General features: G+C 45.1%; 51 protein-coding genes and 1 tRNA gene (1 of these 52 running past the window's edge). 34 read left to right on the top strand and 18 right to left on the bottom strand.

The window, feature by feature from the left end; all coding sequences use genetic code 11:
* Nucleotides 1-1656: the 3' portion of a long-chain-fatty-acid--CoA ligase FadD gene (fadD, locus tag AB4185_RS16860; protein ID WP_017062375.1), read on the top strand. The gene continues 39 nt to the left of window position 1, outside the view; the window shows 1656 of its 1695 coding nt (coding positions 40-1695); its start codon lies beyond the left edge, outside the window; the stop codon is at nucleotides 1654-1656.
* A gap of 143 nt (nucleotides 1657-1799) precedes the next feature.
* On the top strand, nucleotides 1800-2918 hold the full coding sequence (rnd, locus tag AB4185_RS16855; protein WP_017062374.1) for a ribonuclease D: 1119 nt from the start codon (nucleotides 1800-1802) through the stop codon (nucleotides 2916-2918).
* 129 nt (nucleotides 2919-3047) lie between these two features.
* On the opposite strand, the gene minE is transcribed toward rnd, so the two are convergent.
* The 3 genes from minE to minC are packed head-to-tail and all read right to left on the bottom strand — an operon-like array spanning nucleotide 3048 to nucleotide 4814.
* Nucleotides 3048-3311 carry a cell division topological specificity factor MinE gene (gene minE / locus AB4185_RS16850; protein ID WP_010436847.1) on the bottom strand — a complete coding sequence of 88 codons (264 nt, stop codon included), beginning with the start codon at nucleotides 3309-3311 and terminating at the stop codon, nucleotides 3048-3050.
* Nucleotides 3312-3317: 6 nt separating this feature from the next.
* Nucleotides 3318-4130, bottom strand: coding sequence for a septum site-determining protein MinD (gene minD, locus AB4185_RS16845; protein ID WP_009848498.1), 813 nt, complete (start codon nucleotides 4128-4130; stop codon nucleotides 3318-3320).
* 21 nt (nucleotides 4131-4151) lie between these two features.
* Nucleotides 4152-4814 (bottom strand): septum site-determining protein MinC, encoded by a 663-nt coding sequence (minC, locus tag AB4185_RS16840; RefSeq protein WP_017063419.1) that lies wholly within the window; start codon nucleotides 4812-4814, stop codon nucleotides 4152-4154.
* Nucleotides 4815-5033: 219 nt separating this feature from the next.
* Here minC and AB4185_RS16835 point away from each other — a divergent pair, with 219 nt between their 5' ends.
* From AB4185_RS16835 to AB4185_RS16815, 5 genes are all read left to right on the top strand, one after another.
* Nucleotides 5034-5324, top strand: coding sequence for a YcgL domain-containing protein (locus AB4185_RS16835; RefSeq protein ID WP_017062372.1), 291 nt, complete (start codon nucleotides 5034-5036; stop codon nucleotides 5322-5324).
* A gap of 30 nt (nucleotides 5325-5354) precedes the next feature.
* On the top strand, nucleotides 5355-6353 hold the full coding sequence (locus tag AB4185_RS16830) for a lytic transglycosylase domain-containing protein (protein WP_017062371.1): 999 nt from the start codon (nucleotides 5355-5357) through the stop codon (nucleotides 6351-6353).
* Nucleotides 6354-6488: 135 nt separating this feature from the next.
* A complete protein-coding gene (locus tag AB4185_RS16825; protein ID WP_017067671.1) occupies nucleotides 6489-7409 on the top strand; it encodes a LysR substrate-binding domain-containing protein in 921 nt (306 codons plus the stop codon).
* A 205-nt stretch (nucleotides 7410-7614) separates the two neighbouring features.
* Nucleotides 7615-8814 carry a NupC/NupG family nucleoside CNT transporter gene (locus AB4185_RS16820; RefSeq protein ID WP_017070735.1) on the top strand — a complete coding sequence of 400 codons (1200 nt, stop codon included), beginning with the start codon at nucleotides 7615-7617 and terminating at the stop codon, nucleotides 8812-8814.
* Nucleotides 8815-8978: 164 nt separating this feature from the next.
* The gene (locus tag AB4185_RS16815; RefSeq protein ID WP_065583834.1) at nucleotides 8979-10793 is read left to right on the top strand and encodes a sodium:proton antiporter; all 1815 of its coding nucleotides are present in this window, start codon (nucleotides 8979-8981) and stop codon (nucleotides 10791-10793) included.
* A gap of 125 nt (nucleotides 10794-10918) precedes the next feature.
* Here the strand turns inward: AB4185_RS16815 and folD are convergent, their stop codons facing one another.
* Complete coding sequence (gene folD / locus AB4185_RS16810; protein ID WP_017062367.1) at nucleotides 10919-11776, bottom strand: bifunctional methylenetetrahydrofolate dehydrogenase/methenyltetrahydrofolate cyclohydrolase FolD; 858 nt, start codon at nucleotides 11774-11776, stop codon at nucleotides 10919-10921.
* Nucleotides 11777-11987: 211 nt separating this feature from the next.
* Between folD and AB4185_RS16805 the strand changes: the two genes are divergently transcribed.
* Nucleotides 11988-12064, top strand: a tRNA-Arg gene (locus AB4185_RS16805).
* A gap of 269 nt (nucleotides 12065-12333) precedes the next feature.
* Complete coding sequence (gene aroC, locus AB4185_RS16800; RefSeq protein ID WP_017062360.1) at nucleotides 12334-13419, top strand: chorismate synthase; 1086 nt, start codon at nucleotides 12334-12336, stop codon at nucleotides 13417-13419.
* Between the two features lie 150 nt (nucleotides 13420-13569).
* Here the strand turns inward: aroC and AB4185_RS16795 are convergent, their stop codons facing one another.
* Nucleotides 13570-14193, bottom strand: a complete 624-nt coding sequence (locus tag AB4185_RS16795) for a trimeric intracellular cation channel family protein (protein WP_017062358.1) — start codon at nucleotides 14191-14193, stop codon at nucleotides 13570-13572.
* Between the two features lie 298 nt (nucleotides 14194-14491).
* On the opposite strand from AB4185_RS16795, the gene AB4185_RS16790 reads away from it, so the two are divergent.
* The 3 genes from AB4185_RS16790 (at nucleotide 14492) to AB4185_RS16780 (ending at nucleotide 16005) form a co-directional block, all read left to right on the top strand.
* Complete coding sequence (locus tag AB4185_RS16790) at nucleotides 14492-15022, top strand: elongation factor P hydroxylase (RefSeq protein WP_017063424.1); 531 nt, start codon at nucleotides 14492-14494, stop codon at nucleotides 15020-15022.
* A 9-nt stretch (nucleotides 15023-15031) separates the two neighbouring features.
* Nucleotides 15032-15295: a YfcL family protein gene (locus AB4185_RS16785; RefSeq protein ID WP_372135686.1), complete on the top strand. Its 264-nt coding sequence runs from the start codon at nucleotides 15032-15034 to the stop codon at nucleotides 15293-15295.
* A 188-nt stretch (nucleotides 15296-15483) separates the two neighbouring features.
* Nucleotides 15484-16005 carry an NADPH-dependent FMN reductase gene (locus AB4185_RS16780; RefSeq protein ID WP_372135685.1) on the top strand — a complete coding sequence of 174 codons (522 nt, stop codon included), beginning with the start codon at nucleotides 15484-15486 and terminating at the stop codon, nucleotides 16003-16005.
* A gap of 145 nt (nucleotides 16006-16150) precedes the next feature.
* On the opposite strand, the gene mnmC is transcribed toward AB4185_RS16780, so the two are convergent.
* Nucleotides 16151-18301 carry a bifunctional tRNA (5-methylaminomethyl-2-thiouridine)(34)-methyltransferase MnmD/FAD-dependent 5-carboxymethylaminomethyl-2-thiouridine(34) oxidoreductase MnmC gene (mnmC, locus tag AB4185_RS16775; protein WP_372135684.1) on the bottom strand — a complete coding sequence of 717 codons (2151 nt, stop codon included), beginning with the start codon at nucleotides 18299-18301 and terminating at the stop codon, nucleotides 16151-16153.
* Nucleotides 18302-18357: 56 nt separating this feature from the next.
* On the opposite strand from mnmC, the gene fabB reads away from it, so the two are divergent.
* From fabB to purF, 10 genes are all read left to right on the top strand, one after another.
* Nucleotides 18358-19569 (top strand): beta-ketoacyl-ACP synthase I, encoded by a 1212-nt coding sequence (gene fabB / locus AB4185_RS16770; RefSeq protein WP_017062353.1) that lies wholly within the window; start codon nucleotides 18358-18360, stop codon nucleotides 19567-19569.
* Nucleotides 19570-20052: 483 nt separating this feature from the next.
* Complete coding sequence (locus AB4185_RS16765; protein WP_017062351.1) at nucleotides 20053-21186, top strand: 4-phosphoerythronate dehydrogenase; 1134 nt, start codon at nucleotides 20053-20055, stop codon at nucleotides 21184-21186.
* 12 nt (nucleotides 21187-21198) lie between these two features.
* A complete protein-coding gene (locus AB4185_RS16760) occupies nucleotides 21199-22212 on the top strand; it encodes an aspartate-semialdehyde dehydrogenase (RefSeq protein WP_076674391.1) in 1014 nt (337 codons plus the stop codon).
* A 207-nt stretch (nucleotides 22213-22419) separates the two neighbouring features.
* Complete coding sequence (locus tag AB4185_RS16755) at nucleotides 22420-27258, top strand: FimV/HubP family polar landmark protein (protein WP_372135683.1); 4839 nt, start codon at nucleotides 22420-22422, stop codon at nucleotides 27256-27258.
* A 194-nt stretch (nucleotides 27259-27452) separates the two neighbouring features.
* A complete protein-coding gene (truA, locus tag AB4185_RS16750) occupies nucleotides 27453-28247 on the top strand; it encodes a tRNA pseudouridine(38-40) synthase TruA (protein ID WP_004734161.1) in 795 nt (264 codons plus the stop codon).
* A 176-nt stretch (nucleotides 28248-28423) separates the two neighbouring features.
* Nucleotides 28424-29350, top strand: coding sequence for an acetyl-CoA carboxylase, carboxyltransferase subunit beta (accD, locus tag AB4185_RS16745; RefSeq protein ID WP_017062348.1), 927 nt, complete (start codon nucleotides 28424-28426; stop codon nucleotides 29348-29350).
* Between the two features lie 42 nt (nucleotides 29351-29392).
* A complete protein-coding gene (folC, locus tag AB4185_RS16740) occupies nucleotides 29393-30655 on the top strand; it encodes a bifunctional tetrahydrofolate synthase/dihydrofolate synthase (protein ID WP_372135682.1) in 1263 nt (420 codons plus the stop codon).
* Nucleotides 30656-31231 (top strand): SPOR domain-containing protein, encoded by a 576-nt coding sequence (locus AB4185_RS16735; RefSeq protein WP_017063432.1) that lies wholly within the window; start codon nucleotides 30656-30658, stop codon nucleotides 31229-31231. It begins immediately after the preceding gene.
* A 61-nt stretch (nucleotides 31232-31292) separates the two neighbouring features.
* The gene (locus AB4185_RS16730; RefSeq protein ID WP_009848678.1) at nucleotides 31293-31784 is read left to right on the top strand and encodes a CvpA family protein; all 492 of its coding nucleotides are present in this window, start codon (nucleotides 31293-31295) and stop codon (nucleotides 31782-31784) included.
* A gap of 34 nt (nucleotides 31785-31818) precedes the next feature.
* Nucleotides 31819-33333 carry an amidophosphoribosyltransferase gene (purF, locus tag AB4185_RS16725; RefSeq protein ID WP_017062345.1) on the top strand — a complete coding sequence of 505 codons (1515 nt, stop codon included), beginning with the start codon at nucleotides 31819-31821 and terminating at the stop codon, nucleotides 33331-33333.
* Between the two features lie 100 nt (nucleotides 33334-33433).
* Here the strand turns inward: purF and AB4185_RS16720 are convergent, their stop codons facing one another.
* A complete protein-coding gene (locus AB4185_RS16720) occupies nucleotides 33434-34309 on the bottom strand; it encodes a LysR family transcriptional regulator (RefSeq protein WP_371725110.1) in 876 nt (291 codons plus the stop codon).
* Nucleotides 34310-34537: 228 nt separating this feature from the next.
* Between AB4185_RS16720 and AB4185_RS16715 the strand changes: the two genes are divergently transcribed.
* From AB4185_RS16715 to recR, 7 genes are all read left to right on the top strand, one after another.
* Entirely contained in the window at nucleotides 34538-35641 is a 1104-nt protein-coding gene (locus tag AB4185_RS16715; RefSeq protein WP_102428821.1) for a response regulator, read from the top strand.
* A 148-nt stretch (nucleotides 35642-35789) separates the two neighbouring features.
* A complete protein-coding gene (locus AB4185_RS16710) occupies nucleotides 35790-35927 on the top strand; it encodes a hypothetical protein (protein WP_017067606.1) in 138 nt (45 codons plus the stop codon).
* A gap of 74 nt (nucleotides 35928-36001) precedes the next feature.
* Nucleotides 36002-36373, top strand: coding sequence for a YbaN family protein (locus AB4185_RS16705; protein ID WP_029225617.1), 372 nt, complete (start codon nucleotides 36002-36004; stop codon nucleotides 36371-36373).
* 161 nt (nucleotides 36374-36534) lie between these two features.
* The gene (apt, locus tag AB4185_RS16700; RefSeq protein ID WP_017062340.1) at nucleotides 36535-37080 is read left to right on the top strand and encodes an adenine phosphoribosyltransferase; all 546 of its coding nucleotides are present in this window, start codon (nucleotides 36535-36537) and stop codon (nucleotides 37078-37080) included.
* An 18-nt stretch (nucleotides 37081-37098) separates the two neighbouring features.
* Nucleotides 37099-39315 (top strand): DNA polymerase III subunit gamma/tau, encoded by a 2217-nt coding sequence (dnaX, locus tag AB4185_RS16695; RefSeq protein WP_372135681.1) that lies wholly within the window; start codon nucleotides 37099-37101, stop codon nucleotides 39313-39315.
* Nucleotides 39316-39467: 152 nt separating this feature from the next.
* Entirely contained in the window at nucleotides 39468-39797 is a 330-nt protein-coding gene (locus AB4185_RS16690; protein WP_017062338.1) for a YbaB/EbfC family nucleoid-associated protein, read from the top strand.
* Nucleotides 39798-39875: 78 nt separating this feature from the next.
* Entirely contained in the window at nucleotides 39876-40475 is a 600-nt protein-coding gene (gene recR / locus AB4185_RS16685) for a recombination mediator RecR (protein ID WP_019823189.1), read from the top strand.
* A gap of 66 nt (nucleotides 40476-40541) precedes the next feature.
* Here recR and aqpZ read toward each other — a convergent pair whose 3' ends face one another.
* A complete protein-coding gene (gene aqpZ / locus AB4185_RS16680; RefSeq protein ID WP_017070317.1) occupies nucleotides 40542-41231 on the bottom strand; it encodes an aquaporin Z in 690 nt (229 codons plus the stop codon).
* A 93-nt stretch (nucleotides 41232-41324) separates the two neighbouring features.
* Nucleotides 41325-41573 (bottom strand): YkgJ family cysteine cluster protein, encoded by a 249-nt coding sequence (locus AB4185_RS16675; RefSeq protein WP_017059389.1) that lies wholly within the window; start codon nucleotides 41571-41573, stop codon nucleotides 41325-41327.
* 159 nt (nucleotides 41574-41732) lie between these two features.
* Here AB4185_RS16675 and AB4185_RS16670 point away from each other — a divergent pair, with 159 nt between their 5' ends.
* Nucleotides 41733-42170, top strand: coding sequence for a YcgN family cysteine cluster protein (locus AB4185_RS16670; RefSeq protein ID WP_017059388.1), 438 nt, complete (start codon nucleotides 41733-41735; stop codon nucleotides 42168-42170).
* 105 nt (nucleotides 42171-42275) lie between these two features.
* Here the strand turns inward: AB4185_RS16670 and AB4185_RS16665 are convergent, their stop codons facing one another.
* From AB4185_RS16665 to gap, 6 genes are all read right to left on the bottom strand, one after another.
* Entirely contained in the window at nucleotides 42276-44162 is a 1887-nt protein-coding gene (locus AB4185_RS16665; RefSeq protein WP_017063436.1) for a BCCT family transporter, read from the bottom strand.
* 122 nt (nucleotides 44163-44284) lie between these two features.
* Nucleotides 44285-44638, bottom strand: coding sequence for a hypothetical protein (locus tag AB4185_RS16660; protein WP_017059386.1), 354 nt, complete (start codon nucleotides 44636-44638; stop codon nucleotides 44285-44287).
* 276 nt (nucleotides 44639-44914) lie between these two features.
* Nucleotides 44915-45868, bottom strand: a complete 954-nt coding sequence (locus AB4185_RS16655) for a ChaN family lipoprotein (protein ID WP_372135680.1) — start codon at nucleotides 45866-45868, stop codon at nucleotides 44915-44917.
* A gap of 75 nt (nucleotides 45869-45943) precedes the next feature.
* Nucleotides 45944-46759, bottom strand: a complete 816-nt coding sequence (gene rlmA, locus AB4185_RS16650; protein ID WP_017059384.1) for a 23S rRNA (guanine(745)-N(1))-methyltransferase — start codon at nucleotides 46757-46759, stop codon at nucleotides 45944-45946.
* 111 nt (nucleotides 46760-46870) lie between these two features.
* On the bottom strand, nucleotides 46871-47755 hold the full coding sequence (locus tag AB4185_RS16645) for a D-hexose-6-phosphate mutarotase (protein WP_372135679.1): 885 nt from the start codon (nucleotides 47753-47755) through the stop codon (nucleotides 46871-46873).
* 242 nt (nucleotides 47756-47997) lie between these two features.
* On the bottom strand, nucleotides 47998-48993 hold the full coding sequence (gap, locus tag AB4185_RS16640) for a type I glyceraldehyde-3-phosphate dehydrogenase (RefSeq protein ID WP_017059382.1): 996 nt from the start codon (nucleotides 48991-48993) through the stop codon (nucleotides 47998-48000).
* A gap of 319 nt (nucleotides 48994-49312) precedes the next feature.
* On the opposite strand from gap, the gene msrB reads away from it, so the two are divergent.
* Complete coding sequence (gene msrB, locus AB4185_RS16635; RefSeq protein WP_080582205.1) at nucleotides 49313-49750, top strand: peptide-methionine (R)-S-oxide reductase MsrB; 438 nt, start codon at nucleotides 49313-49315, stop codon at nucleotides 49748-49750.
* A gap of 175 nt (nucleotides 49751-49925) precedes the next feature.
* On the opposite strand, the gene AB4185_RS16630 is transcribed toward msrB, so the two are convergent.
* The gene (locus tag AB4185_RS16630) at nucleotides 49926-50732 is read right to left on the bottom strand and encodes a DUF2989 domain-containing protein (protein ID WP_017059380.1); all 807 of its coding nucleotides are present in this window, start codon (nucleotides 50730-50732) and stop codon (nucleotides 49926-49928) included.
* A gap of 113 nt (nucleotides 50733-50845) precedes the next feature.
* On the opposite strand from AB4185_RS16630, the gene AB4185_RS16625 reads away from it, so the two are divergent.
* On the top strand, nucleotides 50846-51127 hold the full coding sequence (locus AB4185_RS16625; protein ID WP_081230086.1) for a YeaC family protein: 282 nt from the start codon (nucleotides 50846-50848) through the stop codon (nucleotides 51125-51127).
* A gap of 143 nt (nucleotides 51128-51270) precedes the next feature.
* Here AB4185_RS16625 and ansA read toward each other — a convergent pair whose 3' ends face one another.
* Entirely contained in the window at nucleotides 51271-52287 is a 1017-nt protein-coding gene (gene ansA, locus AB4185_RS16620) for an asparaginase (RefSeq protein ID WP_048611533.1), read from the bottom strand.
* Nucleotides 52288-52405: 118 nt separating this feature from the next.
* Nucleotides 52406-54256, bottom strand: a complete 1851-nt coding sequence (gene sppA / locus AB4185_RS16615; RefSeq protein WP_372135678.1) for a signal peptide peptidase SppA — start codon at nucleotides 54254-54256, stop codon at nucleotides 52406-52408.
* Between the two features lie 279 nt (nucleotides 54257-54535).
* On the opposite strand from sppA, the gene AB4185_RS16610 reads away from it, so the two are divergent.
* Both AB4185_RS16610 and AB4185_RS16605 read left to right on the top strand, forming a co-directional pair.
* On the top strand, nucleotides 54536-56545 hold the full coding sequence (locus AB4185_RS16610; protein ID WP_017070327.1) for an NADPH-dependent 2,4-dienoyl-CoA reductase: 2010 nt from the start codon (nucleotides 54536-54538) through the stop codon (nucleotides 56543-56545).
* 207 nt (nucleotides 56546-56752) lie between these two features.
* Nucleotides 56753-57301, top strand: coding sequence for an NAD(P)H nitroreductase (locus AB4185_RS16605; protein ID WP_017059376.1), 549 nt, complete (start codon nucleotides 56753-56755; stop codon nucleotides 57299-57301).
* The last annotated feature ends 370 nt before the right edge of the window (nucleotides 57302-57671 follow it).

The raw sequence follows: 57671 nt of genomic DNA, 5'->3' as shown, positions 1-57671 counted from the left end.
CCAGAAACGATCAACCCAGATCAGTACCCATCTCTTGTAGAAATGTTTGAACAGTCGGTACAGAAGTACGCGGACCAACCTGCATTCGAGAACATGGGCTCGATTATGACATTCCGTAAGCTTGAAGAGCGCAGCCGTGCTTTTGCCGCTTACCTGCAGAATGACTTGAAACTGAAGAAGGGCGATCGCGTCGCGCTAATGATGCCAAACCTACTGCAATACCCAATTGCACTGTTTGGTGTATTGCGTGCAGGTATGATTGCAGTGAACGTCAACCCACTGTACACACCTCGTGAGCTTGAACATCAACTGAACGATTCTGGTGCAAAGGCGATTGTTATCGTATCTAACTTTGCGAGCACGCTAGAGAAAGTCGTTGATAACACGCCGGTTAAACACGTTGTTCTAACTAGCCTAGGGCAAATGCTGCCACGCGCGAAAGGGACAATTGTCGACTTTGTAGTGAAATACGTAAAAGGCATGGTGCCTAAGTATGATCTGCCGGGTGCTATCTCATTCAGAAAAGCGCTGCACAAAGGTCGTCGTCTTCAATATGTGAAACCGTTCATGGCGGGTGATGACATCGCGTTCCTACAGTACACTGGTGGTACAACAGGTGTAGCGAAGGGCGCAATCCTAACGCACCGCAATATGATTGCGAACGTACTTCAAGCGAAAGGGGCTTACGGTCCTGTTCTGCAAGAAGGCCGCGAGTTGGTTGTAACGGCATTACCGCTTTACCACGTATTTGCACTGACGGTGAACTGCTTACTGTTTGTTGAGATGGGTGGTCGTAACCTTCTAATTACTAACCCTCGTGACATTCCTGGCTTTATTAAAGAGCTGCAAAAGGTTCCGTTTACCGCAATTACCGGCGTAAACACCTTGTTTAATGCGCTAGTTAATAACGAAGATTTCCACGAGTTGGATTTCAGTAACCTACGCCTATCTGTTGGCGGCGGCATGGCGGTTCAACGCGCTGTTGCTGAGCAATGGAAGAAAGCGACAGGCATTCACCTATTGGAAGGCTATGGCTTAACTGAGTGTTCACCACTGGTAACGGGTAACCCATACGACCTGAAAGACTACACAGGTGCTATCGGCTTACCAGTACCATCGACAGAAGTTCGTATTGTTGATGATGAAGGTAAGGTTATTGCTAATGACCAAGTAGGCGAGCTACAAGTTCGTGGCCCTCAAGTGATGCAAGGTTACTGGCAGCGCCCTGAAGCGACCAAAGAAGTGATCGATCAAGACGGTTGGTTATCGACAGGTGACATCGTTAAGTTTGATGACGAAGGCTTGTTGTACATCGTTGACCGTAAGAAGGACATGATTCTTGTATCAGGCTTCAACGTCTACCCGAACGAGATTGAAGACGTTGTGGCTCTGCATGGTAAAGTGCTTGAAGTAGCAGCTATCGGTCAACCTCATGAAGTGTCTGGTGAATTGGTTAAGATCTACGTTGTGAAGCGTGACCCTAGCCTGACCAAAGAAGACATTATCGCGCACTGTCGTGAGCACTTAACGGGTTACAAAATCCCTAAATTAGTCGAGTTCAGAGATGATCTTCCAAAGACTAACGTAGGTAAGATCTTACGCCGCGTACTGCGTGAAGAAAACGATGCAGAACTTGCGAAACGCGCTAGCGAATAATTAGCCTGTTTGCGCGAAAGTACTGCACCAAAACCATTGAGGCGCTTAATCTAAGCGAGCGCTGAAAAATGGTGTTAGAATGCCGACAGTTAATGTCGGCATTTTTGTATCCGGCGATCAAATAGAAACCTGTGAGAGTTTTTGTGGATTATCAAATCATTACCCAATTGAAAGACCTTGAGCGAGTTTGCCAACAAGCACGTGAAGCCGATGTCGTTATGCTTGATACGGAGTTCGTTCGTACTAGAACCTATTACCCTCAATTAGGCTTGATTCAGTTATTTGATGGTGAAACGCTGTCACTGATTGACCCTATTGCTCTTGATGACATGACACCGTTCGTTACCTTGTTGAAAGACGCATCAGTATTGAAAGTGCTGCACGCGTGCGGTGAAGATTTGGAAGTGTTCCAGAACGCATTTGGCTGTACACCAACACCAATGGTTGATACACAGATCATGGCGGCTTTCTTAGGTCATGGTTTATCAACGGGCTTTGCTGCTCTGGTTTCAGAGTTTGTCGGTGTCGATCTCGATAAGAGTGAATCTCGCACAGACTGGCTAGCGCGTCCGCTTTCTCAAAAACAATTGGACTACGCAGCAGCAGACGTGCATTACCTAATGCCAATGTACAACAAGCTTCTAGAAAAAGTGATGGAAGCTGGCTGGTGGGAAGCGGCTCAGCAAGAGTCTGATTTACAAGTTGCCAAGCGCATTCGTAAAGTAAACCCAGATACAGCCTACCTTGATATTAAAGGGGCGTGGCAGCTTAAACCTAAGCAATTAGCGATCTTACGACCTCTAGCAACTTGGCGTCTAAAAGAAGCAATCAAGCGCGATTTAGCGCTGAACTTTGTCTTCAAAGAACAAGACCTATGGGCTGTGGCGCGTTTTGCGATGAAAGATCCCAAGCACATGGAGCAAGAGGGTTTTGATTACCGCTCTGTGCGTCGCCATGGTGCGAAGATCAGCTCAATCGTAAAGTTAGCGGAACATACACCAGAAGAAGAGTACCCAGCACCAGTAGAACGTCTAATGGACTTCCCTGGCTACAAGCAACTCTTCAAAGTGCTGAAAGATGAAGTGAAAACAGCATCACAACACAGTGGTTTGGCGACGGAATTCTTGGCATCGAAGAAGCAACTTAACCAAATGTTAAGCTGGGTGTGGAAGCACGATCGTAACCCAGAAAAGCTGCCTGATGTTATGCAAGGCTGGCGTTTAGATGTGGTTGGCGAAAAGCTGAGTAAAGCGATCAAATAACCGCTTGCTGCTTTAAAGCCTAACTTAGTTACAGTTATAAACTGCACATACAAAAAAGAGAGCCTAGGCTCTCTTTTTTATTCAATCAATACAAGCAAGTGTATTACCTGCCAATCTTGTTCAGAAAGATTATCGATCTTCTTCTGGAAGCTTAACATTCAACTCTAACACTGAGATGTCGTCATCTTTGTGTTCAAAAGTCAGATCAACCATTGATGGATCGACCTCAACGTACTTGGCAATACACTTCAAGATGTCTTCTTTTAGTTGCGGCAGGTAAGACGGCGCTGGGTCGTCATGGCTGCGTCGTTCGGCAACAATGATCTGCAAACGTTCTTTGGCTAGGTTTGCGGTTGTCTTTTTCTGTGGTCTAAAAAACTCTAATAATGACATTGTGCATTAGCCCCCGAACAGTCGTTTGAAGATGCCTTTCTTCTGTTCCGTTAAGAAGCGGAAGTCAACTTGGCTACCCAGTAGTCGCTCTACAGTATCATTGTAAGCCATACCTGCGTCGGTTGCTTCGTCAAAGATAACTGGAACACCCTTGTTCGATGCGTTCAGTACCGCTTGGCTCTCTGGAATTACACCCAGTAGAGAGATGTGCAGGATTTCTTCAACGTCTTCAACACTGAGCATCTCACCTTGAGTTACACGTGCTGGGTTGTAGCGAGTCAATAGAAGGTGTGTTTTCACTGGCTCTAAGCCGTCTTCAGAACGACGAGATTTAGAGTCAAGAATACCTAGAATACGGTCTGAATCGCGTACTGAAGAGACTTCTGGGTTGGTGGTTACAATCGCTTCATCAGCGAAGTACAACGCCATAAGAGCGCCTTGTTCGATACCCGCAGGAGAATCACAGATGATGAAATCAAAGCCCATTTCATCCAGTTCATCAAATACACGACGAACACCATCTTTTGTTAGTGCGTCTTTATCACGAGTTTGAGAAGCAGGAAGAATGAACAGGTTCTCTGTGCGCTTGTCTTTGATCATCGCTTGGTTCAGCGTCGCTTCACCATTGATAACATTAACGAAGTCGTACACAACACGACGCTCACAACCCATGATTAAATCTAGGTTACGCAGACCGATATCAAAGTCGATAACTGCGGTTTTCTTTCCTTTTAAAGCCAGACCCGAGGCAATAGCTGCACTGGAGGTCGTTTTGCCTACCCCACCTTTACCTGACGTTACAACGATAATGCGTGCCATTCTGTTTTCCTTTTATTTCTCTTATATTGCGAGGACATCAACGTGTAATACATCGTTTGCCATACTGAACATGGTTTTCTTCTGCCAGTACTCGCTTTCAATTTGATCGCTGAGCCAGTAATTTCCAGCAATGGAAACCAGCTCGGCTTGTAAGTCATTACAAATTATTTTTGCTTCAGTTTGACCACTTGCACCTGCAATCGCACGGCCGCGTAAAGTGCCATGAATATGGATGCTGCCATCGGCAATCACTTCCGCGCCTGCACTCACATGGCTGAGTATCAATAGATCGCCATCTTTCGCATAAACCTGCTGACCAGAACGAATAGGGGTTCTAATCACTTTGATTGGTGCCATTTTCGCTGGAGCTTGAGATGGCGACTTGCTTGCCGTCATCACTGCAAAACCGGCTTCTTTAGCGAGGTTTTGCATTCGCTTATCAGAACAGCCTGCCACACCAACCGGGATCATGCCCGCTTGAGATATACCATTTTTAAGTTGCACAAAATCGATATCGCCCGCGACTTTACTGATGTTGATAACAACAGGTGCGGCAGCGAAAAACGTAGGTGCTTGGTCTACTTTCTCTTGAAGAAAAGAGACTGCATTTTCGACTTGATCATCGGATAAGTGCAAAACAGATAGCGTAAAGCTGCTACCTTTTAGATCTGGGTTACTAGACATCGAAAAACTACAGGACCTCAATAGCGGATTAGTACAATTTCTTTATCAATAAAATAAAGGGCATTGCCTGAAACTAGGTTTATCATGTTATATTCCCAAACCAAGCACAGCAAGTAATCTTGTTGTCAAATGGACGTTTTGTTCCCAATATTTCCCTAACATAAACTATTGATCTCGCAAGTGAGAGTTTTGTAGTCATAATCAATTAAAAGGTTTGTCATGCTGTGTTCTATATATAAAAGCTCAAAGAAAGAAGGAACATACCTTTATATCCCTAAGAAGGATGATTTTTCACAAGTTCCTGACGCATTGATGCAAATGTTTGGTAAACCTAGTTTTGTAATGGTAATTAAAATGGATGGCCGTAAACTGGCTCAAGTAAACATCGAAAAAGTGAAAGAATCACTGAATACCGATGGTTTCTTTTTACAGGTTCCGCCACCACCAGTTAACGAACTTGAGCTTCATAAAGAGCGTAAAGCTCAACAGAAATCTCAAGACGAAGAGTGATAGCCACCTCAATTCAAGGAGGAGTGATCGTTGAGTAAATTTTCGAAAACCATATTGGCTGTGTCGGCATTACTATTGGGTAATAGCCTGACCATAAGTTCAGTACAAGCTGAAGAACTGAGCTTCGAGCAATATGTAGAAAAACTAAAACAACAAGGCCGTGAAGAAGGCATCTCTGAAGCGATCATTGATGAAGCCTTTGATGGTGTAACGTTTAAGCCAAGAGCGGTAAAAGCCGACAAAAACCAACCTGAGAAAAAACTGACTCTGGATGAATACATTCCACGAGCGGTTCCAGATTGGAAAGTGAAGCAAGCAAGGTCACTCTACAAGGAGCATTACACCGCGTTAAAGCGTATTGGTGATGAATATGGTGTTCAACCAAGATTCATTGTCGCGCTATGGGGCGTTGAGAGTAATTTTGGTAAGTTCACGGGCAATTACAGCGTTATCGACGCCCTAACGACCATGGCTTATGAAGGACGCCGAGAAGCTTTCTTCCGTAGCGAAGCGATGGCGGCATTGAAGATTCTTGATCAAGGCCATATTGCACCAAAAGAGATGAAAGGCTCTTGGGCTGGTGCGATGGGTCAACCTCAGTTTATGCCAAGCTCATTCTTAGCTTACGCCGCTGATGGCAGTGGTGATGGCAAGAAAGACATTTGGGGCACTGAAGAAGACGTATTTGCTTCGGCGGCCAATTATCTCAGCCAATCAGGGTGGGATGACAAATATACTTGGGGTCGTCAGGTTCATGTTCCGTCAACTGTGTCGATCGATTTACAAGGTCGAGACGAAGACAAAGCGAAATACTTAAAAGAGTGGTCTGAACTCGGTATTAAACGCTATGACGATCGCCCACTGCCAACACTTGATGAAGACATTAAAGCTTGGTTAATCATGCCGGATGATGAAACCGGACGTTCGTACCTCATTTATAACAACTACAATGTGTTAATGAAGTGGAATCGTTCTTACTACTTTGCTTTGGCAGTAAGCCATCTAGCCGACAGAATTAAGTTTGATTAACAGACCTAAGTCGCTTTGAATAGCATTTGGCCTACCATAGGCAGAACGAACTAAAGGACTCTTCGGAGTCCTTTTTGATTTTATATTTCAGAGATTTAATAAGGTGATCTTGTGCTAACAGATAGAGCTGCACAGATGGTGATATTCCATGCGCTGATCAAGCACGAAGGCTTTACCAGTGCTGCAAAAAGCTTGAACGTTTCGGTGTCTCACATTAGTAAGCAAGTTGCTTTGCTTGAAGACTCTATTGGTATCAAGTTGGTACAACGCACCACACGTAGCTTAACGCTGACCGAAGCAGGGGAAGTGTTCTATCAGCACTGTGAGCAACTGTTTAACACGGTAAAAGCCGCTCAAATGGATATGGACAGCCAGCGTGATGACATCTCTGGAATATTGCGTGTTGGGTTGTCACAGTCATTTGGCACTTTACATATCATTCCTGCGATTGATCAGCTCAGACAACTTTATCCTCAGCTGAGAATCGAGGTTCACTTGTTTGACTACAAGGTGGATATGATTGAAGAGCGACTGGACCTATGGATCACCAACAACGAAGATCTGCCAGAAGGTTATATTGCTCAGCGATTGGCTGACAGCCAGTTTGTGGTGGCTGCATCACCGGACTATTTGATTAAGGCCGGGACGCCACATGTACCTTCCGATTTGATTGACCATAACTGTCTTATCTATCGCAGCCGTGAACGAGATTACACATCGTGGGCGTTTGACAACGGGCAAGAAAACCTCAGCGTCAAAGTCGCGGGCGATTACTCAGTCGATTTGGCTGAGGCAGTACGAGACGCGGCAGTATCAGGGTGGGGCGTTGCTTATTTGGCGACTTACTTAGTGAAAGAAGAGTTTAGAACGGGCAAGCTCATTCAAGTATTGCCAGAGTGGAGAGCCAGTCAGCTGATGCCATTCTATGCCGTTTACCCGAGCCGAAAGAATATGCCGAAGAAGCTTTCGGCAGTGATTGAGTTCATTAAAGATCATATCGGGTCGCCGACGTATTGGGACAAAAACCTCAAAACTTGCGTTGAACTGCATCGCTAACTGTTTCCTAATCTATAAATATAATTTCCATATGGAAAAAGTACGCTTTTTAATCAAAGTTAATTATTAAAATTCAATAACTTAATTATACTCATAGTTAAATCGTGATTACCCCAACATCACATTAACAACCTCAGCTTGCCGCAAACGATTTCCTCTATAGAATGCGTCGCCTTTCCTACCTACAACTTTTAGGTTGACGCACATGGCTTCCCTACTTGGAATTATCACTATTTTAGTTGCCGCTTGGTTACTATCTACGGACAGAAAAAATATTCCACTAAGAACAGTCTCTTTGGCTTTCTTATTACAAATCTCATTCGCGCTATTGGTTCTGTATGTACCAATGGGTAAAGAAGCGTTGAATGCAGCCACGGGTGCGGTATCTAGCTTGATCAACTACGGTCAAGAGGGGATTAACTTCCTATTTGGTGGCCTAACTAATAACGGATTTGTTTTCGCGATTAATGTTCTTGGCATCATTATCTTTTTCTCTGCACTGATTTCAGGCTTGTACCACATCGGCTTTATGCCAAAGGTGATCAACCTTATTGGTGGTGCGCTACAGAAGTTCTTGGGCACAGGTCGTGCGGAATCATTGTCTGCGACTGCCAATATCTTTGTCGGCATGATTGAAGCGCCATTGGTGGTTAAGCCTTACTTAAAACACATGACGGATTCACAACTGTTTGCTGTGATGGTGTGTGGTTTGGCTTCTGTCGCTGGTGGTACGCTAGTGGGTTACGCATCGCTTGGCGTTGATCTAAATTACCTGATCGCAGCTGCATTTATGTCTGCACCTGCTGGCCTATTGATGGCTAAGATCTTAGTACCAGGTAGCGCAGATGACGCTCAAGAAAATATTGAGTCTGACGTTGAAATTCCACGAGCAACAAACGTAGTTGAGGCAATGGCAGATGGGGCTATGTCTGGACTTCGTATTGCCGTTGCGGTGGGTGCGACACTACTTGCCTTTATCAGTGTGATTGCAATGCTGAATGGCTTGCTAGGTATTGTTGGTGGTTGGTTTGGCGTAAACCTAAGCTTCGAACTTCTACTAGGTTATGTGTTCGCACCCGTTGCATGGCTGATCGGTGTGCCGTGGTCTGAGGCTGTGGTTGCGGGCTCATTGATCGGTAACAAGATTGTCGTGAACGAGTTCGTGGCTTTCATCCAACTAATGGATGCTAAAGAGGCGCTAAGTGAGCACTCACAAGCGATCGTAACTTTCGCTCTATGCGGCTTTGCTAACATCTCTACCATGGCGATTCTTATCGGTGGTTTGGGCAGCTTAGTTCCAGAGCGTCGCTCTTTCATCTCACAATATGGCTTCAAAGCAATTTGTGCAGGTGTGTTTGCTAACCTAATGAGTGCTGCTATTGCTGGTGTTGTACTTTCTCTATAGTTAACTGATCATGACTTTACTCCCCCTATAGTAAAGTGACTGATTAATCACAATAATATTCGGTTAGCGTGAAAAAGAGAGCCTATAGTGTAAGAACGTAGGCTTTCTTATTTCATTGAATAGTTTGTACCACAGGGTGTGGTGCAAACCTTTTAGGGGCACAAATGGATTTGTCGATTACTTCTTCTTTGGCGTTAATTGGACTCTTGTCTTTAGCTTGTCAGCAGCTCGGCTGGCGTTTACGTCTTCCCGCCATTCTCCCTCTCCTTATCGTTGGCCTATTGTTAGGTCCCGGCCTGAATATTCTAAATCCCGATGCCATTTTCGGTGATGTGCTGTTTCCTATGATCTCCTTAGGGGTTGCCATCATCTTGTTTGAAGGAGCATTGACCCTAAATTTCAAAGAAATCAGAGGCCATGGCCGGATGGTGACTCACCTCGTGAGTTTCGGCATGTTGATTACATGGGCGTGTATCGTGGTGGGGGCATACTACTTTGTGGACTTCAGTTGGCCGTTAGCCGCACTGTTTGGTGCATTAGTTGTGGTAACTGGCCCTACGGTAATCGTGCCCATGCTTCGCAGTATTCAGCCTAAATCTTCGTTAGGCAGTATCTTGCGATGGGAAGGGATAGTAATTGATCCGATTGGCGCTCTGTTTGCGGTTCTCGTCTACGAGTACATTGTTTCTTCTGCTGACCCTACCGGACATGTTCTGTCAGCTCTGGGCCTGACGTTAGTCATAGGTTTAGGCTTAGGGATCATCGGTGGCCATTTGATTGCCAAGATGCTGCAAGGGCATTGGGTACCGCACTATTTACGTAATGTGGCTGTGCTGACGCTAATGTTGGCGGCGTTCTCGTTTTCTAATGATCTGAGTGAAGAATCGGGTTTATTAACCGTGACCATCATGGGGATCTGGCTTGCCAACGTGAAGGGCTTGGACATCGAAGACATCATCGAATTCAAAGAAACCCTGACCGTGTTACTTATTTCTGCGTTGTTTATTCTGTTAGCCAGTCGACTCGATTCGGGGGCTTTCCTTTCGATAGGTTGGGGCGGTATTGGGTTGCTAGCGGTGGTTATGTTGGTGGCTCGCCCGTTAAGTGTGTGGATCAGCGGGATCGGTACGGATCTTAATTCGGCGGATAAATGGTTTTTGAGTTGGATGGCACCTCGCGGGATCGTAGCAGCCGCGGTTTCTTCTCTGTTTGCGATAAAACTGCAAGAGAAGCAATTGATTGAAGGCGCAGATCTGCTCGTGCCCATGGTGTTCTTAGTCATTATTGGTACGGTTGTGATTCAGAGCTTAACCGCGAGCTGGTGGGCGAGAAGGCTAGGGGTCACTCAAGAGAAAGCGCAAGGGGTTATCTTCTTTGGCGCCACTCACTTTGCAAGACAATTTGCCAAGGTGCTAGCCACACACAACATCAACAGTGTGCTTGCTGATACTAACTGGGAAAGCATTCGCTTAGCTCGTATGGATAACTTGAATGTTTACTTTGGTAACCCAGCTTCAAGCCACGCGGAAAACAATTTGGAACTCGATGGGATAGGGCGTGCGATGATCGTCTCGCCTTATCGTCAAACCAACCCGTTAGTCAGCATGCATTACCAAGACGAGTTTGGTGCCAATAAGGTGTTTGAGCTTGAATCCTCAGAGAATAAACATGAAAGGCACCAAGTGAGCCGCGATGGCAATAGAAGTCTGTTTTCGGAAGGGATCACCTATTCTAAGCTTAACTCGTTGATGGCTCAGGGTAGCCAAATTAAAAGTACAGGTTTGACCGAGGCATTTGATTTAAAAGAGTTTAACGCTTTGTATCCTAAAGCCATTCCTCTTGGGGTGATTAATGGCGGTGATTTCCGTTTAATTACACAAGGATCTGAGTTGGAAAAACTCATATCAACGGAGTGTGAGCTTATTAGTTTATTACCGCCTTCTGAACAGACGGAAAAAGTTGAGAGTCCAGATAAGTAGCAACGAGCGCTTCATCAAAAGCGAGTCACCCCGTTTTAAAAACGAATAGCTAAGTACCAAAGCATCAAAAAAGCCGCAACGTTCATCACGTTGCGGCTTTCTAATTTATTTATATGCGCTGCGGACTATTTCGAGTGAAATTGCTCGCAAGCGATCATGGTGTTCTCGATTAGGCTCGCCACCGTCATTGGGCCAACACCACCCGGCACAGGTGTGATGAAGCTTGCGCTTTCTTTCGCTACGTCGTATTCAACGTCACCCACTAGTTTGCCAGATTCCAAACGGTTGATACCCACATCGACCACAACAGCGCCTTTCTTAATCCAAGCGCCAGGAATGAAGTTAGGTTTACCAACGGCAACTACAACAACGTCTGCTTGACGCACGTGACCTTCAAGGTCTTTGGTGAAGCGGTGACATGTTGTCGTCGTACAACCTGCTAGAAGAAGCTCTAGCGTCATTGGGCGACCTACGATGTTTGATGCGCCAACCACAACCGCGTGCTTACCACGTAAGTCGATGTTGTAACGGTCAAGCAGCGTGATGATGCCTTTTGGCGTGCAAGAGCGAAGCTTAGGCATGCGCTGAGCCAAACGGCCGACATTGTATGGGTGGAAGCCATCAACGTCTTTTTCTGGCGTGATACGCTCAAGAACGTGAGTGCTATCAATGCCAGCTGGTAGAGGCAGTTGAACAAGAATACCGTCGATCTCTGGATCGTCGTTCAGTTGGTCTACCAGTGTTAACAATTCGTCTTCTGTCGCAGTGGCTGGCAAGTCGTAAGATTTAGATACGAAGCCAACTTCTTCACACGCTTTACGCTTACTTCCAACGTAAACCTGAGAAGCAGGGTCTTCACCCACTAAAACAACCGCTAGGCCCGGAGCGCGTAATCCAGCTTCAGTACGAGCTTTTACACGTGCAGCAACTTCGGAGCGAACCGTTTGAGAAATTAGCTTTCCATCAATATTTTGAGCAGTCATGAATTTCCTTAGTATTGATATTCAAGTTAGTGGCTGATGTTTTTGGCGCATTATTCCAGAAAATCTTTTTGATTACCATCAAGCAAACGTTTGCTTTGGTCTGTTTTCCAACACTTATATGTTTGTTGGCCTTTTTTTACCCACTTAGATCAGAATGTTACATAAAGCCGTTGCTTTACTGATTCGAATTCGTATAATTCGTTCCTGTAGCGCGCCCTTAGCTCAGCTGGATAGAGCACCTCCCTTCTAAGGAGGTGGTCGAAGGTTCGAATCCTTCAGGGCGTGCCATTATTTAAAGAAACCCGATAACTCTCCGAGTTGTCGGGTTTTTTGCATTTTACACATCATAAAACACTTCTTTTCAAGCGCGACTCATTTTCTTCTGTTATTCGTTTCATTCGGCTTATGTAATAGAAAGTTAAAATTGTTCGTTTTTTGGGGTTTACATCATTTGGTAATAAAGCCACTATGAATTCACGAAGAATAGACAAGTAAAGCTATTAGCCAGTCGGTTTAGGAATCAAACCTTCTGCTCAATAGCTGATTTAGAGGAAGTAATGGCAGGAAACAGTATCGGACAACATTTCCGCGTGACCACGTTCGGAGAAAGTCACGGTATCGCACTAGGATGTATCGTAGATGGGTGCCCACCAGGATTAGAAATTACCGAAGCAGACCTTCAAAGAGATTTGGATCGTCGTCGCCCTGGTACTTCTCGCTATACAACGGCTCGTCGTGAAGCGGATGAAGTGAAAATCTTATCAGGTGTATTTGAAGGCCAAACTACGGGTACTTCTATTGGTCTATTGATTGAAAATACAGACCAACGCTCTAAAGACTATTCCGAAATTAAAGACAAGTTCCGCCCTGGCCACGCTGACTATACGTACCATCAAAAGTACGGTGTGCGTGATTACCGAGGTGGTGGTCGTTCTTCAGCTCGTGAAACTGCAATGCGTGTTGCTGCAGGTGCAATTGCGAAGAAATACCTAAAACAAGAATTTGGTGTTGAAATCCAAGCTTACCTTTCTCAAATGGGTGATATCTCAATTGATAAAGTGGATTGGAACGAGATTGAAAACAACGCTTTCTTCTGTCCAGATGCCGACAAAGTACCAGAATTTGATCAACTGATTCGTGATTTGCTAAAAGAAGGCAACTCGATCGGTGCGAAGATTCAAGTGGTTGCGACTAAAGTGCCAGTAGGCCTTGGTGAGCCAATCTTTGATCGTCTAGATGCTGACATCGCGCACGCTCTAATGAGCATTAACGCTGTGAAAGGTGTTGAGATTGGTGATGGCTTCGATGTTGTTAATCAACGCGGTAGTGAACACCGTGACCCATTAACTCCAGAAGGTTTCAGCAGCAATCATGCTGGCGGTATCTTAGGTGGTATCTCTACTGGTCAAGATATTGTGGCAAGCATTGCGCTTAAACCAACATCAAGCATCACTGTACCTGGTGACACAATCACGAAAGATGGTGAAGCAACGCAGCTAATCACGAAAGGTCGTCACGATCCATGTGTTGGCATCCGTGCGGTACCTATTGCAGAAGCAATGCTGGCTATCGTGCTGCTTGACCACTTGCTACGTCATCGTGGTCAAAACTTTGGTGTGACAACTGAAACACCACAAATCTAATTCTGCTTCTTTTTATTTAGAATAGAATTGGTAGAAACAAAAAAGGGTTGCTTCGTAATGAAGTAACCCTTTTTCACATTAGCAGGATTATTCGTCCGGTTAGCGACTATCGTCATTAAAGACAGCTAGCAGCTTAAGGCTCTTAATCCATTAATGCACTGAACTTTCAGGATCAAGCTGGAACGAAGGCAAACTCCATTTGAATCTTACAGCCGCCATGCGCAGCAAGTAACCAACTACAAGCGTCACAATTGTCGCCGTGACGTCGTTGATGCCAAGCTCAAGCAAACCTAGGTACAAACCTGAAGCGACAAGTGCGACAGAGGCATACAGCTCTTCATGTAACACCAATGGTGTTTGACGACAGATAAGGTCACGTAACAAACCACCAAAGACACCTGTCACTAATGCCGATACCATGCAAATCATCGGGTGCAGACCCATGGTCATCGCTACTTTGGTACCAATGATACTGAATACGATTAGGCCTAAGGCATCCAAGCGAATGAATAGCCCTTTGAGCTTGATAACCCATTTAGCCAGTCCGGTTGTAATAACACCTGCTATACAGGTGATGGCCAGATACTGAGGGTTTTCAACCCAACCTAAAGGGTAATGGCCAAGTAAGATATCGCGTACTGTACCGCCGCCAATTGCCGTTGCGCTCGCAACCAACATTACACCAAACCAATCCATTTTTTGTTTGCCTGCACTGAGAGCGCCGGTCATGGCTTCTGCCGTGATGCCAATGATATACAAAACACTTAGTAGCATTGCTGTAGCTCTATAATTTAGGTCTATAAACTCGAGTCTTATAGGCCTTAGGGATATAAAATGAAGCGCGAGTGTAGTAGTAAAAATGCTTGTTGACGAATGAATATTTGTACCGTGAATGGGCGTTTCAGATTAGCTAAACTAATCATTCACCTTAAAGTGGTGTAATCTGGGAATGGCAATCGATTGTCACTGCAAAGTATAATGGCGAACCCGATGTCATTACGCTTGATAGGGCTTTACCGAGCGCTTAAAAAAAAGCAAAATGCCCCAGTTATTTTTACTTAAATTTGATTTTATGACACACCAATACTCAGACATTATCGATATCTTCAATCAGACCTTTTTTGAAAGCTTTAATACCAAACTAGAGCTAGGGGCTGATGAGCCGATCTATTTGCCTGCTGATGATACTATCCCACACCATCGAATCGTGTTCGCACGTGGCTTTTACGCCTCTGCACTCCATGAGATCGCACACTGGTGCGTTGCTGGGCCTGAGCGTCGTTTACTGGAAGATTTTGGCTATTGGTATGAACCTGACGGTCGAACGGAATCGGTTCAAGCTGAGTTTGAAAAAGTAGAAATTCGCCCACAAGCGTATGAATGGATCATTGCGATGAGCGCAGGCTTTCCTTTTAATGTCAGCTGTGACAATCTACACGGCGATTTTGAGCCAGATCGTTTGGCCTTTATGAATAAAGTACATAGCGAAGTTATGGGTATCTTTGAAGTAGGCTTTCCGCCTCGCGTGAAAATGCTCTCTGAAGCATTACGCAGCTTCTACGATGTAGAACCTTTATGTGCTAGCCAATTTATTGTGAAATAAGAGAATATTATGATTATCGAATTTGAAGAAAAACTACTTGAAGTAATTGATGCTCGCATTGAAAACGCATCAGACGATGAACTGTTTGCTGGTGGTTACTTACGTGGTCATATTTCTCTTTCAGTGGCTTCATGTGAAGAAGAAGGCATTGAAGATGTGGCTGAAGTAAAAGCTCGTATTGAACAGAGCCTAGAAGACGCGCGTTCTGAATTGACGCCAGCCGATCGCACGATCGTTAATGACCTTTGGGTTGAGCTGCAAAACCAAGCTTAATTTTATTCGTCTAGCATTATTCGTCTACCGTAATTCGCTCATTACTCTTCCTCCTCATTTTTGAGCGAACCAATAATTTGAGACTCATTCGAAATTTTTGAATGAGTCCGTTCATTTCTTGTGATGGTTCCATTTCTTGACTACGTTATTCTAATCCCACTTAACGGAACTATAGAAAAGGTCACACCATGAAAGTTATCGCATTTGGCGCAAGCACAAGCTCTACCTCTATCAATAAAGCACTAGCAACTTACGCAGCAAACTTGATTGAAGGTGCTGAAGTAAAAGTCCTAAACATCACCGATTACAATGTGCCTATGTTCAGTGAAGACACTGAAAAAGAGATTGGCCAAGCGGAAGGCGCTCAAGCATTTTTACGTGACCTAGCTGAAGCCGATGCATTCGTTATCTCGTTTGCAGAACACAACGGTCATTACCCAGCAGCGTATAAAAACCTATTTGACTGGGCGACACGTATTGAGCGTTCAGTGTTTGGCGAGAAGCCGGCGGTTTACCTAGCGACTTCACCGGGCCCTGGTGGCGCACAAACGGTACTTGGTGCAGCGACAGGTTCTGCACCTTACTTCGGTGGCAACGTGCAAGCGTCAGTTTCAGTACCAAGCTTCTACGATAACTTTGATTTTGAATCTGGTTCTATCAGCAACGAAGAGATCGTTCTACAGATTAAAGACGCGGTTGCTAAGCTGTAAATACAGCTTCGTTTAGAACATCAGTTTAGAGCAACACGAATAACAAAAAGCCCGAGCGACACAATGAACTCGGGCTTTTTAGCTTTTAACTTATTAGTTTCAGATATTCAGAAATTTCAGATGTTCAAAATAGCTGAACTAGAAACTACGGCTTTGATTTAGAATGCTTGTCAGCAACCCATCCAGCCGTTAATGCCTTACCTTTACGCAGTCTGCGTACCCACATTCGACTTGGGTGAATCGCCTCAAGCACATCAACAGGCAAGGGCAGCGGATCGCCACAGATCTGTGATGCTAATACTTCAGCCAATAATGGTGCAGAGCTCAAACCACGTGAACCCAGTCCGATAAAGCAATAAAGGTTAGGGAAGCTTGTTACCGTTTCTACATCCTCAACCGAGTCACGCTGCGGGTTGAAGTTGTGGAGATCTTGGTACTGCTCCTTAATGGCTTCAAAGTCACCAACGTTTCCGACAAACGGAAGGTGGTCACGGCTTACGCTTCGGATACCTTGGCGCGCTAAGTTGTCACTGGTATCGACATCTTTTGCCCATGCTTGGTCTGGTAGTGACCCATGTAGGCGCTCGCCATTGTGCTGCTGAACCTCAATATCAAATTCTTGGTCGATATTGGTTTTGTCGTAGTTCGCACCAATACAGTGATGACCATTGTTGGGGTTCTGTGGCGTCAAATAGCCATCAAAGCACAACACGGTTTTTAGCTGGCTGAGATTTTCCGTGGTCGGAATATGGCTCACTTGGCCTTTAACCGGAGTCAGTGGTACTGGCTGAGTTTGTTCAAACTGAGTGAACTTGTGTCCGTTTGCGACAACTACTTGGTCGTGCTTAGTTTGAATCTCACCTTGAGGTGCCTCAATCGTCAGTAACCATTGTTTTTCAGCTTCGAGCCACTCAAGTTGCGTTACTTGATGTTGATAGTGTGCGCTCACTTGGTTGCTCTCTTCTAGCTTGCCAATCAAGCCTTGAGTCAGTTGAAGAGGGCTTAACCAACCACCCAGCGGAAAGTAAACACTCTCTTTATCGACGGGTAAGCCAATCTTTTCGTTGGCTTGCTCTGGCGATAAACGCTGAATCAGGTCGGTGTGGAAGTTGCCTTCCAACATGCGGTTGAGCTTTTTAGTGGAGCCTTGATCCCACATCAAGATGTTCACGCCACACCAACTGTGATCAAATTGAATAGACTGAGCCGCTTGATTAATAAATTGACGAGCAAACAGTAATCCCGGGCCAAACACGCGAGACACGTTCGAGGTCGCTTCGCTTAATAGCGGGTAAATCGCACCTTGGTTGTTACCTGAGGCATTGCCCGCAGCTTGTGGATGTTCACAATAAAGGGTGATGTTTTTACCACGACGGCTTAGCGTTTTGGCTAATGCAGCACTGGCGACACCACCACCAATGATCGCAATGTCTTGGGATTCAGTGTGTTGAGCGAGGCCATACCAAGGTTTGATGTTGGTGTGAGCGTGCTTTTCGCCAAGTCGGCCGGCGATCATTTCTCGCTTAGTACCAAAGCCTTTGACCTTTTTCATTTCAAAGCCAGCTTCAATTAAGCCACGGCGAACAAAGCCAGCAGCGGTGAAGGTGGCGCAGCTACAATCTTGCTTAGCGAGCTTAGCCATGCCGTTGAATAGGTTTTGATTCCACATCTCTGGGTTCTTGCTCGGAGCAAAACCGTCTAAGAACCAAGCATCAACCAAACCTTCACGCGGGGTTGGTACGTTGGGCATGCAATCTTTAATATCGCCAAACCACAAATCAAGCGTGATTGCACCGTCGCCTAGCACAATGCGGTGACATTCAGGTAGAGCAATAGGGTAGTGTTCTTGGAGTTTCGTCGCATACTCGGCTAATTCTGGCCACGATTGGTGTGCTTTGATGAGATCCTCTTTATTTAAAGGATATTTTTCAAAACTGATGAAATGTAACTCTTTGGTCATCGCTTGTGGGTTATCTTTAAGAAAAGCATCGAACCATTGCCAAACTGCAAGAAAGTTCAAACCTGTGCCAAAGCCGGTTTCAGCAATCACAAAGCGGCGTTGTTCATGTTCAAGCCAACGCTCTGGAAGGTGGTTTTGCTTTAAAAAGACGTAGCGAGTTTCTTCTAAACCGTTAACATTGGAGAAGTAAACGTCGTCAAATTGGTCTGAAACTGGCGTGCCAGACTCATTCCATTCCAGTTCTGCATTAGTAATTGAAGTCATAAAATCTATCATTTTGTGATTTGAAGCGATATGTTGGTAGGGATTGTACGAATTTCTAGGAAAGCTGACCACTTTTGTTAGGCTTCTTAGTTATCATCTAGCTGAATTTAGAATTATAGGAATGTCACATGAAACGAGTCGTAATCACCGGTATGGGTATTGTTTCAAGTATCGGTAACAACGTCGAAGAAGTTTTAGCATCACTGAAAGAGGGTAAATCTGGTATTACCGCTTCAGAGCAGTTCAAGGAAAATGGCTTGCGCTCTCAAGTATGGGGTAACCTAAAAATGAACCCTGCTGACCATATCGATCGCAAAAAAATGCGCTTTATGGGTGATGCAGCGGCATTCGCTTATCTTTCAATGGAGCAAGCAATTGCTGATTCTGGCTTAACTGAAGATCAAGTATCTAATGACCGCACGGGTATCGTTGCGGGTTCAGGTGGTGCTTCATCTCTAAACCAAGTAAACGCGGTAGACATCATCCGTGAGAAAGGCGTGAAGCGCGTTGGTCCATACATGGTTCCACGTACAATGGCTTCTACGGTTTCTGCTTGTCTAGCAACTCCTTTCAAAATCCGTGGTGTGAACTACTCTATGAGCTCTGCATGTGCGACATCTGCACACTGTATTGGTCACGCAATGGAGCTTATCCAACTGGGTAAACAAGACGTTGTATTCGCTGGTGGCGGTGAAGAACTAGATTGGTCTCTGACTATGATGTTCGACGCAATGGGCGCACTTTCTACTAAGTACAACGACACGCCAGAGCTGGCTTCTCGTACCTACGATGCAGACCGTGATGGTTTCGTTATCTCTGGTGGCGGCGGCATGTTAGTTATCGAAGAGCTTGAGCACGCTGTTGCTCGTGGCGCAAAAATCTACGGTGAAATCGTAGGCTACGGCGCAACTTCAGATGGCTACGACATGGTTGCTCCTTCTGGTGAAGGTGCGGTTCGTTGTATGAAGATGGCGATGCAAAACGTTGATGGCGTTGATTACGTGAACACTCACGGTACTTCAACTCCAGTTGGCGACGTTAAAGAGCTAGGCGCTATCCAAGAAGTATTTGGTGGCAACAGCCCAGCAATTTCTGCAACTAAAGCGATGACAGGTCACGCTCTAGGTGCTGCTGGCGTACACGAAGCTATTTACTCAACGCTAATGCTAGATAACGGCTTTATCGCTCCAAGCATTAACGTTTCGAACCTAGACGAAGCTGCTGCTGGCCTAGACATCGTAACTGAAGCTCGTGATCAAGAGCTAACTACAGTTATGTCTAACAGTTTTGGTTTCGGCGGTACGAACGCAACGCTAGTAATCAAAAAGTACCAAGCTTAACTTAAGCTTGAGTTACAGAGACAAGGTTAATCGTTAAAGGGTTGCGCTAGTGCCGATTCAACACGCACAGGTCACCCAGTAATAATGACCATCAGAACAAAGTTTTTAGACGCAGGTTGGTAAACGTGTTTTTTGAACATAGTTTTTAAATCTGGGTTTAGAGATTGAAAGGTTTCCAGAGCTTGACCAGTACTGACTTTGGTTAGTACTGGTTGAACAGACGCAAGACTCTGTCTCCTGGAGAGCGAGATAGGATCCTTTTGTTCTGGATGTTTGCCCGATTGTTTATTCAATCGGGCATTTTTCGTTTTAGCCGTTTGAGATTTGGGTATGGAATCTTATGTCTGTTGTTTGTGCAGACTCAGTGATTCAGCCCTTTATTTATAATGTATTCCAATTGCTACTCGACACCGTGTGTGGAATTTTGCACAATCATTTCAATTCACATTTAGGTCGATAGACCCCAACAAAAGTACTCGCCAAATGAAAATCTTAATCGACGAAAATATGCCTTACGCTGAAGCGCTTTTTAGCCAGCTAGGGGAAGTGACAATGAAGTCTGGTCGCACACTTACTGCTGACGACCTAGTTGACGTAGACGCATTGATGATTCGCTCTGTTACCAAGGTAAACGAGTCATTGATCAGCAAAGCCAATAAGCTGAAGTTTGTCGGTACTGCGACGGCTGGTATGGACCATGTTGACCAAGAGTTGATGAAAGAGCGTGGCATTTTCTTTACTGCGGCGCCTGGCTGTAACAAGGTGGGTGTTGCTGAGTACGCATTCAGTGCGATGATGGTGCTTGCGCAACAGCAAGGCTTTTCTGTTTTTGATAAAACGGTTGGTATTATCGGCTGTGGTCAAGTGGGCAGTTACTTAGCGAAGTGCCTTGAAGGTATTGGTATCAAAGTTCTGCTGAACGACCCTCTAAAACAGCAAGAGGGTGATACTCGCGAATTTACTGAGTTAGAGACTTTGCTTGAACAATCAGACGTTATTACATTACACACGCCAATCACTAAGACGGGTGAGTATCCAACGCATCACTTGATCAGTGAGCAAGTGCTGAACAACTTACGTGCTGATCAAATCCTGATTAATGCAGCTCGCGGTCCTGTGGTTGATAACCAAGCGCTAAAAGCTCGCCTGCAAAAAGCCGATGGTTTCACTGCAGTGCTTGATGTGTTTGAGTTTGAACCTGAAGTCGACTTTGAGCTTCTTCCGTTACTCGCTTTTGCAACGCCTCACGTAGCGGGCTACGGTTTAGAAGGTAAAGCGCGTGGTACCACGATGATCTTCAACAGTTATTGTGAATTTTTAGGTACTGAACAGCGTGCGTATGCAAGCGACTTATTGCCGACAGCGCCTGTACCTCAAATGAAATTAGATAGAGCTTGGGATGAAGCAACACTGCACAATTTGACTCAGTTGATCTATGATGTGCGCAAAGACGACGCCTTATTCCGTCGCAATATCGTTACGCCGGGTTCTTTTGACAAGATGCGTAAAGAATATTGGGACCGCAGAGAGTACAGTGCAGTCGAGTTAACGGGCGACGAATCTTGTAATTTAACGCCGTTATCTAAACTCGGTTTTATGGTAAAGCCAACTTTATAAAAGAGAGAAACAATGAGCCAAGAATTTAATATTGCTATTTTAGGTGCGACTGGTGCGGTTGGTGAAACCATTCTTGAAGTACTTAAAGAGCGTAAATTCCCTGTCGGTGAAATGCACTTACTAGCAAGTGAACGTAGTGAAGGCAAAACTTCCCGTTTTAACGGCAAAACAATACAAGTACAAAACGTAGAAGACTTCGATTGGTCTCAAGTACATATTGCGTTTTTCTCTGCAGGTAGCGAGCTTTCAGAACGTTGGGCTCCAATCGCCGCTGACGAAGGTGTGGTTGTCATCGATAACACATCACGTTTCCGTTATGAATACGATGTTCCTCTGGTTGTTCCAGAAGTGAACCCTGAAGCGATTGCTGAGTTCCGTAACCGCAACATCATCGCGAACCCTAACTGTTCTACTATTCAGATGGTAGTAGCACTTAAACCTATTCACGATGAAGTGGGTCTTGAGCGTATTAACGTTTCAACTTACCAATCTGTGTCTGGTGCAGGTAAGCCGGGTATCGATGAGCTAGCAGGTCAAACGGCTAAGCTTCTTAACGGCATGCCAGCTGACAAGTCAGCATTCTCACAGCAGATCGCGTTCAACTGTATTCCTCAGATTGATGAATTTACAGAGAACGGCTACACACGTGAAGAAATGAAGATGGTTTGGGAAACTCAGAAAATCTTTGCTGATTCGTCAATCACGGTGAACCCGACTTGTGTTCGTGTTCCTGTGTTCTACGGCCACGCTGAATCTCTACATGTTGAAACTCGCGCGCCAATCGGTGCAGAGCAAGTTATTCAGCTTCTAGAGAACACGGAAGGCGTTGAAGTATTCCAAGCTCTAGACTTCCCAACTCAAGTTCGTGATGCGGGTGGTAAAGACCACGTAATGGTTGGTCGTATTCGTAACGACATCAGCCATCACAGTGGCGTAAACATGTGGGTTGTCGCTGATAACGTTCGTAAAGGCGCAGCAACAAACGCAGTTCAAATCGCTGAAGTTCTGATTCGCGATTACTTCTAAGCTTTATTGCTTTGATAAAAAAGCCTCACTCTTTAGTGGGGCTTTTTTAATCGATTAAAAATATTGTTAGTCAAATTGTGTGAAATTGCTGCGAATATTGTTGCTGCAACACATTTTTTGTTTTCATCTCTATAGTTTTACGTCATTTATCCGATATATTTAATAGATCATCACTTTTCCGAATTTAAGCACCTAGCTGAGCCTTTTATGTTTCAAATTTTCAAGCCGTGGTTAATGCCTTTTGCCTTTATCATTGCGACTCAGATTTCCGTTGTTCGTGCAGATTCCATTCGAGTTGTAGGGCCTAATGGCCAGATACAATCAGCGCCTACGTTTTCAGAACCACTTCAAAGAGCGCAATCAAATAGCGCTGAGCCTTCACGTTTCTATGGTCCAACTCGCGGCTCAGAAACATTGTGGTCTATTGCCTCAAAGTTACGCCCTGATAACTCCGTTTCAGTCCAACAAACTCTGTTGGCTATTTATCGCTTAAACCCACAAGCGTTTGAAAACCAGAATATCCATAGCCTGCTGCCTGCGAGCAATCTACGCGTGCCTTCTTTAGAGCAAGCACGTGCAAGCTCGACGCAGCAAGCTATCAACATCATGAACTCACATCTTGCTAAGCTTGATGCTCCTGCAAGTAAGCCTGTCGCTTCAAAACCCAAAGCGCCGAGTTCTGATGCAAAAAATGTTACTCCTGCTAAGCAAGTAAGCACTACTGAAACTGCTAAAAAGCCATTGTCTCCAACTCAATCATCTCTAGCTCAATCTGCACCAACCCAAGAGATGAACAAGTTAGAGAAGCAGCTAGAGCTTTCAGAAACTGAACTGCTGTCACTTGAAGAGAAAAATCACCAACTTCGTTTGATGTTATCGAATGTTCAATCGGAAGTGGATGAGCTAAAAACAGAGCTCAGTGATGAAGACCGCATTCGTAGCGAAGTGGAAAAGCTGCTTGATGAAGAGCGTAGAAAGAACGCCGAAATTGAAAAGATGGCACCAAGTGTCATGGACGAACTGTTATCGAATGGTTGGTTAGTGGCGGCTCTTGCGATTATTCCAGGTCTGCTCATTGGTTTGATCGTTGTGATGCTGTTAGGCCGTCGTTCTAAAAATGATGAGCAACAGCAGACGACTCAAGAACAACCGCTCCAGCCAGAACCAAGTACCGTTGCACCTATTACATTGGGCGACGAGATGGACGACCTTAACGAGCTGTCTTTAGATGATGACTTGTTTGGTACGGAAGATGACGCCAACAAGCTGTTTGACGATCAAGCGCTAGCCGAAGAGGATGATGTCTTTGCTGGTTTAGATGAATCTGATCTCGATTTCAATCTAGATGGTGAAGACGATGACCCATTTGCTAGCATTGGCGAAAACGGTGATTTAGACACCAACTTCGACGATCTAGATTTAGACAGCAGCAACGGCATTAGTGTTAATGGCGAAGAGAAAGCGCTTGGCCTTGAAGAGATGGAACGTGCGCTAGACAAAACAGCGGAAAGCGCCGTCGATACTGATGATGTCGACTTTGATCTTTCTGATGATAACGCAATGTCTGCTGATGACATTGAAGCTTTACTATCTCAAGAGTCTGAAACTGAAGATCTCGGTTCCAACGAGCTAGACCAATCTTTATTAGATGATCTGTTTGCTCTTGATGACGAAGATGATGATAGCTTCGATATTGATGCTCTGATTTCGGAAGAGCAAAATGATTCGCCTTCTAGCACTGAAACACCAGCAAGCGATGATTTTGACATCGATGCGCTTATCTCTGAGCAACAAAGTGAGACTAAGCCTGTTGATTTGAGCAATGACGATTTTGATATTGATGCTCTAATCTCTGAACAACAGTCCCCTGAGCCAGCTTCACCGACAGCGAATGATGATATTGATGACATCTTTGCCCAAGTTGCTGCTCAGAACGATCAAGCGAATGACCCTTTCAACCTCGATAGCGACGATGAGATTGCCACTAACCTAAACAGTGGTTTGGCGTCTGATGATGATATCGAAAACATTCTGTCTCAGTTCGATAAGCCCATCGTAAATGAAGAACCTCAAGACAGCGTTGATCTGCTTGATGAGCAACTGGCAGGCGATGACGTAGACCTAAGTAACTCGACAGACCTTCTTGATGAGATGCTAGGGGACGATTCGGATGATGAGTCTGAAAGCGAACCTCTTGGCTTTGATTCTCTGTCTGAGCTTGAAGAGCTTTCTGGTTTATCGACCGATGATGACCTCAACATCGCAGAAGACAGCACGGAAACCTTGGATGAATTAATAGGTGACTCTGACGAGGATGATTTCGAACTCGACGCCGAAAGTACCGACTTATTGGATGATTTCCTTGATAGTGAATTGTCAGATGATGAGCTTTTAGCGGATGCATCAAAATCAGAATCTCTAGACCCATTTGATGACTTACTGACAAGTGGCATTGAAGACGAGCTTGAATCTGAAGATAAGACGTTTGATAAAGAGTTAGACGCAGCCTTTGGTTTGGACAACGCCAATGAGGAGCCTGAAAAGGACTCAGACGTTGAGCTTACTCCGTTAACCTCTGAAGGTGAGCCTGAGCAAGATCCGGACATTAGTGAAACACCACAACCTGAAGTCGTTACTGATGAATCGTTAGATTCTGAAATGACTCAAGAAAGTTCTGACATTAAGCCAGAAAATGATGAAGCCTTTAATCGTGATGGTTTTATCGATGATTTGTTCGGTGTCGCACCGGCAACGGATGCTTTGCTTGATGACTCGCTAGAAACAACAGACGAAGCGTTGATTGATGAGTTAATGACTTCTGATGACAATGATTTGTTGCCAGCAATAGAAGAGCCTGTTGAACCATCAATTGACAATACGGTTGAACCAGAGCAAGCGTCTCTTTTAGACAGCGACGAAGTATCAGCGCAAGAAACCGCATCATCGGTTGAAGATGATGAACTGGATATCGACTCGCTGTTATCTGAGAATTCTGATTTTGACAAACCAGATTTTGAAGAGCGAGTTAAAGAAGAAACCGCACAACAAGAACCAGAGCCGAAAGAAGCCGACGTACAAGAGCAAGCTTCGCCATCGTCTTTGAACGATATCTCTGAAGATGAAGAAGAAACGGTTGAAGACTGGTTAGCTGAAGCCATCGACGATGTAGAGTCGCCAGCGAACATTGACTCTGATTTTGACTTTGAACCGAAAATCCAAGGTAGCGATCAGCTTGAAGATGTCGTTGAATCCTTGCCAGAGCCAGAGCCAGAGCCAGAGCCAGAGCCAGAGCCAGAGCCAGAGCCAGAGCCAGTTCGTGCTGCAAACATGCCAGAGATCATTCCAAATGAATTTGGTGTGCCAGAAGACGATGATTGGCTGATTGAAGATGAGGCGTCTGAACCAGAAGTATTAGCGGAAACTGACGTAACACCAGAGCTAGTGACACCTGTCGCTGAACCGAAAGTTGAAGCTACACCACAAGCGGAAGTAGCAGAACAAGCTGAAGTTCTAGGACAAGAAGGCGAAGAAGAATTCTCGTTTGATGACTTCGAATTGCCAGAGTTTAATGAAGAAGATGCACTAGCGGAAGCTGATGCTGAATCAACACCAGAACCAGTAACGCCAGCTATTGATGCTCAACCAAGTGTTGAGCCTCAAACTGAAGCCCAAGTTATAGCTCAGGCGCAAGACGACGAAGAGTTTTCGTTTGATGATTTCGACTTACCAGAGTTTAGTGAAGAAGACGCACTAGCGGAAGCTGATGCTGAATCAACAACAGAGCCAGCAACGCCTGCTATAGACTCTCAATCAAGTGTTGAATCGCAACCTACCGCTGAGCCTCAGTTAGATGCTGCACCACAAGTTGAAACTGCGAAACCAGAAAGCGAAGAAGAATTCTCGCTTGATGACTTCGAACTACCAGAGTTTGGTGAAGACGATGCGTTAGCGGAAGTGGTGAGTGAACCAGATGAAGCACAGTTAGAGCAAGACTTAGCGCCTGACACAGAGAAGTTCGAGTTCGATGACCTTGATCTTCCGGAGTACGATGAAGAAAGCGCAAAAGCAGACTCTGTTTTAGATGATATTGAGCAAAGCAATGCCGAGCCGGTGGCGGAAGCCCAAGGCGTAGAGTTCGATGAGTTTGATTTACCGGAATATGGTGAAGATGAAGCCATCTCTGATGCGTTTGCTGAGAAGCCAACACCACTGACTTCTTTCAGCCCACAAGGCGAAGAGCAAGATGCGTTGCATGATCTGTTCTCAAATCCGCAGAGCTATAGTCAGGCTGATGATTTCTCGAATGCTGAAGACTCTGAACCGGCTGGTTTTGCACAGCCAGAACAATCACTGAGCGCGGCTTCAGAGCCAAACTCAACGCCTGCAGCGGTTCAAGACGAGCCACTAGAAGGCTTTGATGACTTTGATGAGACAGCATTAGCTGAGTTGCTTTCTGAAGATGTTCAAGACTCTGTCGACAACATGTTCGATAAGCCATTGGACGCAACTTCGATTGATAGCGCAGGGTTAGATATTGACGCCATGCTTGAAGTCGGCGGCGAAGACTGGAAAGGCTTTAACCTAGCGCCAGAACAACAATCGAGCATGCATAATGATGTGCCTGATGACCAACAAGAGATTTGGGCATCGGCTGAACAGCAAGCTGAACCGAAAATCAAAGAAGAGAATTGGGCTGAACAAGACAATCTAACCGAATCAGGCAACAGTCGTGATAAGCAGTACATGACGATTGATGAGCTAATGGCTCAAGTCGAGCAAGAAGGTGAAGAAGTCATTAATCCAGACGATGAAGAGCTTAAACTGGATGTGGGTCTTAACGAATTCCCTGATGTTATCGGTGATATTGGCAATTATGATGTCGACAGCAATGCAGAAGCTGCGGGTAAGCTTGATTTGGCCAAAATCTACATCGAGATGAGTGACTCGCAAGGGGCAATTAAGCTTCTAGAAGAGGCAATCGTTGACGGCAGCGATGATATTCGTCGAGAGGCAAAAAATCTTATCGATACGTTAAACGGTCGATAAATTTACAAATCAGAAAGGGTAGCGTTGGCTACCCTTTATTTTAAGGCGATACAGAGCGCTATCGTTTCATTTGGTTTTTCAACAGCATCGTCTCGGTCGATGCTGATTGTTTATTGAAGTTTTAGCCCCATCCTATTTGGGCTAGCACTGATTTCCGTATATAATTCTCGCCCATTTTCAAAGAGAACAAGAACATGAAAATTGCTTTAGGTATTGAATATAACGGTACCCACTACTTTGGTTGGCAGCGCCAACGAGACGTGAAAAGTGTCCAAGAAGAATTGGAAAAGGCTCTTTCAGTTGTCGCGAATCACCCTGTAGAAGTTATGTGCGCAGGTCGTACAGATGCCGGTGTTCACGGTACGGGACAAGTCGTTCACTTTGAAACTAATGTCGATCGTAAAATGGTGGCATGGACAATGGGCGCGAATGCCAACATGCCAAAAGATATTGCGGTTCGTTGGGCGACAGAAGTGAATGAGGATTTCCATGCTCGTTTCTCGGCTACTGCCCGTCGTTATCGCTACATTATCTTTAACCATGCACTACGCCCAGGCATTTTGAATTCAGGTGTGAGCCATTATCATGGTCATCTTGATGAGAAAAAAATGCATGAAGCGGGTCAGTACTTACTTGGTGAGAATGACTTCACTTCGTTCAGGGCAACACACTGTCAATCTCGTAGCCCATGGAGAAACATGATTCACTTGAACGTGACTCGTCATGGACACTACATTGTGATCGATATTAAAGCGAATGCGTTTGTTCACCACATGGTGAGGAATATTACGGGTAGCCTTATTGCCGTAGGTAAAGGTGAGCAGAAACCAGAGTGGATCCAGTGGCTTTTAGAAGCTAAAGATCGAAAAGTAGCCGGCGCAACTGCAAAAGCGGAAGGTTTGTATCTGGTGGATGTTGATTATCCTGAACATTTTGAGCTACCACGAGAGCCAATTGGTCCTCTATTTTTACCGGATAATTTGAACTAAATGTGAGACTTAGGTTCAAAAATTATTACGGTTTAGTGCGTAAGATAGTCCCAGAAAATAGGTACAACCAGTTTTTTATCTACAGTCGCTGTTTTATGTGCTTTAATTCCCACGCATAATTCCCAAATTTATTTCTTTCGCAATCAAGCGGAAGAATCGAAACAAAAAGGTCTTCCATGAGTTGGCTTGAAAAGATTTTAGAAAAAAGCAACATCGTAACATCTCGCAAAGCGTCTATCCCTGAGGGTGTTTGGACGAAATGTACTTCTTGTGAGCAGGTTCTGTACCATGCTGAACTAGAGCGTAACCTAGAAGTATGTCCAAAATGTGACCATCACATGCGCATGAAAGCACGTCGTCGTCTGGATACATTCCTAGACAAAGGTGAGCGTGTTGAACTAGGTGCTGATCTTGAGCCACAAGACAAGCTGAAGTTTAAAGACTCTAAGCGTTACAAAGAACGTATCTCTGCTGCTCAAAAGAACAGTGGTGAAACAGACGCATTAGTTGCAATGAAAGGCGAACTATTGGGTTTACCTATCGTAGCGTGTGCTTTTGAATTCTCATTCATGGGCGGCTCAATGGGTTCTGTTGTTGGTGCTCGTTTCGTGAAAGCGGTAGATGCTGCTATCGAGAACAACTGTGGTTTAGTGTGTTTCTCTGCAAGTGGTGGTGCTCGTATGCAAGAGGCATTGATGTCTCTAATGCAAATGGCGAAAACCAGTGCTGCGCTTGAGCGTTTATCTGCGAAAGGCCTACCGTTTGTTTCAGTTATGACTGATCCAACAATGGGTGGTGTTTCTGCAAGTTTGGCAATGCTTGGCGATATCAATATTGGTGAACCAAAAGCACTGATCGGTTTTGCTGGACGTCGTGTAATCGAACAAACGGTACGTGAAGACCTTCCTGAAGGTTTCCAACGCAGTGAGTTCCTACTAGACCACGGTGCTATCGACATGATTGTTGACCGTCGTGAGATGCGTCAGCGCGTTGCAAGCCTTGTTGCTAAAATGACCAACCAGCCTTCACCATTAGTAGTTTCTGTGAACGATTCACCGAATGAAGCTACTTATGAAGTACCAGAAGCGCCAGAAAAAGGGTAAAGTACCTTCTAACAAACCAACTTAATTATGGTTATGAGTTAGATGAGTCAACAACCTATTCCTCAAGCCACATCCTCTTTGGAGATGTGGCTTGATTATTTATCAAACATCCACACAAGCGCTATTGATCTTGGATTAGACCGAGTTCAGGCCGTCGCCTCTAAGGCAAACCTCACCAAACCTGCTCAACATGTTATTACTGTTGCCGGAACCAATGGCAAAGGCTCAACATGTGCACTGATGGAAGCGATTCTATTGGACGCTGGTTACTCAGTTGGTGTCTACAGCTCTCCTCACTTAATTCGCTATAACGAACGTGTTCGTATCAACGGCCAAGATCTATCTGATGAAAAGATGGTTCAGTCTTTCGATTTCATTGAGAAAGAGCGTGGCGAAATCAGCCTGAGTTTTTTCGAATATGGCACTTTAGCGGCGTTACGTGCATTTCAAACTGAAGCGGTTGATGTTGTGCTTTTAGAAGTGGGTTTAGGCGGGCGTTTAGACGCGACCAATATCGTTGAGCATGATGTTTCTGTGATTACTAGTTTGGCTGTCGACCATGTTGACTGGCTAGGTGATGACATCAATGTGATTGGTTTTGAGAAAGCGGGCATTTATCGTAGCGGTAAACCCGCTATCTGTGGTCAACCCAAGCCACCGGCTACGGTTGCAGCGCACGCTGATGACATTAAGGCTGAGTTCTACCAAGTCGGTATTCAATACACTTATGATGTTGACGGTGATACGTGGAACTGGCGCAGTGGTGCATTCCAACTAGAATCGCTACCTATTCCAAGCCTGCCGTTACCTAACGCTGCAACAGCGTTGATGGCATTGGGCACATCAGAGCTTAGTATTAGCGACGTGAACGTGGTTAACGGCATGAAGAATGCGCAGCTTCCTGGGCGTATGCAGCAAATTAGCGAACAACCGGTGATTGTGCTTGATGTAGCACACAACCCGCATTCTGCTGAGTACTTTGCGCAGCAAGTCGCGAAGAGGTATGCAGGCAAAAATTTACACGTTGTAGTCGCCATGCTTCATGACAAAGATATCCCCGCGACATTGGAAGTATTAGCGCCAATAACAACACATTGGTACCCAGCTTCGCTGAACGGCCCACGAGCCGCAACAGCCGCTGAATTGTGTCAAAGCTTACCTGAAGGTGTAGAGCGGTATTCAAACCCTGTTGTAGCGTTTGAAGCGGCTTTAGCTTCTGTTAAAGGTGACGATGTTGTGTTGGTTGTCGGTTCTTTCCATACAGTGGGTGAAGTGTTGGAGCATTGGCAGAAAAAAGGAAACTAAATGGCAAGTAAATTCCAAAGCCGGTTAGTCGGCACCATCATTTTAGTGGCCATTGGCGTGATTGTATTGCCCGATGTACTAGATGGTAAGAAGCTCCACTACAAAGAAGAGTTTGCAAGCATTCCAATTAAGCCTGAGCTTGATAGTAATGTTGAAGTGTTTGAAGTACTCGATCCCGTTGAAGATCAGATAGCGCTACCGGATTCTCCGGTTGAGCAAGTGGTTGAAAGTGGTCGTACTGATAATTCAAACACGCAAACCGCGTCTTCTTCTAATGATAAAGAAGCAGACAAAGTGGCAGTTGTGGTTAAGCCGGTACCTGAAAAAAATGAATACCAAGACAGTGCTTGGATTATTCAATTGATGGCTTTGAAGAATGCTGACAACGCAAAAAACGTTGTTAAGGATCTGCAAAAGCGCGGTTATCAGGCTCACACCAAGCAAGAAAAAACTTTTACGCGAGTAATTATTGGCCCGGATGTCTCTAAATCCAAACTTGAGCGACAAATTAAGGAATTAGAAAAAATTACGGGTTCAAAAGGCCAGTTGCTCAAATTTAAACCGTTAAATCCATAAGAAAACGTTTGCGTCAGCATTTTTTCTGTTAAAATGCGCGCCAACTTAAGATGAAGAATTCATGAATTGGTTAGATTTTGTCATTTTAGGCGTGATCGGCTTCTCTGCCGTGATCAGTTTAGTTCGTGGTTTCGCTAAAGAAGCCTTGTCACTCGTTATTTGGTTTGGAGCATTTTTTATTGCTAGCCAGTACTACGCTAAATTAGCGATGTACTTCACCAATATCGAAGATGAGATGTTTCGAAACGGAACTGCGATAGCAGCATTGTTTGTTGCAACGTTAGTTGTGGGTGCCTTAGTTAACTATGTCATCGGTCAACTAGTTCAGAAAACAGGCCTGTCAGGTACAGACAGAATCCTCGGTGTCGTCTTTGGTGGCTTACGTGGTGTTTTGATTGTTTCTGCAGTGTTGTTTTTCATGGATGCGTTTACTGCATTCCCAAGTTCTGAGTGGTGGAAGAATTCGCAATTGGTTCCAGAATTTAGTCGAATCATTGCGCCGTTCTTCGAGCATTTACAAGCAACATCTAGTTTCTTATCTGGCGCGCTCTAGCGCCAGTTAATGTCGAAAAATCGAGGATTAGGACATGTGTGGTATTGTTGGAATCGTGGGTTCAACACCTGTAAACCAGTCTATTTATGACGCTTTAACGGTATTGCAGCATCGTGGCCAAGATGCCGCTGGTATTTGTACCATAGAAAGCAATCGTTTCCGTCTGCGTAAGGCGAACGGTTTAGTAAAAGATGTTTTTGAAGCAAAACACATGCAGCGCCTACAAGGTGAAGTTGGTATTGGCCATGTTCGTTATCCTACTGCGGGTAGTTCAAGTGCGTCTGAAGCTCAGCCTTTCTACGTAAACTCTCCTTTTGGCATTACGTTGGCGCACAACGGTAACCTGACGAACGCAAACGAAGTTCGTGAGAAGTTGTTCGAAAAAGACCGTCGTCATGTAAACACAACCTCTGACTCTGAAGTTCTACTGAACGTATTAGCTCATGAGATCGATACTGTTAAAGGTAACGTAACTTCAGATGACGTTTTCCGCGCTGTGGCAAATGTGCATCGTACAATTCGTGGTGCTTACGCCGTAACGGCGATGATCATCGGCCACGGTATGATCGCATTCCGTGACCCACATGGTATTCGTCCATTGTGTCTTGGTAAGCGTGAAGTTCAAGGTAAAACAGAGTACATGGTTGCGTCTGAATCGGTAGCACTCGATGCTGTTGGTTTCGACTTCATGCGCGACGTAGCACCAGGTGAAGCTATCTACGCAACGTTTGACGGTGAGCTTTTCACTAAGCAATGCGCAGACAACCCACAACTAAACCCATGTATCTTTGAGTTTGTATACTTTGCACGCCCAGATTCATTCATCGACAAAATCTCGGTTTACAGCGCACGCGTTGAGATGGGTGAGATGCTTGGTATGCGTATTAAAGAAGAGTACGCAGACTTAGACATTGATGTAGTTATTCCAATCCCTGAAACATCAAACGATATTGCGCTACGAATCGCTCAAGCGATCAATAAGCCATACCGTCAAGGTTTCGTGAAAAACCGCTATGTTGGCCGCACATTCATCATGCCAGGTCAGCAACAACGTAAGAAGTCGGTTCGCCGTAAGCTCAACGCAATTCGCTCTGAGTTTAAAGGTAAGAACGTTCTTCTGGTTGACGATTCTATCGTTCGCGGCACAACATCAGAGCAGATCATTGAGATGGCTCGTGATTCTGGCGCAAATAAGGTCTTCATGGTTTCAGCTGCTCCAGAGGTTCGCTTCCCTAACGTTTACGGCATTGATATGCCGAGCGCGACAGAGTTGATTGCTCATGGTCGTGATAACGAAACGATTTGTAAGCAGATTGGCGCAGACGCCTTGATTTTCCAAACGCTACCAGATCTGATTTCTGCAGTGGGCATGGGCAATCAAGACATCTCTCGTTTTGATACTTCTGTATTTAACGGCGAGTATGTAACGGGCGATATCGACCAAGTGTACCTAGATTTCCTAGACTCTTTGCGTAATGACGACTCAAAGGTTCAGCGTGAGATTCAACAAGATCTTGCTAACTTAGAGTTACATAACGAAGGCGCTTAACTAGCGTTTCGTTAGTCATACAGAGTTTCGCTAGCGATACAGAAAATAAAAAACCAGAGCATCGGCTCTGGTTTTTTGTTTATAGAGAAGGGGATTGACCTTAATGAATGTGGTATGCGATCACAAAATCAATAAACAATCTCACTTTCTCTGGTAGATGGTCTTTGTGGTTATAAAGCATGTAAATATCACGAGGGTTAGCGCTCCAGTCTTCTAAGACTTGCACTAAGCTGCCATCTTCAATGTATTCACGAATCATCACGTCAGGCATCAGGGTGATACCTAGGCCTTCTGAGCACGCTTGTCTTACGACATTAAGCGCATTGGCGTTGAAACGGCCTTTCTCGCTATTCACCACCGTCTCTTCATTCGAATTACTCAGCTGCCACTTAATCAGCGGGTAGCCTTTGAGTAGCGAATGGTTCGCTAGCTCTTCAGCATGGCTTGGAGCTGGGTTCTTCGTTAAGTACTCAGGGCTCGCGATAAGAATATCTTTGACTTCACTGATTTTTCGAGCGATTAGGCTTGAATCACGCTGAGGGCCGACTCGGAAAATTACGTCCCACTCCGTTGGATCCAGCTGATCCGCTTGGTTGTTCATCATCAGCTCAATATTGATATCAGGGTATTGAATCATGAATTCACTGAACATTGGCATCATCATGCGCTTGGTCAGGTTTGAGGGTGCCGTAATACGAATCTTACCGGAAGCGCCTTTGCACACGTCAGTTAACTCTTCTGCAGTAGAAGAGAGACGTTGCAACAGCGGAGAGCATTCATTGAAGAAACGTTCGCCTGCCTCTGTTAAAGAAAGTTTACGCGCGTGTCTATTGAGAAGCCTAAGGTTCAAAGAATCTTCTAAGGCTTGGATGCGTCGTGTGATGGTCGCAACCGGAATCATAGTCTTGCGCGATGTTGCGGTGTAGCTCCCATTTTCAACGACGAGTCGAAAGAGGTTTAAATCATCTAATTTCATAAATCCAGACACATTTGTTTACAATCTCATCTAATTTATACGTAACAGTGAGATCAATGTTTGCGTTACGTCAACTCGTTGCACTATTTACAAGTATTCCAATCCTCGTCACGAATTACCAGTAAAGAGTGCAAATTTGTGTATTTAGCATTTTATTACTAAGTTTTATATTAGTTCTTAGAACAGATAACAATAATAATTCGACTTAGTTTTGTGAGGTTATAGATTATGTACAAAACTCACAGTCAGCCAGTAATGACCTCGGCTCAGGAAGTAATTAACCAAAAATGCGTGATGTTGGTTGATGATGATCCTATTTTTCGCCGTATAACCAGCGCGTACCTAGACAAGGTCGGTTATAAAGTGGTTGAGGCTGAAAATGGACTGGACGCTCTGCAGAAACTTAGAGACTCAACGCCAGATTTAATTGTGTGTGACTTATCAATGCCAATACTTGATGGCATAGAGCTTGTGGAAGAGCTCAGTTTAGAGTACCCGTCACTGCCTATGATCGTTGTGTCTGGCACTGATGATATGTCTGACGTGGCGAAAGCCTTGCGATTTGGTATTAAAGACTTCTTGGCGAAGCCGTTAGAGGATCACCGTCACCTAGGAAGTGCGATTGCGAATACATTGACAGATTCGTTCGATAACATTTCAGACCAACGAGATTTTTCGAGCCAATGGTTCTGTGTGGATGATGGGGGAGAGATCCCTGAAGACCAAGAACTGCATTGGCACCTGAATTACCTTCAAGATAACCCAAGCGCAGCAAAAGACTTACTGCATGCGCTGCTTCCAGAGAAAGATACGCGACAAGGCTCATGGCGTTGCAGTTACCGGTTACTGCAATCAACAGAGATGATGCCACTTGTGTTTGACTATGCGTGGATGATGAACGGGCAGTTTGCTTTTTACCTCGTTGATTCATCGTCGTCTGATAATGGCGGCTCCGCGACAACATTGTTAGTGAGAGCGCTGTTCCACGATTACATAAGAAACAGAAAAGATTTTAATGTTGATCTCAAAGATATTGCTGAAATCTTAGAGAAGGGGATTCGTTGCTCTAAATGCTCCACCCCAGTGAATGCCTTGTTTGGTGTTGCTGACCTTGCCGAGGGAACCATCTCCATTTTGCCTGCGGGTCTAGACGGGCAATGGTCGAATGGTGAATTGAATCAATATATTGCAGCAGGTGAGCGCTTGGGTGAGAACTGCAAGAAGAACTTTATTACGCGGGACCTTCCGATCGAACAGGGCTGCCAACTATCGTTGAGCCTACTTGGAGCGGCAAGTTTTAGTTTAGACATACACCAAGGGTCTACTGATTAACCCTATATTTCCTCGGTTTTTGTGAATAATTGATTAAGGTATAGTTGCGCAAATGGTGTGGCTATGCCTTTTTTGTTAAATGTCGATTTAGCAAAGCGGGTTTGGTTCGCCGGATACTTACCTTCACTAACAAAAACAAGAAGCAATCATGGCAGATAACAAAGACTTTCAAGACCCGTTTAATGTATTCTACTTTTTAGGATTTTTAGCCGCATTTTTAATGATTCCATTGCTACCAGCAACACTTACGTTGATCCGCGTATTCAATGGTTACGCAACATTCTAGTTAAGCTGTCGTCGCCGATTGGTGATAGCTAACTCAAGGAGGCCACAATTAGCGTTCGAGTTTTAAGCCTCAATATTGCTGGTGGCCTTTGTATATTTCTCGCAGTTCTAGGGATAGTTTTGCCCGTTCTGCCAACCACTCCTTTTCTCCTTCTTGCCAGCGCATGCTTCATGCGAAGCAATCCGAAAGTTCATAAATGGATGCATGAGCACAAAACGCTGGGTCCTTTGCTGAACAATTGGTATCAACACGGTGCCGTCACCAAACAAGTTAAAACGCGTGGCGTATTCTTTATCTTGTTGAGTTTTGCGTTATCCATCTACTTTGCCCCTATCATTTGGGTCAAGGCTTTCCTAATTTGTGTACTTGTTATTCTTCTCACATGGTTTATGCGACTTCCAACCCATGAGTTGGTTGCTGACAGCAAAGAAAATCACTACCATTAAGCCAGTGTGCCTGCTTGTATAGCGGGCGTTTATTATTTCAGCAATCAGAGTTATGACTCTCGTTGCAATGAATACCAATCGTACCTTTCCTTAATTCCGAGCGTTGATGTTTGATTCGTTAACGAGAGTTTGGAAAGCGGCCTAATGAAGTGCATAAGATTATGAACACAGAAAAAATCTCTCTGATCAAAGCAAGCATCAAAAGCATTCCTGATTACCCTAAAGCGGGTATTTTGTTCCGTGACGTAACAAGCTTGATGGAAGATCCAGTAGCTTACAAAGCGACTATCGACCTGCTAGCGGAAACATACAAGGACATGGGCTTTACTAAGATCGTTGGTACTGAAGCTCGTGGTTTCCTATTTGGTGCGCCTTTGGCACTTGAGCTAGGTGTTGGCTTCATTCCTGTTCGTAAGCCGGGCAAGCTGCCTCGTCAAACTGTGGCACAATCTTATGAGCTTGAGTACGGCACCGACACTCTAGAAATCCATACTGATGCTATCGTTGAAGGCGATAAAGTGTTGATGGTTGATGATTTGCTAGCAACGGGCGGTACGATTGAAGCAACAACAAAGTTGATTCGTCAGCTTGGTGGTGTGGTAGAACACGCTGCATTTGTTATTAACCTTCCAGAAATCGGTGGTGACAAGCGCTTACAAGGCTTAGGTCTAGAAGTGTTTAGCATCTGCGAATTCGACGGTCATTAATCCTTTTCGGAATTATTCATGAGCTATCTTGCGTTAGCGCGAAAATGGCGACCAACCAAATTCAAAGAAGTGGTTGGTCAAGCCCATGTTTTAACAGCATTAGAGAATGCCCTTAGCCAGAATAGGTTGCACCACGCATACCTGTTCAGCGGTACACGAGGTGTTGGTAAAACAACCATCGGTCGTTTGTTTGCTAAGGGACTCAACTGTGAAACAGGCATTACCTCAACACCTTGTGGTGAATGTGCAACCTGTAAAGAAATCGATGAAGGTCGCTTTGTTGACCTGCTCGAGATCGATGCGGCATCACGAACTAAGGTAGAAGATACCCGCGAGCTTCTGGACAATGTTCAGTACAAGCCTGCACGTGGTCGCTTCAAGGTTTACCTAATCGATGAAGTCCACATGCTTTCTAGGCACAGCTTTAATGCGCTTCTAAAGACCTTAGAAGAGCCGCCTGAGTATGTGAAATTCTTGCTCGCAACAACGGATCCACAGAAGCTTCCAGTAACGATCTTGTCGCGTTGTTTGCAGTTCCATCTTAAGCCGATCAGCGTTGATAATATTCACGAGCAGCTCGATCATATTCTTGAACAAGAAGATGTGACGTCTGAATCTCGTGCGCTTGGAATGATTGCTCATGCTGCTGATGGCAGTATGCGTGATGCGCTAAGCCTTACAGACCAAGCTATCGCATTGGGTAATGGCAATGTCGTAACAGATACTGTTGCTCACATGCTCGGAACACTGGATACCGACCAAGCTATCCACTTGCTTGAAGCGATTAGCAGTAAGCAGCCACAGCAAGCGATGGCGTGTATCCAAAGCCTTGCTGAGAACGGTGTTGAGTGGGATGGTTTGCTGAATCAGCTTGCGGCCCAACTGCATCGTCTTGCGATGTTCCAAGCTTTGCCATCTACATTAGATAAGGCACAGCCTGACGCTGAGAAGCTTGAACTACTGAGCAAAGCGCTTAGCCCACAAGACATTCAACTCTACTACCAGATCGTGTTGAAAGGTCGTGAAGACTTACCATTGTCGCCAACCGCTCGCGTTGGTATTGAGATGGTGGTTTTACGCATGTTGGCATTTAGACCAGCTGAACAAGCGGTTGCTACGGCAATCTCGACTCAGTCGGCAAGCCCAGCGCCAGTTCCAGCAGCTCAAGCTCAGAACGTTGCTCAGTCAGTGAGTCAACCTGCGCCAATGGCAGCTCCGAGACAGCCTCAGATGCAACAACAGGCGCCTCAACAGCAAGCTATGCAGCAGCCACCCGTGCAACAGACTCCAGCACAGTATTCAGATTCGCAAGGTTACGCTGAACATTCAGGCAACCAAGGTTATCCTGAGCAGGATTACCCGCATAGCCAGTATGACGCGCCTCCTGCTTATGATGAGCGTCCAAGCTACGGTGCAGAGCAGCCTCAGCAGCAACAAACGAATTATCAAAACCAGAGTCCGGTTCAACAGCCAAGCGTTGCACCTTCTGCTCCGCAAGAGCAGCCAGCGCGTGCAACTTCGCCTGTGAGTGGTTTACGCCACCAATTACGTTCTCAACGTAGAGGCAGCGCGGCAACAGAAAACAAAGGCTCGGCGCCAAAAAAGGCTAAAGCGACACCAGCTAAAACTTCAGTTCTTGATCGAGTTGCTCAGCAACACGGTGGTTCTGAGCGGGTGTCGCCAGCTTCTTTATCAGCCTCTTCGACAGAAAATGTGACCAACGATAATGAACCTTATCGCTGGAAACCGTCTAAACCTGTAGTGAAAGAGGTGAGCAAAGAGCTTACACCTACTCAGATCAAACGTGCGTTGGAGCATATTAAGACACCAGAAATGGTCGATAAATTGCTTCAAGAGTCGATTGCTCAAGATGAATGGTCAGCCACGATTCAAAAGCTAGAGACAGCCAAGCTTGTTGAACAGTTAGCATTGAACTCAGTGTTTGCTAAAAACGACACATCAATCACTTTAACGTTAAGAGCGAGCCAAGCTCACTTGAATACGGACCGTGCACAGAGTGAGCTATTGCAGTCTCTCAATACTGTGCTTGGGGAAGAGTGTCATTTGAGTGTTGAAATCGGTGATGGTGGAGAAACGCCGCTAGAATTACGAGAACGATTGTATCAAGGTAAGTTGAAAGACGCGTTTACCGCTTTAGAAAACGATGCCAACGTACAGTTCATTGAAAGACGTTTTGCCGCTGAACTCGACAGAGACAGCGTTCGTCCTATCTAGAACGTTTTCTTGTTTAGTGACCGGCATATCATCCCAGATAAGCAAATCTGAGAACTGAACATCGAGGGGTTGAATCACACTGTTTTAACCCCCATTTAAGCTCGTATAGCTTAATTAATTTTAATAAACCAATTAGACCAGAGAGTATTAACATGTTTGGTAAAGGCGGTATGGGCAACATGATGAAGCAAGCCCAGCAAATGCAAGAGCGCATGCAAAAGCTTCAAGAAGAAATCGCAAATATGGAAGTTACAGGTGAGTCAGGTGCTGGCCTTGTAAAAGTAACGATCACTGGTAGCCACAGCGTTCGCCGTGTTGATATCGATGAAAGCCTAATGGAAGACGATAAAGAGATGCTTGAAGATCTTATCGCTGCTGCTTTCAACGATGCGGCTCGTCGCGTTGAAGAAACTCAAAAAGAGAAAATGGCTAGCGTAACTGGCGGAATGCAACTTCCACCAGGTATGAAGATGCCTTTCTAAGTAACTTATTCTTAAAGGTTAATTCAGGTGGTGGTTTGTGTTGAACAGGCTATTACTTGAACATTAGAACGGTTAAATATGCGTACCAGTCATATGCTGGAGCATTTGATGGAGGCCTTACGTTGTCTACCTGGGGTTGGCCCCAAGTCGGCGCAGCGTATGGCCTTTCATTTGTTACAGCGCGATAGAAAAGGCGGCCTACAGTTGGCTGAAGCTCTTAGCCAAGCAATGACCGAAATTGGTCACTGTAATGAGTGCCGTACTTTTACTGAAGAAGATACTTGCCACATTTGTACCAATCCTAAACGTCAGGAAAATGGTCAAATCTGTGTAGTAGAGAGCCCTGCAGACATTGCAGCTATCGAAGCAACTGGCCAATATTCAGGTCGTTACTTTGTATTGATGGGTCATCTTTCACCACTTGATGGTATTGGTCCAAGTGACATCGGTCTCGATGTTTTGGACTACCGCCTGCGTCGTGGTGATATCTCGGAAGTAATCCTAGCGACTAACCCAACAGTTGAAGGGGAAGCGACAGCGCACTACATTGCTGAGCTATGTAATGCCCATGAAGTGAACGCTAGCCGTATCGCTCATGGTGTTCCCGTTGGTGGTGAGCTAGAGCTGGTGGATGGCACCACGCTTTCGCACTCCTTACTCGGTCGTCATAAGATCTAAAAAAGCCGCTTGGTGAAGCATCACTAAGCGGCTTTTTCTTTTATTGCTTTAGACGTTTTTCAGCGCTTAATCTGAACCTCTTACCGCTTTGTATATCATCGCGCCAATCACGGCACCAATAATCGGTGCAACCCAGAATAGCCACAATTGCGAAACGGCCCAATCACCGACAAATACGGCTACACCAGTACTTCGCGCAGGATTTACCGAGGTATTGGTTACAGGGATACTGATAAGGTGAATTAGGGTCAAACAAAGACCAATTGCGATAGGTGCAAACCCAGCGGGTGCTTTCGAATCCGTCGCGCCCATAATCACGAATAGGAACACCATGGTCATGACCACTTCACAAACGAGAGCTGCTGTGAGCGAGTAGCCGCCCGGTGAGTGTTCACCATAACCATTTGAAGCAAAGCCAGATGCCGCAGCGTCAAAGCCTGCTTGGCCTGAAGCAATCACAAATAACACGCCGCCCGCGATAATACCGCCAATCACTTGGGCAATAATATAAGGCGCAACATCCTTGCCATCAAAGCGACCACCACTCCATAGACCGATGGTGACAGCAGGGTTGAGGTGGCAACCGGATATATGACCAATAGCGAAAGCCATAGTGAGTACGGTTAAACCAAAGGCAAGGGAAACTCCGAGTAGACCAATTCCCACATCAGGGAAAGCCGCGGCTAAGACGGCACTACCACAACCGCCTAACACCAACCAAAACGTACCGAACATTTCTGCGATATACTTATTCATAACTATCCTTATTAATCTTTACCAGTATCAATAAGATAGTTTAGTTCTATCAAAGTTGTGAAATCTTGGGCATATATAAGAAGAAAAGTATTGTTAAGTTATTGCTTCGAGCTCAATAAGGTTATCAAGCGCTTCTTGGTCGGTTTTACCACAAATGACAGGGCAAGCTTTGAATTGGTGACATACCTTCGGGCGTGAAGGTTGACCAAATAATTTGCAGAGATCTTGCTCATTTAATTGGATGCAGCGTACCCCAGCAGGCTTACCATTAGGCATTCCAGGAATAGCAGATGTAATACTTGGAGCGATACAGCATGCTCCACAACCTAGGCGACATTCCATCAAATTAAACTCACTAAATAACAGGGTGCGCGATAGTAGCAAAAAATGATGAGAGTGACAGCTGTTGATTGAATCAAAGAATGAACAATTATTATCCTTGAACTTTTTATGGGCTAGCGGTATAACACGCACCCCAGTAAAAGAGTAAGAAGTAATCCTATGACGAATCCATTTTGGCAAGAAAAGACACTAGAACAGATGACCGAGAATGAGTGGGAATCACTTTGCGACGGTTGTGGTAAGTGCTGCCTACATAAACTAATGGATGAAGATAGCGATGAAGTTTACTACACCAATGTGGCGTGTAGCTGGTTAAACGACAAAACATGTTCGTGTAAAGATTACCCGAACCGCTTCACTTCAGGTGAAGAGTGTTTGAAGCTGACTCGTGACAAGATCGATGAGTTTCACTGGCTACCAGACACTTGTGCTTACCGCCTTTTATCAGAATCTAAGCCGATTCCTGAATGGCACCCGTTGATCACCGGATCAAAAACAGAGATGCATGCAGCAGGTGAAAGCGTTCGTAACAAAGTGGTATACGAAATCGATGTTGTCGATTGGGAAGATCACATCTTGAACCACCCGAACCGCTAGTTAACGAAGACTAGTCAATCACCCGAATAAAAAAAGGCTCACATTTCTGTGAGCCTTTGTCGTATTTAGGAGGGTCCAAATCAATGGACTGTGTCATGGCTAATGTCAAGCAAGCGGTAAGTCTGCAACCACCTGATTGAACGTGATACGAGCATTCTGAGCTTGCTCAGATAACTCGATCTTTTTCGCTTGTGCGGCACTAAGATTACTCTCGGCCTGCTCAAGTGCTTGTTGTAGGTTCTCTGGTAACTCGTGAGTTTCCATTTGTGAACCTTGTTCTAACACATAAGCGCGAATTTCTTTCTTCACTGCGGCAAGTTCTGTGTAAGCAACACGCTCAAGTTCTGCGGCTTCTTGTGCTGCATCTCTTTCTTTCTCAAACTGAGCCAACGCCATACCTTCAGCAGACCAAGGGTCCATGTCTGGCAGTTCTTCGATGTTGATCGTTGGCTCGATATACGCATCTTGATGGCGTAGGTCGAGGTTAGTCGCACGAACCGCTGAAATCATCAGCATCACAGAGATAGCAAGCAGTGGTAAGCCACCAACAATCGCCGCCGTTTGTAGCGTACTTAGACCGCCTAAGAACATTAGAATCGTTGGTAAGAACGACAGAGTAAATGCCCAGAACATACGGTTCCAGCGCATTGGCTCTTCGGTCACGTTATTTTGTACAACAGACGCTAGGATGTATGAGATAGAGTCAAATGTTGTTGCCGTGAAAATGATACACAGCATTGTAAATACAGCGATAACCAGCGTGCTCATTGGCAATTGTGCAAGCATCGAGAAGATAGCTTTGGTTGCGCCTTCCGCATTCAAAATGGCAACGACATCTAGCTCACCAGAAAGCTGCAGTGATAGGCCGTAGTTACCTAAGATCATGAAGAACAGGAAACAACCTAGAGAACCAAAGAAGATCGACCCTGACACCATTTGTTTGATGGTTCTGCCGCGAGAGATACGCGCAACAAACAGACCCATACTCGGTGCAAATACTAGCCACCATGCCCAGTAGAAAATCGTCCAGTCTTGTGGGAAGTGAGTGTTTTCGAATGTACCGTAACCACCAAATGGTTCAGCCCACGTTGCCATCACGAAGAAGTTAGACAGTAGACGACCAATTGAGTCTAAGCCTGTTTCTAACATGAAGATTGTTGGACCCGCGATCAGAACGAAAGCCAGTAGACCCATCGCACCCCAGAAGTTGATGTTACTTAGGATCTTGATGCCTTTTTCCAATCCAGCATAAGATGAGTAAGCAAAAATCGCAGTACACACTAAAAGCACCATCACTTGCGTTAGGTTATTTTTAGGTAGACCAAATAGGTGATTTAGACCTTCAGTGATCAGAGGAGCGGCTAAACCTAATGTTGTTGCAGCGCCGCCTAATAGACCGAAAATGAATAGGATATCAACGATCTTTCCTGGTACGCCTTTACTACGGTGTTCACCAAGAACAGGCATTAATGCGCTTGAAATCTTTAGAACAGGTTGTTTACGTACGTAGAAGAAGTAAGCGATAGGAATTGCCGGGATTAGGTAGATAGACCATGCGATTGGTCCCCAGTGGAATAGGCCGTAGGTCGCAGCCCAGCGTACTGCTTCTTCACTGCCAGGTTCTAGTTGGAAAGGCGGTGATTGGTAGTAGTAAGCCCACTCAATACAGCCCCAATACAAGATACTTGCACCGATACCGCCACAAAATAGCATGGCAGCCCATGATGCAGTTTTAAACTCAGGCTCTTCATCAGCTTCGCCCAGTTTAATTTGTCCCATATCACTGAATACTACGTACACCATAAATGCACAGGCTGCGAGACCTAGAGCAAGATACAGGAATCCGAGTTGATCAGTCATGAATGTTTTCGCAACCGCAATCCAGTCTGCGCCCTGTGCAGGGAACAAAATGAGCGGGAAAACTATCGTGAGTAGGAGTGCTATAGCACCAAAAAAGGTTGGCTTATCGATAAGCTCAAAAGTGTTTTTCACGAGTATTATTCCATTAAAATGAGAGCGGAATTATGGAATGAACTCGTTTTTTAGACCTAATCGGGTCTATTGTCGTAACGATAAATCGCTTTTATTCTAGAGAATGCGATAGGTTGGCAAGGCTAAATGAGTGCGAGAAGAATACCGCCTACGGTTGCCGCTGCGGACAGGTATTGCCCCGCTGAATAAGAACCATCATCTTCTTCTTCAATCTTATCTGGGTGATCCATACCCAAGGCACCATGAGCGAATGACTCAACTTTATCGGTAACTGTCGCGTTTTCTGCTTCGACTTTCTTCGCTTCTTTATCAATTTCTTTTAGGGCAGATAAGAGTGCTTTGCCTTCATCAGAAAGCCTAACCGTATTTTGCTCAACCTTAAGCGGTGTAGGCTTTTCAGCTTCGTTAGCTGAACTCTTAGCGTTCATCTGCGAAGGCGAATACAGCTGAGTATTACTCGTTCCTACTGGCGTCATATAGCTCTCCTTACCTATCCTTAAATATAGTATCGGCAGAGGTGTGAAAAACTTGTGTAATTAATCATCGATAGTGATGTTTTTTTATTCGCACATTACATTTTCGTCTGCTTGGTTAAATCGTCTATTTACTAAGCAAGTCTTGTGCCGATAAGAATGTTTGATTTTAGATAGAGTTAGGATGAATGACGGGAACGTGATCAAGTTGCGACGATGGGCTAATTATCTAGGATTAGCCCATCGACTCTTTAGCTTAGAAGAGTGGATCAACAGATCCTACTCACACTCTAGGCTAGCGCTACGTTTTGACAGATGCTTGTATGCCTTCATTCGGTTCTCTTTCTTTACAAAGCGAGCCGGCGGCGAAAGCACTTCAAGCTGATAATCACCGCTATCCGATGAGATCGCTTCAACCGGGCTGATGATGGCGATTTTTAAATCAGGGTTACGACGTAGAATTGATGCCGCCGTCCCTAAACCACCCTCGGTGTGGAACTTGCCAGCCACGTGAATCACTTGTTTATCAGGGTTTGATGCTAGGTAATCCACAATCGACTCAGCCATGGTTTCGTCCCAGGTAACCTGAGCGGCAAACTGCTTTTCTGTTTGCTCTGGCGTACCGTGATGCATAGAAGCCATGAACTTTTCTTTGTAAGGGCTATCGCCAGTATCCACTTCGGCAGCAATCCATTGGCGTTGCTCGGTCGATAATTGGTCTAGGTAAGGCAATCCTTTACGGCCAATACACTGCACGAATGGCTTTGGTGCATTTGCCGCAATAACATCGACGTCGTTGGCTTTTGCGAACTCAACTAACGCGCGGTAATCACTTTCGTAATTTGGCCAAGCTGCCGCTTGAGACATGAGAATTTGTTCGCCAATTTCGCCGTTTAAGTATTGGTCAAGTGTGGCTTGGTGCTCTCGAGTGAACTGTTCCATTGAAAGCGCAATGTTTGATGTTGCGTTGCGGCGCGCTTTTAAGAAGTCGGTTTGGAAGCGGTGAATGGCAGAATGCGTGTGCCATTCGCCAATTAGAACCACATCAGCGTCAATCAGCTGCTCGGGTAATGCATCGAGAGAAAGTGTTTTGCCTTGTGGAGAAGCGAACTGGTAGTCATAGAATGTGGAAACGGATTCCGTTTGAGCCACTTTTTGAGAAGTGTCTTTTGCAGGTTGACTAGCACAAGCCGTGAGAAGAGTAGCTAATCCGATAAGAATAATACGTTGCATGAAATGCCTCCTTGAAGAACACGCATACTAAAGGAGGCAAGATAAGATTTCAATGCAAACGATAATCAATATCAATTAAATTTGTTTGCGGTACACTCGCAGCATAAAGTCAGCTTCACAGTTGAATTGCTCTGCCTCGGTGAGTTGTAGTTTAAACTCTTCACTCGCCTTCCAAGCAAACGGCGTCATCTGTAGCAGGTCGAATGCATCTGACCCCGATAGTTCCATCATATAGTTTAGTTGCTCTTGATGCTCAAGCGTAAAACCTTCGATCACTTCTGGATCTTCGTCGTGCAAGCGAACGCCATCATAAATTGCATCACGCAGTTGATACAGGTGTCGGCTAGCTGGTGTCACGGTGATCACCACACCATTATCTTTGATGGTGCGTTGTAACTCTTCAGCCTTGCAAGGCGCGTAAATGCGTAGAATTCCGTCTAAGCTGTTTTCAGCAAAGGGTAGGCGATGGCTTGATGCAACTGAGAAGTCGACAGCAGGGTAGCGTTTAGCGGCGTATTTGATAGCAATCTTAGAAATGTCTAGGCCAAAAGTAGCCCCTTTCTTTTCTTGAAGATTCACAGCAATTTCGTTGGTGTAATAACCTTCGCCACAACCAATATCCAATAGGCTAGGCGTCTCTTCTGGTAGATAGCGAGAACACAACGTCACCACCGCTTGGCGCATTGGGTCATAGTGGTTACCTTCAAGGAAGCGACGACGTGCCTGCATCATCTCTTTGTTGTCACCTGGATCTTTTGAGCGTTTGTGGTGCGCAGGCATCAAATTGACGTAGCCTTCTTTCGCTAGGTCGAACTGATGGTTCTTTTCACACTTAAACGTACGATCGTTTTGAGATAAAGGTTGGTGACACAAAGGGCATTGGTAAGTCATGGAGACCTCTAAAGGAGAATAGACAGCGCAAGTGTAACGAGCTAAAACCAAAAAGTAAAAGAGCGACATAAAGCCGCTCAAAAATCGTTTTTTATAACTGTATTTATACGGTTATTGGGCACTAATCACAGTGATCAGTTGGTGGTTTTCACCCGGCCGGAGTGTTTTACCGGCTTCTAGGCTTGGCGCGTGCAGTGTTGATTCTACGCACATCATAGTTAGGTAACCATCGTCTTGCATGTCGCCCATACTTGCAGCGCCTTCTGCCCACGGGTTCCACAGTACTGCAGAGTTATGACCGTGGTTTTCAACTGTTAGCGTGCGATCCAGCTTCTTGTCAGCAACAAAGATTTGCGCTTCTGGTTGCGTGTAAACGCGGTCAATCGTGTCGGTCAGTACCAGTTCAGATCCACCTTGGCAGATCTTGCCACCTTGCAGGCTATCAATGTACTCAGCACCCATACCAGTGGTGGTTGTGTTGTGGATATCGCCAACGTTTAGGTAAGTGTGTAGTGCACCAGAGAAAGTCCATGGCTGAGAATCAGTGTTCTTCACGTCCAGCGTTACTTTTAGTTGTTCGCCGATCTCAACATTCAAGCGAGCATCAAACTGATGAGGCCATACTGCTAGCGTCTCTTCGCTTGGCTTCAGACCTAAGCTAACAATCACGCCAGCTTCGCTTTCACGGTGTTCAACCAATTGCCATTCACTTGAACGGGCAAAACCATGTGCTGGTGCTGCAATGCGACCAAACCAAGGCCAACATACTGGAATACCACCACGCAGAGCCGTTTTACCATCGAACTTAGCTTGTTGGCTCATCCAAATTAGGTCTTCTTGACCTTGCGGTTGGAATGACACCACATGGCCGCCAAACAGTGAAATCGCTGCGTTTGCTTTATCGTGGATAACGCGAACCAGTTTTACACCTTCGTGTTCAACGATAGTGACGTTGTCAGAAAGTACCGCCAGTGCAGGTAGAGTAGATAAATCCATTACATGATCCTTCTAAGCAAATTGAATTCAAATGCTGACTAGAGTGATGCTTGTGTTTTCATGAGTAACAAGCAGAGTCAGTATTAGAATTGAATTTTGCGTTTGGGCTATCTTGATGAGCTTAGACAGACGCGGTTTAAAAGATAGCAGGCATTAAAAAGGCGACACTAAGGTCGCCTTTTTCAAAGTCTGCTCAAAACAGTCTTCGCTAATGCTTATCTAAAGCGATTTCTAAAAAGAAATTACTTAGAGATGTGAGCGATTAGGTCTAGAACTTTGTTTGAGTAACCGATTTCGTTGTCGTACCAAGATACAACTTTAACGAATTTGTCAGTTAGAGCAACACCAGCTTTAGCATCGAATACTGAAGTTTGAACTTCACCGATGAAATCTTGTGATACTACTTGGTCTTCAGTGTAACCAAGAACGCCAGCCATTTCGCCTTCAGAAGCTTCTTTCATTGCAGCACAAATTTCTTCGTAAGATGCAGCTTCTTTTAGGTTAACTGTTAGGTCAACTACAGATACGTTAGCAGTTGGTACACGGAAAGCCATACCAGTTAGAAGGCCGTTTAGTTCTGGAAGAACAACGCCTACAGCTTTAGCAGCACCAGTTGAAGATGGGATGATGTTTTGAGAAGCACCACGGCCACCGCGCCAGTCTTTAGCAGAAGGGCCATCTACAGTTTTTTGAGTTGCTGTAGTAGCGTGAACTGTAGTCATAAGACCAGACTCAATGCCCCACTTATCGTTAAGTACTTTAGCGATAGGTGCAAGACAGTTAGTAGTACAAGAAGCGTTAGAAACGATGTCTTGACCAGCGTAAGATGCTTGGTTAACGCCCATTACGAACATTGGAGTTGCATCTTTAGAAGGACCAGTAAGAACTACTTTCTTAGCGCCAGCAGTGATGTGCTTACGTGCAGTCTCGTCAGTTAGGAAAAGACCAGTTGCTTCAGCAACTACGTCTACGTCGATAGCATCCCACTTAAGGTCTTCTGGGTTACGCTCAGCTGTAACACGTACAGTTTTACCGTTAACGATTAGGTTACCGCCTTCAACTTCAACAGTACCGTTGAAACGGCCGTGAGTTGAGTCGTACTTAAGCATGTATGCCATGTACTCTACGTCGATTAGATCGTTAATACCTACTACTTCGATGTCTGCACGCTCTTGAGCTGCGCGGAATACGAAACGGCCGATACGGCCAAAACCGTTAATACCTACTTTGATAGTCATTGTAGTTGCTCCACAACTTAATTTCTGATTAAAGATAACTGGTAGTAAAATTACAGAATCCAGTATACATCTGCAATAGATAATCCGACTTAACTTGTTTAATGTCAAAAAAAAGCGACGCTTTTCTTAACAATTGGGTGTAAGTGATTGAAAATTGACCATTGCAAGTGGCTCTGTACCCTTCCAGTTGGGTAAAATACCCCTAAATGATGATTCACTTATGAGTGTATATGTACAATGTTTCCTGGTGAGAAAGTATGTGCTACAAAACGACTCATATGCAAGCCTTTATAGAAAAAAGTAAATATAATAACTGAGAATGTGGAGAGATATTAACGTGATTCAAAAGGGAGGAAATATGATAAAGCCTGATGAATACTGGCGTGAGCGCCTAACGGACGACGAATTTTCAGTGTGTCGTGAGCGTGGTACTGAAGCCCCATATAGCGGCAAGTTACTGCACAACCATAAGACTGGCGTCTATAGCTGCACATGCTGTGAAAGCCCTTTGTTTCTGTCGGATAACAAATATGACTCTGGGTGTGGTTGGCCAAGCTTTGATGCCCCAGTGAATGATGAAGCAGTACGCTATATAGAAGATCTAAGTCACGGAATGAAGCGTGTAGAGATCCGTTGTACCGCCTGTGATAGCCATTTAGGTCACGTTTTTCCAGATGGCCCGAAGACCACAGGTGAACGGTTCTGTGTTAATTCAGTGTCGTTAATTTTCAACAAAAATGACGAAAGTACGAAATAACTTGTAACTATTGTCTAATCCTTACAGGTCGCATTTGTCGATTTAGGAATGCTGAAACGCCCAAGATTTCAGATTTAACTCTAGTACAAATAAAAACAGCTACCAAAAAGGTAGCTGTTTTTATTTGAAAGCAGGTGAATAAGAAGCTTAAGTAAGAACACTATAAATGAAGCGATCAGTAACTCGGGACGATTGAAGGGCTGTAAATTCCATCCTCAATCGCTTCGACGATGTTATCTGCGTCTTTATTTAGCTTCTTATAGGTTGCCTTGTCGAAATGGTACAACACCGTGAGCTCGGCTTCAGAAGCAATCGGCACGTCAAAGTCTTTGGCAACCATTGCCCAAACGTACGCTTTTTCCATATGTCCCAGGCTGTGGTTGATACTGGCCATCGACTTGAAGATTTCAGTGTTGGCTACCGAGCCATTAGAAAGCGTTAGCGCATTATTGAGTAGCTTAAGTGTCTTTATATGATTGCGGGTGGTATAGAAGGTTGCCAAGGCATATTGCATCTCAGCTGTGTTTAACGCTTCAGAGCCTTCTAGTTGTAGGAAACTGCGTCTGGCATTGGTGTCCCCAGTTTGCGACCACAAGAAGTAAAGCGTTTCCGGTGTATCAGATTTCGATAGCTCATCAACAATGCGCTCAGACTCTTCGATACTGTGCATTAAAGAGGTAAAGCGACGCTCTTGCAGCTTAGATTGATCGATCGTTTCGATCTGTGCCGCGAGCTCTAGGCACTTTTTGTAGGCAGTGACTAATTCGAATTCTTTAATTTTGTTGATTTCGGTGGGTTGCTTCTGAACTTCAAATCGATGCCAGATGAGGTCGGTACGTGCGACACGACATTGCCCATCGTTCATGTTCAATTGTTCACACTGAAGACCCGGATTGCTTTGGCACAGTTGATCGGTATTTTTGTTCCCTTCAAGACACCCAACCAGAGTGAAAGGCAATAGGCTAATCGCCAACCATTTCATAATTTTCATATTCCTTCACTTGTGATCAGATGCACTTATTATTGGTCAGGTTCTTGACTCAATTCTGTTACGGGTTATTTTCTGGTGAAAATTGTTAAAACTAAGGCTTTACCATGGATGCAGAACAACTTCTTAGCGCAATGACACCCGAGGTCTACGAACGTTTAACCTACGCAGTTGAAACGGGTAAATGGCCAGAAGGTACGGTGCTCTCAAAAGAACAGCGCGACTCGTGTATGCAAGCGGTTATGTTATATCAATCTAAACATAACTCTGAAGCTCAACATATGACGATTGCAGCTGGTGGTGAGATTAGCTTTAAATCTAAGTCTGAACTAAAGAAACAGTTTAAGTCAGATCAAGAAGACATTGTTAGGGTTAACCCGAATCATTAAGCTTAAATTACAACAAAGGGGTGGCAATGTGCCACCCCTTTTAGTTTAACTCGTTTATTTATAAGCAATAAAACGATTTAGTTCACGTTAAGCCGCCGTTACTTTCATAGAATAATTGGGTTTAACGTGAATCCTTGAACCGGTTATAAGCTCATCTCACCGCGCAACACTTGTTGCATCTGAGTCTTCACTTCTTCGTAGCCTAGGTTTTGGCTTAATAGATAATGCAATTTCGCCAGTGCCGCTTCTGGTGTCATATCGTAACCACTGACAACGCCCGCTTCTGCTAGTGCACAACCTGTCGCGTAACCACCCATGTTGACTTTGCCAGCCAAACATTGAGTTAGGTTCACAACAATCACACCGCGCTCTGAGGCATCTTTCAGGTGCTGAAGCAGTTCTGGGTTTTGTGGTGCGTTACCCACACCAAAAGTAAGCAGAATCATCGCGTTAACAGGTTGTAATAGCGTGTTACGGATAACTTCGTGTGAGATGCCTGGGTACATTGTGATTACGCCGATAGGTTGCGGAGTAATGTTATGAACCTTGAAAGCACCTTCAGGTTGTTCGTTTACCTTTACGTTATTGCTAAGTTGGATATTGATACCCGCTTCTAGCAAAGGATTCAGGTTTGGAGACGTAAACGCATTGAAGCCATCTGCGTGTGATTTAGTGCTTCGGTTACCACGCATCAACTTGTTGTTGAAGAACAGTGTCACTTCGTTGATTGGGTAGTTTGCCGCAATGTGTAGCGCATTCAGCAGGTTTGCTTGTCCGTCTGAACGAAGCTCTGCTAATGGGATCTGAGAGCCCGTAACAATCACAGGTTTGCCGAGGTTTTCAAGCATGAAAGACAGTGCTGAGGCAGTGTAAGCCATAGTGTCTGTGCCATGCAGGATAACGAAACCATCGTACTTATCGTAGTTCGCGCGAATGTCATCAGCGATAGTCTGCCAATCAAGTGGCGTCATATCTGAAGAGTCCATTAATGGAGAGTATTCGTGAATGGTGTACTCAGGCATCTCTGGGCGATGGAATTCAGGCATGCCAGCTAGCTGCTTATCCATGAAACCTGCGACAGGAACATAGCCGTGGTCAATAGACTTCTGCATGCCAATTGTGCCGCCGGTGTACGCGATATAGATGTGTTTTCTTTCCATGGCGATTAATACTTAGTGTGATGTAGGGAACAGGGGGGCGATTATAGCGAATTATCATGCAATAAAAAGAGGCACCTCACACAGAGGCACCCCTTAGCTATTGAGTTATTGGCTCAACTTATTGAACTTGGCAATTTAAGCAGAAAGCGTATCGGCCTTGTGGGTCGTTAAAGTTGCCTAACAGCTGGCTATCTTGAGCTAACTGTTGAGTAACAGGCTGTAAACTGCTTGGTATCATCGATTGAATATCTAGGCCTATCGACATCTGAACTTGGTTCATAAATTCTTGAATAAATTGTTCAGTGGCCGAAAGTGGCTCTTCTACCCAGTAGATGTTGTAGCTTTCAAGCTCTGCAAGTGAAGCCGCAGCTGCAACCGCATCATCGAAATCACCAATCTCATCGACTAAGCCTTTCTGAATCGCATCTTGACCTGTCCAAACTCGGCCTTGAGCAATCTTGTCGACAACATCGACTTCCAGACCGCGATTTTCTCCAACTAGGCTGATGAATCGGCGGTATCCGTTTTCAATGCCCATTTGGAACGCGTCCTTCGCGCCATCGCTAAGTCCAGTTGTAATACCAAGACCAGAGAAAGGTGAGGTGCCAACGCCATCAGTGTAAACACCAATATCGTTCAACCCTTTTTCGAAGGTGGTGATAACACTGAAGATACCAATTGAACCCGTTAGTGTGGTTGGTTGAGCTAGGATCTTATCCGCACCCATCGAGATCCAGTAACCACCTGAAGCAGCAAGGCTCGACATCGACACAACAACCGGTTTACCCGCTTGCTTGATCGCTTCTATTTCATTACGGATAACTTCAGAAGCAAAGGCACTGCCACCTGGGCTATCGACACGAAGTACAACGGCTTTCACTTTATCGTCGTTACGTGCTTGGCGCAGTAGGGCTGCAGTGGTGTCTCCGCCAACTGTGCCACGCGGTTGCTTGCCATCCATAATTGCGCCGCTCGCTACAATCACGGCAACGTCGTGAGATTCACTGGTCATGTCTGGAAGCATGGTTGCACGGTATTCGTAGTAACCAAACGCGTTGTAGCTGTCTTGGCCGTCACTGCCGAAAACATCGGCAAGCTCTAGTCGAACTTGCTGGCGTGTCGCTAGCTCATCCACTAAGCCAAGTTTCTCGGCCAGTTTTGCAATGTCACCGTCCACAGACTCAAGTTCTTTCAAGAAGGTGTCCATGCTTGGGTTCAGTGTCTTAGCGTCTATTTGACGGTTGTTGCTGACGTCATCAACGTACGCACCCCATAGTTGGCTTAACCAACGAGAAGCGGACTCTTTCGCTGCGTCTGACATGTCATCACGAATGAAAGGCTCAATAGCTGACTTATAAGTGCCCACACGGAACACGTGCGTGTTTACGTCTAGTTTCTCTAACAACGTTTTGTAGTAAAGCGAGTAAGCGCTATAGCCTTTAAGAAGAACCCCACCATCTGGTGATAGGAAGACCTTAGTTGCGTAGCTGGCTAGGTAGTATTGGCTTTGGTTGTAAAAGTCACCCACCGCATAAATCGGTTTGCCTGTTGCTTTGAACTCATTCAATGCTTTAGCAATGTAGCGTAGCTTGGTCAGGTTGGTTTCTGGCAGCTCTTTGAGAGCTAAAACGATACCAGTAACCTTGTCATCGTCTTTTGCGTAGCGAATCGTTTCAACGATATCAAACAGGATGTTCTCTTTTGGAAGGTCTTTGCCAAGTAGTGAACCTGTGACCGAATCCATCGGATTGATATAGCGGCTTTGTTCCACAATAGGGCCAGACAGATTAAGCACTAAAGCCGAATCCTGAGGAACCGTCGGTTGAGCCGTATCTGAATGGAAGTACACAAAGTAGATGATGGCGATACTGAGTAAAAAGACTAGGTTAACCAGCGCAAGACGTACAAACGTAATGAGCTTCCAAATCCCTTTAAAGAACATGCCTATAAATTTGAATATTTTTTTCATTCTGTCTCCGCAGTGAGATCACGTCGCTTTAACAAGCCGTAGTACCATTAATCTCAATAATATGAACTGCTTAGTATCCTACGATAATTCCCAAGCTCAAACTACACCAAGAATTGTTAATCGATATATATTCTCATTAAGTGTAGTCAAATTAAGGGCTTCTGAACGATTAATACGTGCAGCATTATGATCGGTGTTACAGAAATGTAAACGGTTGTTTGAACTTTTGGTGATTGAACTATACTGTGGTCAGACCACAAGGATAAAATAATAGAAGTGATGTCTGCCATGTACCCACATTTACTTGAACCACTCGATCTTGGATTTACCCAGTTACGTAACCGTGTATTGATGGGATCAATGCATACAGGTTTAGAAGAAAATAAAGAAGGTCTCCACAAACTCGCCGCGTTTTATGAAGAGCGAGCAAAAGGAGGCGTTGGCCTTATTGTTACCGGTGGTTTCTCTCCTAATTTACGTGGCAGATTAACCCCATTTAGTGCTGAATTCAGTAAAGTGAAGCATGCAAAAGCGCACCAAGTTGTTACCGAGGCCGTGCACAAGCATGGCGGTAAGATTGCCCTTCAGTTGCTGCATGCTGGCCGCTATGCCATGCACCCATTCGCGCAAAGTGCTTCGGGTATTAAAGCGCCAATCGCTAAGTTCGCACCGAGTGAGATGAGCCCTCGTCAGATTAAAAAGACCATTGGTGCCTTTGCCAACAGTGCCGAACTCGCCCAAGTCGCGGGTTACGACGGCATTGAGATTATGGGATCTGAAGGTTACTTGATTAACCAATTCATCTGTAAACGTACCAATATGCGTTACGACGAATGGGGCGGTTCTTATGAGAAGCGCATGCGTTTCCCGCTGGAGATTGTTAAATCGATTCGCGAAGCAGTGGGTGACGACTTCATTATTATTTTCCGACTGTCGATGCTGGATTTGGTTGAGCAAGGCAGCACCTTTGAAGATGTTGTTCTATTGGCTCAAAAGCTGGAAGAAGCAGGCGTGACTATTATCAATACCGGCATCGGTTGGCATGAAGCGCGTGTTCCGACTATCGCGACACAAGTACCACGTGGTGCATTCTCTTGGGTGACGGAAAAAGTGAAACCATACGTGTCGATCCCAGTGGTGACATGTAACCGAATTAATACGCCAGAAGAGGCCGAACGTATTCTTAGCTCTGGGCAGGCTGATATGGTGTCTATGGCGCGTCCATTCTTGGCAGACCCGGATTTTGTTAATAAAGCAGCTCAAGACCAAGCTCAGTTCATCAATACCTGTATCGGTTGTAACCAAGCTTGCCTTGATAACGTGTTTAAAGGTAAACGTGCGAGCTGTTTGGTTAACCCACGCGCTTGTTACGAAACCGAAATTGTTGTTCAGCCAGCGCAAGCGACTAAGACCATTGCGGTTGTTGGCGCAGGCCCAGCCGGTTTAGCCTGTGCAACGACTTTAGCTCAGCGTGGGCATAAGGTTGACTTGATTGAGAAAAATGACCGTATCGGCGGTCAGTTTAGATTGGCAATGCAGATTCCGGGTAAAGAAGAATTCAGAGAAACGATTCGCTACTTTGCTAACCAAATCGACGCATCAGGCGTGAACCTGAAACTGGATACTGAGGCAACGTTTGAGATGTTGTTGAAGTACGATGAAGTCGTGATGGCGGCTGGCGTAGAGCCAAGAAAGCTCGATATTGAGGGCATTGACCAAGAAAACGTGGTCGATTACCAAACCTTGATTCGTGAAAAGACACCAGTAGGCGAAAAGGTCGCGATTGTTGGTGCTGGTGGTATTGGTGTCGATGTGGCAACCATGCTGACAGAACCGACTTCACACAGCCTAGACGATTGGCTGCATGAGTGGGGCATCGATAAGAATATGGAACACCCAGGCGGACTTTACCCTTACCCTGATTCATTCAGCGATAAAACGGTGTGGGTGATGCAGCGTAAAGCGGGTCGTGTTGGTAAAGGTCCGGGCAAAACTACAGGCTGGATTCACAAACGCACACTAGAAAAACGCGGTGTTAATCTACTGGGTGGCGTGAGCTACAACAAGATTGATGACCAAGGTCTGCATATCAGCGTTGGTAAGAAAGAGCAGGTGCTGGATGCCGATTCGGTTATCGTATGTGCAGGTCAGGTGTCAGTTCGTCCATTCGAAGACATGTGGCAAGAGTTTGGTGGCAAACTGCATGTGATAGGCGGCGCCGATTATGCCGGTGAGTTAGATGCGGTACGCGCTATCCGTCAAGGTGTTGAGCTAGCGATTAAGTTATAGAATCAGCTATCAAGCTGTAATTTTATCGGTAGATATTGTTACTTAATTCGCTGAGTTAGATTTTGAACAAGGCTCCTAAGTCATAGATTTAGGAGCCTTTATTGTTTCTAATCTAGCCTAAATGGACAGCCGTTGAGATTTATTATCGTTTGTATTCTGTGCTAAAGTTCAAGTATACAAATAATAAAGAAATAGTAAGGACTTCAAATGGATGCTTTGGATCTATTGCTCAACAGACGCTCAATCGCAAAACTCTCTGATCCGGCACCTGAAGGTGTGGCGTTAGAAAACATCATCAAAGCAGGGCTGCGTGCTCCAGACCACGGTGCACTAACACCATGGCGCTTTGTTATCGCGCAAGGTTCAGGCCTACAAAAGCTTTCAGACATCTTGGTGCGCGCCGCTGAAGCGGATGACAGCGAAGAAGCGGTTATCGAGAAAGTAAAAAAAGCGCCGTTCCGAGCTCCGATGGTGATTACTGTGATTGCCAAAGTAACTGAGCACGAGAAAGTGCCTGCTATCGAACAACATCTGTCTGCGGGTTGTGCTGCACAGGCGATGCAAATGGCCGCAGTCGCACAAGGTTTCCAAGGCTTTTGGCGCTCAGGTAAATGGATGTTCCACCCAGAAGTACACCAAGCATTTGGCCTAGAAGGCGACGATGAAATTGTTGGCTTCCTATACCTTGGTACTCCGGGCTGTACGCCAATGAAAGTGCCAGAACGCGACTTCTCTAAGTTTGTTGAGTTCTTATAAGTGAGCAAAAGCAGCCCAAGATAGGGCTGCCCAACTAAATCTAAAAACTAAATCTGGTGATAAAAGCCATAATAGCTGTAGGTAGTTGAAAGTCTTCAGCAACTAAGAAGTCGATAATCGCTAAAACTGATTCTATTACATCTAGTAAAGAGTTTAACTTTTGAAACATGCCCATATACTCGTTTAAGTAAGTTTAGCACGTTGTTTTTTACATAGACTTTGATATGATTCGCCGTGAAACAAGCCATCATAATCGTTGTCTTAAAGTTTAAAGTCTTCTCCTACAAAGACTTTGAACTCTGCTTATTACAACGTGAGTGATACAGATAAATTAGCCCGCTTTGAGTGGGCTTTTTTATGGTTCATCGCG

The organism is Vibrio sp. 10N.286.48.F5, from assembly GCF_041469785.1.
GTDB classification, from domain to species: domain Bacteria; phylum Pseudomonadota; class Gammaproteobacteria; order Enterobacterales; family Vibrionaceae; genus Vibrio; species Vibrio crassostreae_C.
The sequence above is the reverse complement of the archived record's forward strand: the minus strand, read 5'-3'. Positions and strand labels throughout refer to the sequence as shown.

Coding starts and splice junctions, on each gene's coding strand:
- AB4185_RS16690 (WP_017062338.1), top strand. CDS start 39,468: ATGTTTGGTAAAGGCGGTATGGGCAACATGATGAAGCAAGCCCAGCAA.
- AB4185_RS16755 (WP_372135683.1), top strand. CDS start 22,420: ATGTTTCAAATTTTCAAGCCGTGGTTAATGCCTTTTGCCTTTATCATT.
- AB4185_RS16785 (WP_372135686.1), top strand. CDS start 15,032: ATGATTATCGAATTTGAAGAAAAACTACTTGAAGTAATTGATGCTCGC.
- gap (WP_017059382.1), bottom strand. CDS start 48,993: ATGACTATCAAAGTAGGTATTAACGGTTTTGGCCGTATCGGCCGTTTC.
- AB4185_RS16730 (WP_009848678.1), top strand. CDS start 31,293: ATGAATTGGTTAGATTTTGTCATTTTAGGCGTGATCGGCTTCTCTGCC.
- recR (WP_019823189.1), top strand. CDS start 39,876: ATGCGTACCAGTCATATGCTGGAGCATTTGATGGAGGCCTTACGTTGT.
- AB4185_RS16765 (WP_017062351.1), top strand. CDS start 20,053: ATGAAAATCTTAATCGACGAAAATATGCCTTACGCTGAAGCGCTTTTT.
- AB4185_RS16790 (WP_017063424.1), top strand. CDS start 14,492: ATGACACACCAATACTCAGACATTATCGATATCTTCAATCAGACCTTT.
- ansA (WP_048611533.1), bottom strand. CDS start 52,287: ATGGAAAGAAAACACATCTATATCGCGTACACCGGCGGCACAATTGGC.
- aroC (WP_017062360.1), top strand. CDS start 12,334: ATGGCAGGAAACAGTATCGGACAACATTTCCGCGTGACCACGTTCGGA.
- AB4185_RS16630 (WP_017059380.1), bottom strand. CDS start 50,732: ATGAAATGGTTGGCGATTAGCCTATTGCCTTTCACTCTGGTTGGGTGT.
- AB4185_RS16780 (WP_372135685.1), top strand. CDS start 15,484: ATGAAAGTTATCGCATTTGGCGCAAGCACAAGCTCTACCTCTATCAAT.
- fabB (WP_017062353.1), top strand. CDS start 18,358: ATGAAACGAGTCGTAATCACCGGTATGGGTATTGTTTCAAGTATCGGT.
- folD (WP_017062367.1), bottom strand. CDS start 11,776: ATGACTGCTCAAAATATTGATGGAAAGCTAATTTCTCAAACGGTTCGC.
- msrB (WP_080582205.1), top strand. CDS start 49,313: ATGTGGAGAGATATTAACGTGATTCAAAAGGGAGGAAATATGATAAAG.
- AB4185_RS16625 (WP_081230086.1), top strand. CDS start 50,846: ATGGATGCAGAACAACTTCTTAGCGCAATGACACCCGAGGTCTACGAA.
- rlmA (WP_017059384.1), bottom strand. CDS start 46,759: ATGACTTACCAATGCCCTTTGTGTCACCAACCTTTATCTCAAAACGAT.
- truA (WP_004734161.1), top strand. CDS start 27,453: ATGAAAATTGCTTTAGGTATTGAATATAACGGTACCCACTACTTTGGT.
- folC (WP_372135682.1), top strand. CDS start 29,393: ATGAGTCAACAACCTATTCCTCAAGCCACATCCTCTTTGGAGATGTGG.
- AB4185_RS16715 (WP_102428821.1), top strand. CDS start 34,538: ATGTACAAAACTCACAGTCAGCCAGTAATGACCTCGGCTCAGGAAGTA.
- sppA (WP_372135678.1), bottom strand. CDS start 54,256: ATGAAAAAAATATTCAAATTTATAGGCATGTTCTTTAAAGGGATTTGG.
- accD (WP_017062348.1), top strand. CDS start 28,424: ATGAGTTGGCTTGAAAAGATTTTAGAAAAAAGCAACATCGTAACATCT.
- apt (WP_017062340.1), top strand. CDS start 36,535: ATGAACACAGAAAAAATCTCTCTGATCAAAGCAAGCATCAAAAGCATT.
- AB4185_RS16720 (WP_371725110.1), bottom strand. CDS start 34,309: ATGAAATTAGATGATTTAAACCTCTTTCGACTCGTCGTTGAAAATGGG.
- aqpZ (WP_017070317.1), bottom strand. CDS start 41,231: ATGAATAAGTATATCGCAGAAATGTTCGGTACGTTTTGGTTGGTGTTA.
- AB4185_RS16835 (WP_017062372.1), top strand. CDS start 5,034: ATGCTGTGTTCTATATATAAAAGCTCAAAGAAAGAAGGAACATACCTT.
- AB4185_RS16815 (WP_065583834.1), top strand. CDS start 8,979: ATGGATTTGTCGATTACTTCTTCTTTGGCGTTAATTGGACTCTTGTCT.
- AB4185_RS16710 (WP_017067606.1), top strand. CDS start 35,790: ATGGCAGATAACAAAGACTTTCAAGACCCGTTTAATGTATTCTACTTT.
- AB4185_RS16655 (WP_372135680.1), bottom strand. CDS start 45,868: ATGCAACGTATTATTCTTATCGGATTAGCTACTCTTCTCACGGCTTGT.
- AB4185_RS16795 (WP_017062358.1), bottom strand. CDS start 14,193: ATGCTACTAAGTGTTTTGTATATCATTGGCATCACGGCAGAAGCCATG.
- minC (WP_017063419.1), bottom strand. CDS start 4,814: ATGTCTAGTAACCCAGATCTAAAAGGTAGCAGCTTTACGCTATCTGTT.
- AB4185_RS16820 (WP_017070735.1), top strand. CDS start 7,615: ATGGCTTCCCTACTTGGAATTATCACTATTTTAGTTGCCGCTTGGTTA.
- minE (WP_010436847.1), bottom strand. CDS start 3,311: ATGTCATTATTAGAGTTTTTTAGACCACAGAAAAAGACAACCGCAAAC.
- AB4185_RS16605 (WP_017059376.1), top strand. CDS start 56,753: ATGGATGCTTTGGATCTATTGCTCAACAGACGCTCAATCGCAAAACTC.
- minD (WP_009848498.1), bottom strand. CDS start 4,130: ATGGCACGCATTATCGTTGTAACGTCAGGTAAAGGTGGGGTAGGCAAA.
- AB4185_RS16645 (WP_372135679.1), bottom strand. CDS start 47,755: ATGGATTTATCTACTCTACCTGCACTGGCGGTACTTTCTGACAACGTC.
- AB4185_RS16675 (WP_017059389.1), bottom strand. CDS start 41,573: ATGGAATGTCGCCTAGGTTGTGGAGCATGCTGTATCGCTCCAAGTATT.
- AB4185_RS16660 (WP_017059386.1), bottom strand. CDS start 44,638: ATGACGCCAGTAGGAACGAGTAATACTCAGCTGTATTCGCCTTCGCAG.
- AB4185_RS16735 (WP_017063432.1), top strand. CDS start 30,656: ATGGCAAGTAAATTCCAAAGCCGGTTAGTCGGCACCATCATTTTAGTG.
- AB4185_RS16760 (WP_076674391.1), top strand. CDS start 21,199: ATGAGCCAAGAATTTAATATTGCTATTTTAGGTGCGACTGGTGCGGTT.
- AB4185_RS16825 (WP_017067671.1), top strand. CDS start 6,489: ATGGTGATATTCCATGCGCTGATCAAGCACGAAGGCTTTACCAGTGCT.
- dnaX (WP_372135681.1), top strand. CDS start 37,099: ATGAGCTATCTTGCGTTAGCGCGAAAATGGCGACCAACCAAATTCAAA.
- purF (WP_017062345.1), top strand. CDS start 31,819: ATGTGTGGTATTGTTGGAATCGTGGGTTCAACACCTGTAAACCAGTCT.
- AB4185_RS16670 (WP_017059388.1), top strand. CDS start 41,733: ATGACGAATCCATTTTGGCAAGAAAAGACACTAGAACAGATGACCGAG.
- AB4185_RS16610 (WP_017070327.1), top strand. CDS start 54,536: ATGTCTGCCATGTACCCACATTTACTTGAACCACTCGATCTTGGATTT.